This is a genomic window from Escherichia sp. KCJ4928 (genome assembly GCF_004352695.1).
Lineage (GTDB): Bacteria > Pseudomonadota > Gammaproteobacteria > Enterobacterales > Enterobacteriaceae > ECMA0423.
On record NZ_SJWV01000010.1, the window covers coordinates 1 to 48919 of the forward strand.

The 48919-nt window shown below is 53.7% G+C and carries 49 protein-coding genes and 1 CRISPR repeat array; of the genes, 19 read left to right on the forward strand and 30 right to left on the reverse strand.

Translation table 11 applies throughout. From position 1 onward, the window contains the following. Positions 1-56 precede the first annotated feature (56 nt). Both norV and norW read left to right on the forward strand, forming a co-directional pair. Positions 57-1496 carry an anaerobic nitric oxide reductase flavorubredoxin gene (gene norV / locus E0D98_RS02915; RefSeq protein ID WP_047086821.1) on the forward strand — a complete coding sequence of 480 codons (1440 nt, stop codon included), beginning with the start codon at positions 57-59 and terminating at the stop codon, positions 1494-1496. Then, entirely contained in the window at positions 1493-2626 is a 1134-nt protein-coding gene (norW, locus tag E0D98_RS02920; RefSeq protein ID WP_000064759.1) for an NADH:flavorubredoxin reductase NorW, read from the forward strand. The genes norV and norW overlap by 4 nt, the downstream gene beginning before the upstream one ends. 225 nt (positions 2627-2851) lie before the next feature. Here norW and hypF read toward each other — a convergent pair whose 3' ends face one another. The 3 genes from hypF to ascG all read right to left on the reverse strand — a co-directional run bounded on the left by hypF (position 2852) and on the right by ascG (position 6943). Next, positions 2852-5104: a carbamoyltransferase HypF gene (hypF, locus tag E0D98_RS02925; RefSeq protein WP_001107685.1), complete on the reverse strand. Its 2253-nt coding sequence runs from the start codon at positions 5102-5104 to the stop codon at positions 2852-2854. A 152-nt stretch (positions 5105-5256) separates the two neighbouring features. Further along, the gene (hydN, locus tag E0D98_RS02930; RefSeq protein WP_001078777.1) at positions 5257-5784 is read right to left on the reverse strand and encodes an electron transport protein HydN; all 528 of its coding nucleotides are present in this window, start codon (positions 5782-5784) and stop codon (positions 5257-5259) included. A gap of 148 nt (positions 5785-5932) precedes the next feature. Continuing rightward, positions 5933-6943, reverse strand: coding sequence for a DNA-binding transcriptional regulator AscG (ascG, locus tag E0D98_RS02935; RefSeq protein ID WP_001392554.1), 1011 nt, complete (start codon positions 6941-6943; stop codon positions 5933-5935). A gap of 259 nt (positions 6944-7202) precedes the next feature. On the opposite strand from ascG, the gene ascF reads away from it, so the two are divergent. Together ascF and ascB are read left to right on the forward strand one after the other, a co-directional pair. Then, on the forward strand, positions 7203-8660 hold the full coding sequence (gene ascF, locus E0D98_RS02940; RefSeq protein WP_001107828.1) for a PTS cellobiose/arbutin/salicin transporter subunit IIBC: 1458 nt from the start codon (positions 7203-7205) through the stop codon (positions 8658-8660). Between the two features lie 8 nt (positions 8661-8668). After that, entirely contained in the window at positions 8669-10093 is a 1425-nt protein-coding gene (gene ascB, locus E0D98_RS02945; protein ID WP_000110363.1) for a 6-phospho-beta-glucosidase AscB, read from the forward strand. A gap of 158 nt (positions 10094-10251) precedes the next feature. On the opposite strand, the gene hycI is transcribed toward ascB, so the two are convergent. The 9 genes from hycI to hycA form a co-directional block, all read right to left on the reverse strand. After that, entirely contained in the window at positions 10252-10722 is a 471-nt protein-coding gene (hycI, locus tag E0D98_RS02950; RefSeq protein WP_000132961.1) for a hydrogenase maturation peptidase HycI, read from the reverse strand. Continuing rightward, positions 10715-11125 carry a formate hydrogenlyase assembly protein HycH gene (hycH, locus tag E0D98_RS02955; RefSeq protein ID WP_001291921.1) on the reverse strand — a complete coding sequence of 137 codons (411 nt, stop codon included), beginning with the start codon at positions 11123-11125 and terminating at the stop codon, positions 10715-10717. The genes hycI and hycH overlap by 8 nt, the downstream gene beginning before the upstream one ends. After that, the gene (hycG, locus tag E0D98_RS02960) at positions 11122-11889 is read right to left on the reverse strand and encodes a formate hydrogenlyase subunit HycG (protein WP_000067410.1); all 768 of its coding nucleotides are present in this window, start codon (positions 11887-11889) and stop codon (positions 11122-11124) included. Before hycG ends, hycH begins: the two co-directional genes overlap by 4 nt. Further along, complete coding sequence (hycF, locus tag E0D98_RS02965) at positions 11889-12431, reverse strand: formate hydrogenlyase subunit HycF (RefSeq protein WP_000493792.1); 543 nt, start codon at positions 12429-12431, stop codon at positions 11889-11891. The genes hycG and hycF overlap by 1 nt, the downstream gene beginning before the upstream one ends. A gap of 9 nt (positions 12432-12440) precedes the next feature. Next, positions 12441-14150, reverse strand: coding sequence for a formate hydrogenlyase subunit HycE (hycE, locus tag E0D98_RS02970; RefSeq protein ID WP_001288134.1), 1710 nt, complete (start codon positions 14148-14150; stop codon positions 12441-12443). A gap of 17 nt (positions 14151-14167) precedes the next feature. After that, entirely contained in the window at positions 14168-15091 is a 924-nt protein-coding gene (gene hycD, locus E0D98_RS02975; protein ID WP_000115224.1) for a formate hydrogenlyase subunit HycD, read from the reverse strand. Between the two features lie 2 nt (positions 15092-15093). Continuing rightward, entirely contained in the window at positions 15094-16920 is a 1827-nt protein-coding gene (hycC, locus tag E0D98_RS02980) for a formate hydrogenlyase subunit 3 (RefSeq protein WP_001274435.1), read from the reverse strand. Then, complete coding sequence (gene hycB, locus E0D98_RS02985; RefSeq protein WP_001079181.1) at positions 16917-17528, reverse strand: formate hydrogenlyase subunit HycB; 612 nt, start codon at positions 17526-17528, stop codon at positions 16917-16919. Before hycB ends, hycC begins: the two co-directional genes overlap by 4 nt. 124 nt (positions 17529-17652) lie before the next feature. Beyond that, positions 17653-18114: a formate hydrogenlyase regulator HycA gene (gene hycA, locus E0D98_RS02990; RefSeq protein ID WP_000158056.1), complete on the reverse strand. Its 462-nt coding sequence runs from the start codon at positions 18112-18114 to the stop codon at positions 17653-17655. A gap of 211 nt (positions 18115-18325) precedes the next feature. On the opposite strand from hycA, the gene hypA reads away from it, so the two are divergent. From hypA to flhA, 6 genes are all read left to right on the forward strand, one after another. Beyond that, positions 18326-18676: a hydrogenase maturation nickel metallochaperone HypA gene (hypA, locus tag E0D98_RS03000; protein WP_001299100.1), complete on the forward strand. Its 351-nt coding sequence runs from the start codon at positions 18326-18328 to the stop codon at positions 18674-18676. 3 nt (positions 18677-18679) lie between these two features. Beyond that, positions 18680-19552 carry a hydrogenase nickel incorporation protein HypB gene (gene hypB, locus E0D98_RS03005; RefSeq protein WP_000337665.1) on the forward strand — a complete coding sequence of 291 codons (873 nt, stop codon included), beginning with the start codon at positions 18680-18682 and terminating at the stop codon, positions 19550-19552. Next, positions 19543-19815 carry a hydrogenase 3 maturation protein HypC gene (gene hypC / locus E0D98_RS03010; RefSeq protein WP_000334881.1) on the forward strand — a complete coding sequence of 91 codons (273 nt, stop codon included), beginning with the start codon at positions 19543-19545 and terminating at the stop codon, positions 19813-19815. The genes hypB and hypC overlap by 10 nt, the downstream gene beginning before the upstream one ends. After that, complete coding sequence (hypD, locus tag E0D98_RS03015) at positions 19815-20936, forward strand: hydrogenase formation protein HypD (RefSeq protein ID WP_001212982.1); 1122 nt, start codon at positions 19815-19817, stop codon at positions 20934-20936. Before hypC ends, hypD begins: the two co-directional genes overlap by 1 nt. After that, on the forward strand, positions 20933-21943 hold the full coding sequence (gene hypE / locus E0D98_RS03020) for a hydrogenase maturation carbamoyl dehydratase HypE (protein WP_001059968.1): 1011 nt from the start codon (positions 20933-20935) through the stop codon (positions 21941-21943). Before hypD ends, hypE begins: the two co-directional genes overlap by 4 nt. A gap of 73 nt (positions 21944-22016) precedes the next feature. Next, positions 22017-24095 carry a formate hydrogenlyase transcriptional activator FlhA gene (flhA, locus tag E0D98_RS03025; RefSeq protein ID WP_001301446.1) on the forward strand — a complete coding sequence of 693 codons (2079 nt, stop codon included), beginning with the start codon at positions 22017-22019 and terminating at the stop codon, positions 24093-24095. Between the two features lie 36 nt (positions 24096-24131). Here flhA and E0D98_RS03030 read toward each other — a convergent pair whose 3' ends face one another. Together E0D98_RS03030 and E0D98_RS03035 are read right to left on the reverse strand one after the other, a co-directional pair. Further along, positions 24132-24485: a nitrous oxide-stimulated promoter family protein gene (locus E0D98_RS03030; protein WP_000015499.1), complete on the reverse strand. Its 354-nt coding sequence runs from the start codon at positions 24483-24485 to the stop codon at positions 24132-24134. 31 nt (positions 24486-24516) lie between these two features. Continuing rightward, on the reverse strand, positions 24517-24696 hold the full coding sequence (locus tag E0D98_RS03035; protein ID WP_000611928.1) for a hypothetical protein: 180 nt from the start codon (positions 24694-24696) through the stop codon (positions 24517-24519). Between the two features lie 75 nt (positions 24697-24771). Between E0D98_RS03035 and mutS the strand changes: the two genes are divergently transcribed. Next, positions 24772-27333, forward strand: coding sequence for a DNA mismatch repair protein MutS (mutS, locus tag E0D98_RS03040; RefSeq protein WP_001272924.1), 2562 nt, complete (start codon positions 24772-24774; stop codon positions 27331-27333). Between the two features lie 105 nt (positions 27334-27438). Then, complete coding sequence (gene pphB, locus E0D98_RS03045) at positions 27439-28095, forward strand: protein-serine/threonine phosphatase (protein WP_001141330.1); 657 nt, start codon at positions 27439-27441, stop codon at positions 28093-28095. 50 nt (positions 28096-28145) lie between these two features. On the opposite strand, the gene ygbI is transcribed toward pphB, so the two are convergent. Beyond that, positions 28146-28913 (reverse strand): DNA-binding transcriptional repressor YgbI, encoded by a 768-nt coding sequence (gene ygbI, locus E0D98_RS03050; protein ID WP_001297141.1) that lies wholly within the window; start codon positions 28911-28913, stop codon positions 28146-28148. 195 nt (positions 28914-29108) lie between these two features. On the opposite strand from ygbI, the gene ltnD reads away from it, so the two are divergent. From ltnD to E0D98_RS03075, 5 genes are all read left to right on the forward strand, one after another. Next, positions 29109-30017, forward strand: a complete 909-nt coding sequence (gene ltnD, locus E0D98_RS03055) for an L-threonate dehydrogenase (protein WP_000847985.1) — start codon at positions 29109-29111, stop codon at positions 30015-30017. Then, positions 30014-31276, forward strand: a complete 1263-nt coding sequence (gene otnK / locus E0D98_RS03060; protein WP_000590392.1) for a 3-oxo-tetronate kinase — start codon at positions 30014-30016, stop codon at positions 31274-31276. The genes ltnD and otnK overlap by 4 nt, the downstream gene beginning before the upstream one ends. Next, positions 31273-31911 (forward strand): aldolase, encoded by a 639-nt coding sequence (locus tag E0D98_RS03065; RefSeq protein ID WP_001278994.1) that lies wholly within the window; start codon positions 31273-31275, stop codon positions 31909-31911. The genes otnK and E0D98_RS03065 overlap by 4 nt, the downstream gene beginning before the upstream one ends. A 4-nt stretch (positions 31912-31915) precedes the next feature. Then, positions 31916-32692: an HPr family phosphocarrier protein gene (locus E0D98_RS03070; RefSeq protein WP_001136918.1), complete on the forward strand. Its 777-nt coding sequence runs from the start codon at positions 31916-31918 to the stop codon at positions 32690-32692. Positions 32693-32780: 88 nt separating this feature from the next. After that, the gene (locus tag E0D98_RS03075) at positions 32781-34145 is read left to right on the forward strand and encodes a GntP family transporter (RefSeq protein ID WP_131890490.1); all 1365 of its coding nucleotides are present in this window, start codon (positions 32781-32783) and stop codon (positions 34143-34145) included. Between the two features lie 38 nt (positions 34146-34183). Here E0D98_RS03075 and E0D98_RS03080 read toward each other — a convergent pair whose 3' ends face one another. Genes E0D98_RS03080 through E0D98_RS03090 form a run of 3 tightly spaced genes read right to left on the reverse strand, consistent with a single transcriptional unit; the run spans position 34184 to position 36451 of the window. Further along, positions 34184-34420: a non-oxidative hydroxyarylic acid decarboxylases subunit D gene (locus tag E0D98_RS03080; RefSeq protein WP_000562984.1), complete on the reverse strand. Its 237-nt coding sequence runs from the start codon at positions 34418-34420 to the stop codon at positions 34184-34186. Positions 34421-34430: 10 nt separating this feature from the next. Then, positions 34431-35858, reverse strand: coding sequence for a non-oxidative hydroxyarylic acid decarboxylases subunit C (locus tag E0D98_RS03085; RefSeq protein WP_000863195.1), 1428 nt, complete (start codon positions 35856-35858; stop codon positions 34431-34433). Beyond that, on the reverse strand, positions 35858-36451 hold the full coding sequence (locus E0D98_RS03090) for a non-oxidative hydroxyarylic acid decarboxylases subunit B (RefSeq protein ID WP_000767718.1): 594 nt from the start codon (positions 36449-36451) through the stop codon (positions 35858-35860). Before E0D98_RS03090 ends, E0D98_RS03085 begins: the two co-directional genes overlap by 1 nt. 146 nt (positions 36452-36597) lie before the next feature. Between E0D98_RS03090 and E0D98_RS03095 the strand changes: the two genes are divergently transcribed. Continuing rightward, positions 36598-37005, forward strand: coding sequence for a MarR family transcriptional regulator (locus E0D98_RS03095; protein ID WP_001208070.1), 408 nt, complete (start codon positions 36598-36600; stop codon positions 37003-37005). 120 nt (positions 37006-37125) lie between these two features. On the opposite strand, the gene rpoS is transcribed toward E0D98_RS03095, so the two are convergent. From rpoS to cysD, 12 genes are all read right to left on the reverse strand, one after another. Then, positions 37126-38118 carry an RNA polymerase sigma factor RpoS gene (rpoS, locus tag E0D98_RS03100; RefSeq protein WP_000081550.1) on the reverse strand — a complete coding sequence of 331 codons (993 nt, stop codon included), beginning with the start codon at positions 38116-38118 and terminating at the stop codon, positions 37126-37128. 62 nt (positions 38119-38180) lie between these two features. Further along, positions 38181-39275 carry a murein hydrolase activator NlpD gene (nlpD, locus tag E0D98_RS03105; protein WP_224692580.1) on the reverse strand — a complete coding sequence of 365 codons (1095 nt, stop codon included), beginning with the start codon at positions 39273-39275 and terminating at the stop codon, positions 38181-38183. Positions 39276-39459: 184 nt separating this feature from the next. Beyond that, positions 39460-40086, reverse strand: a complete 627-nt coding sequence (gene pcm / locus E0D98_RS03110) for a protein-L-isoaspartate O-methyltransferase (protein WP_000254708.1) — start codon at positions 40084-40086, stop codon at positions 39460-39462. Further along, positions 40080-40841: a 5'/3'-nucleotidase SurE gene (surE, locus tag E0D98_RS03115; RefSeq protein ID WP_001295182.1), complete on the reverse strand. Its 762-nt coding sequence runs from the start codon at positions 40839-40841 to the stop codon at positions 40080-40082. The genes pcm and surE overlap by 7 nt, the downstream gene beginning before the upstream one ends. Continuing rightward, a complete protein-coding gene (truD, locus tag E0D98_RS03120) occupies positions 40822-41871 on the reverse strand; it encodes a tRNA pseudouridine(13) synthase TruD (RefSeq protein ID WP_000568943.1) in 1050 nt (349 codons plus the stop codon). The genes surE and truD overlap by 20 nt, the downstream gene beginning before the upstream one ends. Beyond that, positions 41868-42347, reverse strand: a complete 480-nt coding sequence (ispF, locus tag E0D98_RS03125; protein ID WP_001219242.1) for a 2-C-methyl-D-erythritol 2,4-cyclodiphosphate synthase — start codon at positions 42345-42347, stop codon at positions 41868-41870. Before ispF ends, truD begins: the two co-directional genes overlap by 4 nt. Continuing rightward, complete coding sequence (gene ispD, locus E0D98_RS03130; protein WP_000246138.1) at positions 42347-43057, reverse strand: 2-C-methyl-D-erythritol 4-phosphate cytidylyltransferase; 711 nt, start codon at positions 43055-43057, stop codon at positions 42347-42349. Before ispD ends, ispF begins: the two co-directional genes overlap by 1 nt. A gap of 18 nt (positions 43058-43075) precedes the next feature. Continuing rightward, positions 43076-43387 (reverse strand): cell division protein FtsB, encoded by a 312-nt coding sequence (ftsB, locus tag E0D98_RS03135; protein WP_000517476.1) that lies wholly within the window; start codon positions 43385-43387, stop codon positions 43076-43078. Positions 43388-43580: 193 nt separating this feature from the next. Continuing rightward, positions 43581-43904: a DUF3561 family protein gene (locus E0D98_RS03140; protein WP_001246104.1), complete on the reverse strand. Its 324-nt coding sequence runs from the start codon at positions 43902-43904 to the stop codon at positions 43581-43583. Positions 43905-43953: 49 nt separating this feature from the next. Next, on the reverse strand, positions 43954-44559 hold the full coding sequence (gene cysC / locus E0D98_RS03145) for an adenylyl-sulfate kinase (protein WP_001173673.1): 606 nt from the start codon (positions 44557-44559) through the stop codon (positions 43954-43956). After that, positions 44559-45986 (reverse strand): sulfate adenylyltransferase subunit CysN, encoded by a 1428-nt coding sequence (gene cysN, locus E0D98_RS03150; protein WP_001090383.1) that lies wholly within the window; start codon positions 45984-45986, stop codon positions 44559-44561. The genes cysC and cysN overlap by 1 nt, the downstream gene beginning before the upstream one ends. A 1-nt stretch (position 45987) precedes the next feature. After that, positions 45988-46896: a sulfate adenylyltransferase subunit CysD gene (gene cysD, locus E0D98_RS03155; RefSeq protein WP_000372108.1), complete on the reverse strand. Its 909-nt coding sequence runs from the start codon at positions 46894-46896 to the stop codon at positions 45988-45990. A 251-nt stretch (positions 46897-47147) separates the two neighbouring features. Between cysD and iap the strand changes: the two genes are divergently transcribed. Continuing rightward, entirely contained in the window at positions 47148-48185 is a 1038-nt protein-coding gene (gene iap, locus E0D98_RS03160; RefSeq protein ID WP_131890493.1) for an alkaline phosphatase isozyme conversion aminopeptidase, read from the forward strand. A gap of 81 nt (positions 48186-48266) precedes the next feature. Then, a CRISPR array of direct repeats spans positions 48267-48906; the repeat unit is 29 nt; unit sequence CGGTTTATCCCCGCTGGCGCGGGGAACAC. The last annotated feature ends 13 nt before the right edge of the window (positions 48907-48919 follow it).

Below are 48919 nucleotides of genomic sequence, written 5' to 3' on the forward strand. Positions count from 1 at the left end.
CAATCTGCAATTAGCAAGACATCTTTTTAGAACACGCTGAATAAATTGAGGTTGCTATGTCTATTGTGGTGAAAAATAACATTCATTGGGTTGGTCAACGTGACTGGGAAGTGCGTGATTTTCACGGCACGGAATATAAAACGCTGCGCGGCAGCAGTTACAACAGCTACCTCATCCGCGAAGAAAAAAACGTGCTGATCGACACCGTCGACCATAAATTCAGCCGCGAATTTGTGCAGAACCTGCGTAATGAAATCGATCTGGCGGATATCGATTACATCGTGATTAACCATGCAGAAGAGGACCACGCTGGGGCGCTGACCGAACTGATGGCGCAAATTCCCGATACGCCGATCTACTGTACTGCCAACGCTATCGACTCGATAAATGGTCATCACCATCATCCGGAGTGGAATTTTAATGTGGTGAAAACTGGCGACACGCTGGATATCGGCAACGGCAAACAGCTCATTTTTGTCGAAACACCAATGCTGCACTGGCCGGACAGCATGATGACTTACCTGACAGGCGACGCGGTGCTGTTCAGTAACGATGCTTTCGGTCAGCACTACTGCGACGAGCATCTGTTCAACGATGAAGTGGATCAGACGGAGCTTTTCGAGCAGTGCCAGCGTTACTACGCCAATATCCTGACGCCGTTCAGCCGCCTGGTAACGCCGAAAATTACCGAGATCCTGGGCTTTAACTTACCAGTCGATATGATAGCGACCTCCCACGGCGTGGTCTGGCGCGATAACCCGACGCAAATTGTCGAGCTGTACCTGAAGTGGGCCGCTGATTATCAGGAAGACAGAATCACCATTTTCTACGACACCATGTCGAATAACACCCGCATGATGGCTGACGCTATCGCCCAGGGAATTGCGGAAACCGACCCACGCGTGGCGGTGAAAATTTTCAACGTCGCCCGAAGCGATAAAAACGAAATCCTGACCAATGTCTTCCGCTCAAAAGGCGTGCTGGTCGGCACTTCGACGATGAATAACGTGATGATGCCGAAAATCGCCGGGCTGGTGGAGGAGATGACTGGTTTACGCTTCCGTAACAAACGCGCCAGTGCTTTCGGCTCTCACGGCTGGAGCGGCGGTGCGGTGGATCGTCTTTCCACGCGCCTGCAGGATGCGGGTTTCGAAATGTCGCTTAGCCTGAAAGCCAAATGGCGACCAGACCAGGACGCTCTGGAGTTATGTCGTGAACACGGTCGCGAAATCGCCCGTCAGTGGGCGCTCGCGCCGCTGCCGCAGAGCACGGTGAATACGGTGGTTAAAGAAGAAACCTCTGCCACCACGACGGCTGACCTCGGCCCACGGATGCAGTGCAGCGTCTGCCAGTGGATTTACGATCCGGCAAAAGGCGAGCCAATGCAGGCCGTTGCGCCAGGAACGCCGTGGAGTGAAGTTCCGGATAACTTCCTCTGCCCGGAATGCTCCCTCGGCAAAGACGTCTTTGAAGAACTGGCATCGGAGGCAAAATGAGTAACGGCATTGTGATCATTGGTTCGGGCTTCGCCGCCCGCCAACTGGTGAAAAATATTCGCAAACAGGACGCCACTATTCCATTAACCCTGATTGCCGCCGACAGCATGGATGAGTACAACAAACCTGACCTCAGCCATGTTATCAGTCAGGGGCAACGTGCCGACGACCTTACCCGCCAGACGGCGGGTGAATTTGCCGAGCAGTTTAATCTGCGCCTGTTTCCGCACACCTGGGTGACGGATATCGATGCCGAAGCCCGTGTGGTGAAAAGCCAGAATAATCAGTGGCAATACGACAAGCTAGTGCTGGCAACCGGTGCCAGCGCCTTTGTCCCGCCAGTGCCTGGGCGTGAGTTAATGCTGACGTTAAATAGTCAGCAAGAGTATCGCGCCTGTGAAACGCAACTGCGGGATGCCCGACGCGTGTTGATTGTCGGTGGTGGCTTGATTGGTAGCGAACTGGCGATGGATTTTTGTCGTGCAGGCAAAGCGGTCACGCTAATCGACAACGCTGCCAGTATTCTGGCGTCATTAATGCCACCGGAAGTAAGCAGCCGCTTGCAGCATCGGTTGACGGAGATGGGCGTTCATCTGTTGTTGAAATCTCAGTTGCAGGGGCTGGAAAAAACAGATTCTGGCATTCTGGCAACGCTGGACCGCCAGCGCAGTATCGAAGTGGATGCGGTAATTGCCGCCACCGGACTGCGCCCGGAAACCGCCCTGGCACGACGCGCCGGGCTGACGATTAATCGCGGCGTTTGCGTCGATAGTTATCTGCAAACCAGTAATGCCGATATTTACGCGCTGGGCGATTGCGCGGAAATTAACGGTCAGGTATTGCCGTTCCTCCAGCCGATTCAACTTAGCGCGATGGTGCTGGCAAAAAATCTTCTCGGCAATAACACGCCACTGAAACTACCGGCGATGCTGGTGAAAATCAAAACGCCGGAATTACCGCTGCATCTGGCAGGCGAAACCCAGCGTCAGGATTTACGCTGGCAGATTAATACCGAACGCCAGGGAATGGTGGCGCGCGGCGTTGACGATGCTGACCAGCTTCGCGCCTTTGTGGTCAGTGAGGATCGGATGAAAGAGGCATTTGGATTGTTGAAAACGTTGCCGATGTAGGTGGGCTACTGTGCCTAAAATGTCGGATGCGACGCTGGCGCGTCTTATCCAACCTACGGGGAGCGCATGTGTTGGTCACATACTGCGTTCATGTCGCATCCACCTACTGTGCCCAAAATGTCGGATGCGACGCTGGCGCGTCTTATCCGACCTACGGGGACGCATGTGTAGGCCGGATAAGGCGTTTACGCCGCATCCGGCAATGGTGTCCAAATGCAACACGTTTTATCCGTTCTGGACTTCACCCGCTAACCAACGCGCCGCAGCAATAACCCCCTGCCCCAGAGACAAACCGCCATCACCCGCCGGTAAACTCTGTGGAAAGAGCAATGTGAAATCAGCGAGATAATGCGCCAGACGTGCACGCAGCAAACGGTTATGAATAACCCCGCCGCTAAATACCAGCGTAGTGATACCACGCATCGTGGCCTGCTCACGCATCAACGCGGCAAAACCCTGCGCCAGCGCATCATGAAACGCCCACGCGCGTTGATTAACCGGTGCCTGCCAGTTCAGCCACTGCTGCCAGAAAGTGGCGAGATCCAGTTGATTGTCCACCAGCGGCATTGTCACCGGATGCGTCACTCCGTGGCACGAAGCTGCGAGTGCCTCCAGAGCACAAGCCGCTTCACCTTCATAACTTAACGTGGCTGGCGCACAGCCCAGTGCCGCCGCCACGGCATCGAACAACCGCCCACACGATGACGCCAGCGGCGCGTTAATTCCACGCTCAATGGCCCGCGCCAGCACGCTCCAGTTTTGCTGTTGCACACTTGCTGTTTCAGAATAATTCTGCCACTCCGGCACAAAGCGCAGGCACTGCGCCAGCAGGTTTCGCCACGGCTGCGTCGCCGCCAAATCGCCACCCGGAAGCGCCACTGCAGGCAAGCCGCCCAGGTGCTCACATTCGCGATAGTTCACCCGCAGACACTCGCCGCCCCACAAAGCGCCGTTCTCCCCCATACCGATACCATCGAGCGTCAAAGCAATGACATCACCGCCATCCAGCGGCCACTGATGCTCTGCCAGACACGCCGCTGCGTGGGCATGATGATGCAGCACCGTTTGCGTCGGCATATTCATTTCGCTCGCCCACTGGCTGGAGACATAGCCCGGATGCACGTCATGCACAACGTATTGCGGAGTGAAATCGTAGATGTTTTGCATCAGGCGTAACGCTTCGCGCCACTGCATCTGGATGCCATCGTCACTTAAATCGCCCAGATGCTGACTCAACACCGCTTGTTCACCGCGCACCAGGCAGAAGGTGTTTTTCAGATCCGCGCCAAGACACAGCACAGGCGGAACATTTTTAAAGCCCGGAGGCAAAACCAGCGCATCCGGCACATACCCGCGTGAACGGCGCAGCATTTCGCCGCTTTCGCGCACCACCGAATCATCCATCCGCTGCACGATGTCGCGGTTATGTATCAAGAATCCGTCGGCAATGCCCTGCAAATCCGCCAGCGCCTGTTCGTTGCTGATAGCTGGTGGTTTACCGCTCAGGTTGCCGGAGGTCATCACCAGCGGGCATTGCAGTTCCTGTAACAGCAAATGCTGGAGCGGGTTCGCAGGCAACATTACCCCGACTTCGTTAAGGTCAGGGGCGATATCATCACAAAGCTCAGGAACGTATTTTTTATCCACCAGCACAATCGGCGCGGCGGGCGTGGTAAGCAACTGGCGCGCAGCGTCTGGTAAACCGTCAGCCACTGGCAACATGACCGCCAGCGGTTTCGCCGGGCGATGTTTGCGCGCCCGCAGTGTCGCCACCGCGTTACTGTTACGTGCATCGCAGGCAAGATGAAATCCGCCAATCCCTTTGATGGCGACAATGTTGCCCATTTTTAACTGTGCGATAGCCGCCTGTAATGCCGCCTCTTGTTCTGCATGTTCACCATGACTTACCCATTCAAGATGTGGGCCACACTCCGGGCAGGCCACCGGCTGGGCGTGGAAGCGACGATCGAGCGGGTCGCGGTACTCTTTGTCACAAGCCGGACACAACGGAAACGCCGCCATCACGGTAAACGGGCGGTCGTAAGGCATGGCGCGAATAATGGTGAAACGCGGGCCGCAGTGGGTACAGTTGATAAACGGATAACGATAACGCCGTTCGCCTGGGGTATTCATTTCGGCAAGACAGGCAGGGCAAGTAGCGGCATCGGGAACAATTTGCGTATTCATGGTGCCGCCTGTGCTCTGGCGTATAGTGAACTCGGTGGGCAGTTGTGACCAGATGTACGGCTCACGCTCGACGCTATCAATACGCGCCAGCGGCGGGCAGTGCTGATGCAATTGAACAAGAAACGTTTCCGGGTCTTCCAGCAGCCGGACTTCTACGCCATCGCCGTCATTACAGACATCGCCGTGAAGATTTAATTGCTGTGCCAGCTGCCAGACAAACGGACGAAAACCGACGCCCTGCACTTTGCCTCGAATACGCAGTTGGACACCGCAAGATGTGTTTTTTGCCATTGAGTTATTCCCGCCATCATGAATTGCGTAACCCGCCCTGCCGGACACGACTGCGTCGTATCCGGCAGTCTCAGGTCGGCGATACCGCCAGCTCCGTATTCTACGAATATTTCCGGGAATTCCTTTGATGCCAGAACAGTTCTATAAGATTTTTAGAACATCAGCGCCGTACGGCGACGTTTTTCTGCGCTCAGTTGTTCAAGTTTATTACGATCGACACAAATCAGCGCATGGGTCGGGCAAGCCGCCATACACGCCGGGCCGTCTTCGCGATGGTTGCACAGGTCGCATTTATTGGCTTCAGCTTTGTCAGCCCGTACATTCAGCCCCGCGCCGCTGTTGCGGATCACCGGACGTACCACCACTTCCATCGCGCCATACGGGCAAGCCACCACGCAGGTTTTGCAACCAATGCAACGTTCCTGCATCACATGAACAAACCCTTTATCACGGCTGATAGCACCATTCGGGCAGACGTTAGCGCACGGTGCATCTTCACACTGACGGCAGACTGTCGCCGTGGAAATGTTCACACCTTTAATGACATGGATTCGCGGTAAAAAGGTTTCCGGGGTCAGCGATGCACAGTCCTGATTTTCCTGATGAGAAACCACGCACGCCACTTCACAGGTACGGCAACCAATACATTTACTCGCGTCAGCAATGATGAAACGGTTCATCAAATTCTCCAGCAATGACAGTTAATGCGCCGATACATTCACAAATCATGCCAGTTTTTAATTTGCTGTTATTTAAGGAAATTAATTTCTGTAATGCAGGAAAAAAGATGTCATCGACACTAGTGACGATGACATGTGATGACAATGTTTATCGCGAAAGGGCAATGAGTGAGTCGCGGCGGATCAGTTTTCCGCTGAAGGTTTTCGGCGGTGAGAAATCCCCGCCATCGAGCATAAAAATCAGCCGTCCAATAATTTCCTGAATCATCTCAGTCACCGGAATTTTTACGCTGGAGAGCGCCGGAACGGTGTAGGGGGCAATAGCGATATCATCGAATCCGATAACTGACACCTGCTCTGGCACCGCTACGCCGCGCTCGTGTAACGCTTTCATCGCACCTATCGCCATATCGTCGTTACTGGCAACTAACGCGCTAAATTTAGCCCCACGTTCGAGCAACATTTCTACCCCTTCGGCCCCGCTGGCAGGCGTCCATTTACCGTTAGCGATAAGTTTTTCATTGAGCGCAATACCATGCTGCGCCAGCGCGTCTTTATACCCGGCAAGACGTTCAATGCTGGTGGGGGAATCCATCGAGCCGGTAAGGAAAGCAATCTCCTGATGCCCGGCGTTTATCAACTCTGCCACGGCGTTAAAACTGGTCTGTTTATGATCGCACCAGACGCTATGGCTGCTGTTTTTGCGCAGGCGGCGATTAAGCACCATTATCGGCTGACTGTGCGCGTCAATGATGTCATCGATCTCATCCACGCTTAAAAAACGCGGGTAAATCATGATCGCGTCGCAGCGCAGATCCAGCAGATACTGAATCGCCTGGCGCTCTTCTTCTGCGCTGTGTTTACCATCTGCCAATAGCAACTGCCGCCCTTTCTCTTCCGCCATTCGCGCGGCATGAAAGAGTAATTCACTAAAATAAATGCCGTGGTAAAGCGTGTTGGTCACTACCAGCCCCAGCGTCTGAGTACTCTTCGCCGACAGATTGCGCGCCAGCAAGTTTGGACGGTAACCGCTCTCTTCTACCGCCTGAAACACGCGATCTTTAGTCTCCTGGCTGACGTAGCCATTACCTGAAAGCACGCGGGAAACGGTCGCTTTTGAAACCCCGGCGCGCTTCGCCACTTCCAGCATCGTCGTCATCATTTTCATCCCTTTACACGCAATCAACGCAGTGTACTGCACCGTTTGCCGATTGTCCTTGCACAATCGGCGGGAAAAATATTCAGGTGACCGGTTTCACAAATATAAAAAATGAACAATTCACTCTCTTGCTTATTTAGTGACAACTATTCATGATTTTGTGAAACCGGTTTCTTAATTCCGTTTCAGCATCGGCATTTTTCCGTCACGTCGACTGATAACAACTACATCTACCCTACTGATAACAGGATAAAATCCGATGGCCAAAAATTATGCGGCGCTGGCACGCTCGGTGATAGCGGCACTGGGCGGCGTTGATAACATCTCGGCGGTCACGCACTGTATGACGCGGTTGCGCTTTGTTATCAAAGATGATGCACTTATCGACAGCCCGACGTTAAAAACCATCCCCGGCGTGCTCGGCGTGGTACGTAGTGACAACCAGTGTCAGGTGATTATCGGCAATACCGTTTCACAAGCCTTTCAGGAAGTCGTCAGCCTGCTGCCGGGAGATATGCAGCCCGCACAGCCCGTGGGTAAACCCAAACTCACGCTACGTCGCATTGGTGCGGGGATCCTCGATGCGCTGATCGGCACCATGTCACCGCTGATCCCGGCGATTATCGGCGGATCGATGGTCAAACTGCTGGCAATGATCCTCGAGATGAGCGGCGTGCTGACAAAAGGATCGCCGACCTTAACCATTCTGAATGTGATTGGTGACGGTGCTTTCTTCTTCCTGCCGCTGATGGTCGCGGCATCTGCCGCCATCAAATTTAAAACCAATATGTCGCTGGCGATTGCCATCGCGGGTGTGCTGGTACATCCGAGTTTTATTGAACTGATGGCGAAAGCGGCCCAGGGTGAACATGTCGAATTTGCCCTGATTCCGGTCACCGCGGTGAAATACACCTACACGGTGATCCCGGCGCTGGTGATGACCTGGTGCCTGTCATATATCGAACGCTGGGTGGACAGCATTACACCGGCGGTGACCAAAAACTTCCTCAAACCAATGCTGATTGTGTTGATTGCCGCACCGCTGGCAATCCTGCTGATTGGCCCGATTGGTATCTGGATCGGTAGCGCCATTTCGGCGCTGGTTTACACCATTCATGGTTATCTGGGCTGGCTTTCAGTCGCCATTATGGGCGCGCTGTGGCCTCTGCTGGTAATGACCGGGATGCACCGCGTCTTTACGCCAACCATCATTCAGACCATTGCCGAAACCGGCAAAGAAGGGATGGTCATGCCGTCAGAGATCGGCGCTAACCTGTCGCTGGGCGGTTCATCACTGGCAGTGGCGTGGAAAACGAAAAACCCGGAACTGCGTCAGACGGCGCTGGCTGCGGCGGCATCAGCCATTATGGCGGGGATTTCCGAACCGGCGTTATATGGCGTGGCGATCCGCCTGAAACGTCCGCTTATCGCCAGTCTTATCAGCGGTTTTATTTGCGGCGCGGTTGCCGGTATGGCGGGGCTTGCCAGCCACTCAATGGCAGCGCCGGGGCTATTTACCAGCGTGCAGTTCTTCGATCCGGCGAATCCAATGAGCATCGTCTGGGTGTTCGCGGTCATGGCGCTGGCGGTGGTGCTGTCGTTTATCCTCACACTGTTGCTCGGCTTTGAGGATATTCCTGTTGAGGAAGCGGCTGCCCAGGCGCGAAAGTATCAGAGCGTACAACCGACCGTCGCCAAAGAAGTAAGTCTTAATTGAGGATGAAAATGTCAGTATTTCCAGAAAGTTTTTTATGGGGCGGCGCGCTTGCCGCCAACCAGTCTGAAGGTGCGTTCCGTGAAGGTGACAAAGGTCTGACCACTGTCGATATGATCCCACACGGCGAGCATCGAATGGCGGTGAAACTGGGGCTGGAAAAACGTTTTCAGTTGCGAGATGACGAGTTTTATCCCAGCCATGAGGCGACGGATTTTTATCATCGTTATAAAGAAGATATCGCCCTGATGGCAGAGATGGGATTCAAGGTTTTCCGTACCTCAATTGCCTGGAGCCGTCTCTTTCCGCAGGGCGATGAAATCACGCCCAATCAGCAGGGCATTGCTTTTTATCGTTCTGTCTTTGAAGAGTGTAAAAAGTACGGTATCGAACCGCTGGTCACGTTGTGCCACTTCGATGTGCCGATGCATCTGGTCACCGAATATGGCTCCTGGCGTAACCGCAAGCTGGTGGAGTTTTTCAGCCGCTACGCCAGAACCTGCTTTGAAGCATTTGATGGTCTGGTGAAATACTGGCTAACCTTCAATGAAATCAACATTATGTTGCATAGCCCGTTCTCCGGCGCGGGTCTGGTGTTTGAAGAAGGTGAAAATCAGGATCAGGTGAAATATCAGGCCGCGCATCACCAGCTGGTTGCCAGTGCGCTAGCCACCAAAATCGCCCATGAGGTTAACCCGCAAAATCAGGTGGGCTGTATGCTGGCGGGCGGTAACTTCTACCCTTACAGTTGCAAGCCGGAAGATGTCTGGGCGGCGCTGGAGAAAGACCGGGAAAACCTGTTTTTTATCGATGTGCAGGCGCGGGGCACGTATCCGGCTTACTCTGCCCGCGTATTCCGCGAAAAAGGGGTAACCATCAACAAAGCACCGGGCGATGATGAAATCCTGAAAAACACCGTCGATTTTGTCTCTTTCAGCTATTACGCCTCGCGCTGCGCCTCGGCGGAGATGAACGCCAACAACAGCAGTGCGGCGAACGTGGTGAAATCGCTGCGTAATCCGTATCTACAGGTGAGCGACTGGGGCTGGGGAATTGATCCACTCGGTCTGCGTATCACCATGAATATGATGTACGATCGTTATCAGAAGCCGCTGTTTCTGGTGGAAAACGGCCTGGGCGCAAAAGATGAATTTGCTGCCAATGGCGAGATTAACGACGACTATCGCATCAGCTACTTACGCGAACATATCCGCGCAATGGGCGAAGCGATTGCAGACGGCATTCCGCTGATGGGCTACACCACATGGGGCTGTATTGATTTAGTTTCCGCCTCTACGGGTGAAATGAGCAAACGCTACGGCTTTGTCTTTGTTGACCGTGACGACGCAGGCAACGGTACGCTGACGCGCACGCGTAAGAAATCATTCTGGTGGTATAAAAAAGTGATTGCCAGTAATGGGGAAGATTTAGAGTAGGTAACAGTGCCGGATGCGGCGTGAACGCCTTATCCGGCCTACATGTCGCACGAACCATGAAGGCCCGATAAGCGCAGCGCATCGGGCAATTTAGCATTTGGCATCAGAGCTGGTTCACCCCATCAAGAACATCCCTGTCCTGATTCCTTAATGAAAAACTACTCTTCTTCCACCGCTAACTGCGCGAAGCCGCCATTTCCTTCCCAGCCTTCCAGTCGTTGATAAACGGTTTCTACCGCATCTTTAATCGGCTGGGTCATCGGGTAGTAAAAGCCGACGATATCCGGCTGAATGCCGAGGAAAATCACTTCGCCAATATCTTCTTTCAACTGGTCGATAAGGTAATTCAACGGCATGTTATGGGTAGTCATCATAAACATCTCGGCGATATCATCCGGGTCGATGATGCGGATCTCGCCGGGGTTTAGCCCCATATCCGTGGCGTCGACAATCAGCAGTCGTGTCGGGCGCAGTTCACGGATAGCGACGATGTCGTTTTCCGGTGCGCTACCGCCGTCAATCACCACCCAGTTACCTTTCGGCGCGGCGGCGCACTTTTCCGCCAGCAGCGGACCTGCGCCATCATCGCCCATCATGCTATTGCCAACACAGAGTAAAACGTCAGTCACGCAGTCTCCTCACCATCAAATAGATGGCGTTTTCCTGATGAATATCATGCAGCATACTTAACAGCATTGTACTCCATTCCTGCTGCTGCGAAGTTTGCGCTGCCCGGGCTTTATCGAATGCGTTGGCCAGCATCGGCACATGGTTAATGTCGATGACGATCTCACCATATTTCGGCACGCCTTCCATTTTGCGGCGGGCTTCACTGCCTGCCTCCAGAGTGGCAATCCATGCCAGATATTCATCCCACGGGCAGGTGAGCGCCGCTTCCAGGCAATCGATAACCCCAAGGTGGTGACCAATCGCTAGGCTGTAATAGACCACCTGCTGCGCCTCGGCGGGCGTGGCATCGTTCTCATCAATAAATTTACGGCTCAGTTGACTGAACACCACCTTTTCACTCATCGGATACGCGCCTCTTCTACAACATGATTCAGATGGCTGACAATCTCGTTCAGACGCGGATCGTTTTCCGCTTCCAGCCAGCGTGCAACCTGTTCTTCGCCCTGCCCTAACTGTGTCAGGAAGTCATCGGCAATCTGACGACCGTAACGATAACCTGCCAGGCGGCGTGCTTCGCGATCCACTTTCACACGCAGCGGCTGCACCATATCGCCATGCAGGATTTCCGCCGGTTGTTCATCCTGCTCACCCGGGCCACGGGCGTGAATTTTCTGCTCCAGCAGGCCGAGCGCCATTGCAAAGCCGTACAGCGTGGCGGCAGGCGTTGGCGGGCAACCAGGGATGTAGACATCTACCGGGACGATTTTATCCGTACCGCCCCACACGCAGTAGAGATCGTGGAAGATCCCGCCACTGTTACCGCAGGCACCGTAGGAGATACAGATTTTCGGGTCCGGCGCGGACTGCCACGCACGCAGCGCAGGGGATCGCATTGCACGGGTGACCGCGCCGGTAAACAGTAAAATATCCGCATGACGCGGTGAAGAAACGACTTTAATGCCGAAGCGTTCTGCATCAAACAGCGGCGAAAGCGTGGCGAAAATTTCGATTTCGCAGCCGTTGCAGCCGCCGCAGTCCACGCGGTAAACGTAGGCAGAACGTTTGATTTTTTTCAGTAACGACGCCTTCATGCTGGCGATGGATTCATCCACCGTCATCGGGACCGGAATGCCGTTGGCGTCACGGGGGCCTAATAAATTGCTCATCAGATGGCCTCTTTCATATGGCGAGTCAGTTCAATACGGTCGGACGGCACCAGGCATTTCTGGCGCTTACATTCCGGGCAAGTCTCAAAGCTTTCGCGGTGGTTTTCCGCGCGGCTGTCACCATTGTGCTTAAGCAGCGCAATGGCGTAGTCGATCTCTTTCTGGACGGCGAAAGGACGATTGCAGACGCGACAGCTGCACAGCACAAAACGGGACTGTTGCAGGAAATCTTCTTTCTTCCACACCGCCAGTTCGTACTCTTGCGACAGTTTGATCGCTGCCGTCGGGCAGACTTCTTCGCAGCGTCCACAGAAGATGCAGCGCCCGAGATTAAACTCCCACGCAAGCTCTCCTGTGGCGAGGTCAGTTTCAACCGTTAAGGCGTTTGACGGGCAGGCATTGACGCAGGCCGCGCAGCCGATGCACTGCTGCGGGTTCTGCTCTGGCTTACCACGGAAGTTTTTATCAACCGCAATCGGCTCCAGCGGATAAGACGAGGTCGCCGTGCCGGTTTTGATGACTTTTTTGATAAAGGTAAACATGGCGATTCCTTATTTCAGCGGCGAGTTTTTACGCTCAATGCTGTAACGCTCGAGTTCTTTGTACGGCACCACTTTGCTCTTCTTCTTACGCACATCGACCACGGTCATGCGGTCGGTACAGGAGTAGCAAGGGTCCAGGCTACCGATAATCAGCGGCGCATCGGAAACGGTATTGCCACGCAGCATGTAGCGCAGGGTCGGCCAGTTCGCGTAGGTCGCGGCACGGCAGCGCCAGCGGTACAGCTTCTGGTTGTCGCCGGTCATGCTCCAGTGGATATCGTCGCCGCGCGGCGCTTCGGCAAAGCCCAGCGCGAAACGGTGCGGAATGTAGGTAAAGCCTTCCACCATCAGCGGACCACCCGGCAGGTTATCCAGACCGTAGTCGATCATGTTCAGCGCGGTATAGACTTCGTTGATACGCACTTTCAGACGGGAAATAACGTCGCAGCCCTGCTCGCTGTGGACTTCCATTGGCAGCAGGCCATAACCAACAAACGGGTGATCGGCGCGGGTATCGCGAGCGTGTCCGCTGGCGCGGACCATCGGGCCAACGTTACTGAAATCGCGGGCGATTTCCGGGTCCAGACGACCAATGCCGACAGTGCGCTGTTCCATGTTCGGCGTACTCAGCAGCACATCCACCAGCTCCTGCACTTCACGACGCATTTGTTGCGCCAGCTGGCGGGTCTGGATCATGTCATCTTTCAGCAGATCGCGACGAATCCCGCCGATCAGGTTCAGGCCGTAGGTTTTACGCGCACCGGTAAGGATCTCTGCCATTTTCATGGAGGTTTCACGCACGCGGAAGAACTGCATAAAGCCGGAGTCGAAGCCAGTAAAGTGACAGGCCAGGCCGAGGTTGAGCAGATGCGAGTGCAGGCGTTCCACCTCCAGCAGAATGGCGCGGATCATCTGCGCACGTTCTGGCACCTGAATACCCATCGCGTTTTCCACCGACGTGGTGTAGGCGGTGCTGTGAGCAAAGCCGCAGATGCCGCACACACGGTCAGAGAGGAAGGTCACTTCGTTGTACCCCATACGGGTTTCCGCCAGTTTTTCCATGCCGCGATGGACGTAGAACAGGCGGTAGTCGGCGTCGATAATATTTTCGCCATCGACGAACAGACGGAAGTGACCCGGTTCGTCGGAAGTGACGTGCAACGGACCAATCGGCACGACGTTGTTTTTCTTGTCACCCAGTTCATTGATGAACTCGTAGGTTTCAGCATCGGTGGTCGGCGCCGGACGCTGACGATAATCCATGCTGTCTTTACGCAGCGGATAAAGTTCATCCGGCCAGTCATCCGGCAGCACCAGACGACGTTCATCCGGCAGACCAACCGGAATCAAACCGTACATATCGCGCACTTCGCGCTCGCCCCACACAGCCGCCGGAACGCGCGGCGTCACGGACGGATACTCCGGTTTGTTGGCGTCAACTTCGACGCGAACCGTTACCCAACACTTAGTGCCCTTCTCCATCGACAGCACGTAATAAACGGCGTAATGACCATTCAGTTTGCGTTCGTCGTTACCAAACAGCACCGACAGCCAGCCACCCTGTTTGTAGTAAAGAAACTCCACCACTTCCGGCAGGTAGTTCACCTTTACGGTGACAGTCAGCTGATCTTTGGTCTGCCAGGCGTGGTCCAGCACGACGCCCGGAAATGCCTCATTCAGCGCGGCGAGATAATGTTGACCTAATTTTTCTTCAGACATGCTCAAACTCTCTTTAATCACGCCGCCAGCAAGGAGACGAACGCTAAAAATGCAAAGCCAAACCCAGCCCAGGTAATGCGCGGAGTAATATCAAGACGCAGACGGGCCATGCTGTTTTCGAACAGCGCGATAACCAGGACGCCGACCACCAGTTTGACGATGGCAATCACCAGCGCCAGCAGCAGTCCACCAGCGGTGAAGGTTTCCATTTGTCCCCACGGAATAAACACCCCGACGAACATCTGCAACACCACCAGCTGTTTCAGGCTGATACCCCATTTCATGACGCCAAAGCCGCTACCGCTGTATTCGGAGAGCGGACCTTCCTGCAACTCCTGCTCGGCTTCCGCCAGGTCGAACGGCAGTTTGCCCATTTCGATAAAAGTGGCGAACGCACAGGCACAAAGCGCCAGCACCAGCGGGATGCTCTGGCTCAGCGGCCAGTGATAAACGGTGTCGGTGATGTTGCTGATGTTGGTGGAACCGGCAACCTGTGCGGCAACCCACAGACCAAGCAGCAGCATCGGTTCGACCAGCACGCCAAGCATCGCTTCACGGCTCGCGCCGATAGCAGTAAACGGGCTACCGGTATCCAGACCGGAAATGGCAAAGAAGAAACGCGCGATGGCAAAGAGATACAGTAAGGTGATCAAATCGCCCAGTTGCGGCAGCGGAGAACCGACGGTCACCACCGGCAGCGCAGTAGCGATAGTCAGCATGACGCCCACCATCACATACGGCGTCAGGCGGAACACCCAGCCGGAGGCATCCGGGCCAACGCTCTGGCGGCCCAGCAGTTTGATAATGTCACGATACTCCTGCAACACACCCGGCCCACGACGGTTATGTAAGCGGGCTCGCGCCACGCGGGTAATACCGGAGAGCAGCGGCGCAACGGCAAATAGCACCAGCGCCTGAATTAACGGATATAAAACACTCATTCTCAGGCTCCTCGTGAAACAATAATCACCACCAGCACCGCCAGTTCAACCAGCGCCATCCGGCGGAACAGCAACGCACTCCCCTCGCACTGCCAGCCCGGCACCAGAGACACCGGATTCAGCCATTTGCGTAGTTTCAGCACCGGCGCAAACGCCTGTTTCACCGGCATGGCAAAACCGTGAGCGGTAATCACCATTGATTTTTCGTGGTCGTAGCCGCACACCCAGGCCGAGCCGCGGGAACGCGACGGCAAACGATCGCCTTTGCAAATCGCCATAATGATGAATGGCAGCAGCGGGCAGGCAATCAGCAGCAATGTGATCATGGGTTGAGAAACGGTGGTGTTAGCAGGCTCCAGAGGCAGAGGTACAGCAGCAGAGAGCATCGGCAGCAGCCACGGCGCAGCAACACCGCCAATTACGCAGCAAATCGCCAGTGCCACTACGCTTACGCTCATCAGGAGCGGCGCACAGGTGGCGTTTTCGGCTTCTTTGGTACGCGGCGCGCCGAGGAACGTGACGCCATAGACTTTCGCCATACACATCACCGCCAGCGCACCGGTAATTGCCAGACCCACAGCGAGCAGCGGCCCCAGCAGACGGGCAACAAACGCGCCACTATTGCTCAGTTTGAAGAAGGATTGATAGATAACCCATTCCCCGGCAAACCCGTTCAGCGGCGGCAGCGCAGCCATTGCCATTAACCCGACTAACATGGCGATGGAGATAACCGGCATTTTCTTGCCAATACCACCGAGTTTCTCGATATCGCGATGACCGGTACGGAACCAGACGCTCCCCGCCCCGAGGAACAGTACGCTTTTGAACAGGCTATGGTTAAGCAGATGGTACAGACCACCGACCAGGCCAAGAGCAATCAGCGCCGGTTGTTCGAGCGCGATACCCGTTACGCCAGCGCCCAGCCCCAGCAGGATAATGCCGATATTTTCCAGGGTGTGGTAAGCCAGCAGGCGCTGGATGTTGTGTTCCATCAACGCATACAGACCACCGACGAACGCGGTGATCATGCCGAGCACCAGCAGCGCGATCCCCCACCACAGCGGCGCGTTACCACCCAGCAGCGACAGGGTTAAAATGCCCAGCAGGCCAATTTTCATGACTACCGTAGAAAACAACGCGGCAGCTGGCGCAGAGGCGTTAGCATGTGCCTGCGGCACCCAGCCGTGCAGCGGAATAATCCCGGCCAGCAGGCCAAAGCCAATCACACCGAGCAGCCAGATATCGGAACCGAGCGGCAGCTGTTGCATACGCATATCCAGCAGGCGCAGATCCAGCGTGCCATAACGCTGCCACAGCAGCCAGCAAGCAATCGCCAGCAGCAGAGTGCCAAGACGCCCCAGCGCAAACCACAGTTTGCCCTCTTTGCTGTTGCTGGTAAGGAACACCGCACACAAGGCCATGACTTCAGCCATTACCACGAACATGCCGAGGTTGCTGGCGATGACGGCGCAGACGGCGGCAGCCATCAACATATTGATCTGCAAGCCGTTGCACTTCACCTGCGCGTGGCGATGCCAGTCAATGTTGTAGAGGCTGACAAACAGACCGCACAGACCGAGCGTAATCAGCCAAATCGCGTTAAGCGGAGAGATTTGCACATCGTAGCTTACCAGCGACAGCGCACCGCTCACGCCAACCGCGCCAGTCAGTACAGTGAAGCCCGCGGCTGCCGTATACAGACTACCAACCGCGCCGCCAATTCCGGCTATCCAGCCACTTAGCGTCTTTTGAAAAGAAAAGAGAAATGCCAGAACAGCGGCGGCGACAAACCATGCCACGCCGCTATTGATCAGGGAAATTGCGCTCATTTAGCCTCTCCACTTTGAGCCTGCTGAAACAAGGTGAGATCGCCAAAGTCCGTGTTAAAGGTCAGCTCACGCTTACGTTTGCTGACGCGGGCGATATCGGTGTTATCCACCAGATGCAGGGCTTTAGTCGGGCACATCCGCACGCAGGCCGGACCTTGTTCATCAAAACTGCAAAGGTCACATTTGACGGCGATCGCGCGAATACCCGGCACCCAGTCAAGCAGCGTACTGATACGCGCCGGAGCAGGCGGTGCCGGTGGCGCTTTCGGGGTATTGGCATTTGCAGGAATATCCAGCGGACGGCTGCCGGAAAATTCAATTGCGCCAAACGGGCAGGCGATGCCGCACAGCTTGCAGCTTACGCACAGGCTTTCATTCAACTGCACGGCCCCATCAACGCGGGTGATGGCGTTAACCGGGCAGACCACCGCGCAGGGTGCATCTTCACAGTGGTGACAGAGCTGCGGCGCAGATTCTTTTTCATTTAGCATCACTCTCAGGCGCGGCATTGATTGCAGGCCGTGCTGGCGATGCGTCTCTGAACAGGCGGCCTCACAAGTGTGGCAGCCGATACAGAGCGTGGAGTCAGCAATTACAAAACGATTCACCAGGCATTCCTCAGGTGATTGTCATTTTTGACGAAAACATGCCGATGAAATGTCATTTTCGACACTCATCGACACGCCCATCCCCAAACAGGCGTAACGCCTGCAAAACGGGCAAAGCCTCAGCTCATGCTGCCGGGCTTTGTCCCTTTACCAGTTGGCTTAAATTCACCGGCACATTGTTTTCAATGGCGGTGTATAAGCTGTCGTAAACGCCAGCGATTTTTTCGAGATAGTGTTCCAGAACCTGTTCGCGATCGCGGATGTTGACCTTGCCATCAATCATGCCGTCAATGCTCAGTTGCGCCTGCGCAATCCGCTGTTTGTCTTCGCCATCTTTTGTTTCGACGTAATACTCGATGGTGTGGCTGTTAAAGCCATCCGCCAGGGTGACGTAAATACGAAAATGTTCAAAAAGGACGAAACAGAGTTCTTTGTCCGGCGCGCAGCTCATGGCGTGATGCAGGCGCGCTTTCGATAACGTGATCCCCTGAACCAGCGAATTGCAGTAGATGTGCCACTGGTCCTGTAGGCGACGATGCCGCTGTGCGATGTAATCGGCTTTCTCGCTTATTTCCCAAATAGTCATTGTCAGGTTACCCGTTTAACAGAGATGCCAGCTTTAAGCATTTTTTGTGCCAACTTTTAATTTATTGTTATTAAAGAGATTTTTAAGCTAAAGATGAATTTCGTCGCCGTGTCGACGTGTCATTTCGACATCATCGACATTATTCACCGCAGGGATAATCAACACTGGCACAATTATTGCTTGTAGCTGGCAATAGTTAATGGGAGGCGATATGCACGAAATAACCCTCTGCCAACGGGCACTGGAATTGATCGAACAGCAGGCCGCAAAACACGGCGCAAAACGCGTAACTGGGGTCTGGCTCAAAATTGGCGCATTTTCTTGTGTCGAAACCAGCTCTCTTGCCTTTTGTTTTGATCTGGTTTGCCGCGGCAGCGTGGCGGAAGGTTGTAAACTGCACCTCGAAGAACAAGAGGCCGAATGCTGGTGTGAAACATGCCAACAGTATGTGACGCTACTGACCCAGCGCGTCCGCCGCTGTCCACAGTGTCATGGTGACATGCTACAGATTGTGGCAGACGACGGTTTACAGATTCGGCGGATAGAAATAGACCAGGAGTGAGCGATGTGTACAACATGCGGTTGCGGTGAAGGCAACCTGTATATCGAGGGTGATGAACATAACCCTCATTCCGCGTTTCGTAGCGCGCCATTTGCCCCGGCGGCACGCCCGAAGATGAAAATCACCGGCATTAAAGCGCCTGAATTTACCCCCAGCCAGACTGAAGAAGGCGACCTGCATTACGGTCATGGCGAAGCGGGCACTCACGCACCGGGCATGAGCCAGCGTCGGATGCTGGAAGTCGAAATTGACGTGCTGGACAAAAACAACCGTCTGGCTGAACGCAACCGCGCGCGCTTTGCTGCCCGCAAGCAACTGGTGCTCAACCTGGTTTCCAGCCCTGGTTCCGGTAAAACCACCCTGCTGACGGAAACCTTAATGCGCCTGAAAGACAGCGTTCCGTGCGCGGTTATTGAAGGTGACCAGCAAACCGTGAACGATGCCGCACGCATTCGCGCTACCGGCACACCAGCGATTCAGGTGAACACCGGTAAAGGCTGCCATCTTGACGCACAGATGATTGCCGACGCCGCACCGCGTCTGCCACTGGACGATAACGGTATTCTGTTTATCGAAAACGTTGGCAACCTCGTATGCCCGGCCAGCTTCGATCTCGGTGAAAAACACAAAGTGGCGGTGCTTTCCGTTACCGAAGGTGAAGACAAACCGCTGAAATATCCGCATATGTTTGCCGCCGCCTCGCTGATGCTGCTCAACAAAGTTGACCTGTTGCCGTATCTCAACTTTGACGTTGAAAAGTGCATCGCCTGCGCCCGCGAAGTCAATCCAGAAATTGAAATCATCCTTATTTCCGCCACCAGCGGCGAAGGGATGGACCAGTGGCTGAACTGGCTGGAGACACAGCGATGTGCATAGGCGTTCCCGGCCAGATCCGCACCATTGACGGCAACCAGGCGAAAGTCGACGTCTGCGGCATTCAGCGCGATGTCGATTTAACGTTAGTCGGCAGCTGCGATGAAAACGGTCAGCCGCGCGTGGGCCAGTGGGTACTGGTACACGTTGGCTTTGCCATGAGCGTAATTAATGAAGCCGAAGCACGCGACACTCTCGACGCCTTACAAAACATGTTTGACGTTGAGCCGGATGTCGGCGCGCTGTTGTATGGCGAGGAAAAATAATGCGTTTTGTTGATGAATATCGCGCGCCGGAACAGGTGATGCAGTTAATTGAGCATCTGCGCGAACGTGCTTCACATCTCTCTTACACCGCCGAACGCCCTCTGCGGATTATGGAAGTGTGTGGCGGTCATACCCACGCTATCTTTAAATTCGGCCTCGACCAGTTACTGCCGGAAAACGTTGAGTTTATCCACGGTCCGGGGTGCCCGGTGTGCGTACTGCCGATGGGTAGAATCGACACCTGCGTGGAGATTGCCAGCCATCCGGAAGTCATCTTCTGTACCTTTGGCGACGCCATGCGCGTACCAGGGAAACAGGGTTCGCTGTTGCAGGCAAAAGCACGCGGTGCCGATGTGCGCATCGTTTACTCGCCGATGGATGCGTTGAAACTGGCGCAGGAGAATCCAACCCGCAAAGTGGTGTTCTTCGGCTTAGGTTTTGAAACCACCATGCCGACCACCGCCATCACTCTGCAACAGGCGAAAGCGCGTGATGTGCAGAATTTTTACTTCTTCTGCCAGCATATTACGCTTATCCCGACGCTTCGCAGTTTGCTGGAACAGCCGGATAACGGTATCGACGCGTTCCTCGCGCCGGGCCACGTTAGTATGGTTATCGGCACTGATGCCTATAATTTTATCGCCAGCGATTTTCATCGTCCGCTGGTGGTGGCTGGTTTCGAACCGCTTGATCTACTGCAAGGCGTGGTCATGCTGGTGGAGCAGAAAATAGCGGCCCACAGCAAGGTAGAGAATCAGTATCGTCGGGTGGTACCGGATGCCGGTAACCTGCTGGCGCAACAGGCGATTGCCGATGTGTTCTGTGTCAACGGCGACAGCGAATGGCGCGGCTTAGGCGTGATTGAATCTTCTGGTGTACACCTGACGCCAGATTATCAACGATTCGATGCCGAAGCGCATTTCCGCCCGGCACCGCAGCAGGTCTGCGATGACCCGCGCGCACGTTGTGGTGAAGTATTAACGGGCAAATGTAAGCCGCATCAATGCCCGCTGTTTGGTAACACCTGTAATCCTCAAACCGCATTTGGTGCACTGATGGTCTCCTCCGAAGGAGCGTGCGCCGCGTGGTATCAGTATCGTCAGCAGGAGAGTGAAGCGTGAATAATATCCAACTCGCCCACGGCAGCGGCGGCCAGGCGATGCAGCAATTAATCAACAGCCTGTTTATGGAAGCCTTTGCCAACCCGTGGCTGGCAGAACAGGAAGATCAGGCACGTCTTGAGCTGGCGCAGCTGGTAGCGGAAGGCGACCGTCTGGCGTTCTCCACCGACAGTTACGTCATTGACCCGCTGTTCTTTCCTGGCGGTAATATCGGCAAGCTGGCGATTTGCGGCACAGCCAATGACGTTGCGGTCAGTGGCGCTATTCCGCGCTATCTCTCCTGTGGCTTTATCCTCGAAGAAGGATTGCCGATGGAGACACTGAAAGCCGTAGTGACCAGCATGGCAGAAACCGCGCGCGCGGCAGGCATTGCCATCGTCACTGGCGATACTAAAGTGGTGCAGCGCGGCGCGGCAGATAAACTGTTTATCAACACCGCTGGCATGGGCGCAATTCCGGCGAATATTCACTGGGGCGCACAGACGCTAACCGCAGGCGATGTATTACTGGTTAGCGGCACGCTCGGGGACCACGGGGCGACTATCCTTAACCTGCGTGAGCAGCTGGGGCTGGATGGCGAACTGGTCAGCGACTGCGCGGTACTGACGCCGCTTATTCAGACGCTGCGTGACATTCCCGGCGTGAAAGCGCTGCGTGATGCCACCCGTGGTGGTGTGAACGCGGTAGTTCATGAGTTCGCGGCAGCCTGCGGTTGTGGTATTGAAATTTCAGAAGCGGCACTGCCGGTTAAACCTGCTGTGCGCGGCGTTTGTGAACTACTGGGACTGGACGCCCTTAACTTTGCCAACGAAGGCAAACTGGTGATCGCCGTTGAACGCAACGCGGCAGAGCAAGTGCTGGCAGCGTTACATTCCCATCCACTGGGGAAAGACGCGGCGCTGATTGGTGAAGTGGTGGAACGTAAAGGTGTTCGTCTTGCCGGTCTGTATGGCGTGAAACGAACCCTCGATTTACCACACGCCGAACCGCTTCCGCGTATATGCTAATAAAATTCTAAATCTCCTATAGTTAGTCAATGACCTTTTGCACCGCTTTGCGGTGCTTTCCTGGAAGAACAAAATGTCATATACACCGATGAGTGATCTCGGACAGCAAGGGTTGTTCGACATCACTCGGACACTATTGCAGCAGCCCGATCTGGCCTCGCTGTGTGAGGCTCTTTCGCAACTGGTAAAGCGTTCTGCGCTCGCCGACAACGCGGCTATTGTGTTGTGGCAAGCGCAGACTCAACGTGCGTCTTATTACGCGTCGCGTGAAAAAGACACCCCCATTAAATATGAAGACGAAACTGTTCTGGCACACGGTCCGGTACGCAGCATTTTGTCGCGCCCTGATACGCTGCATTGCAGTTACGAAGAATTTTGTGAAACCTGGCCGCAGCTGGCCGCAGGTGGGCTATACCCAAAATTTGGTCACTATTGCCTGATGCCACTGGCGGCGGAAGGGCATATTTTTGGTGGCTGTGAATTTATTCGTTATGACGATCGCCCCTGGAGCGAAAAAGAGTTCAATCGTCTGCAAACATTTACGCAGATCGTTTCTGTCGTCACCGAACAAATCCAGAGCCGCGTCGTTAACAATGTCGACTATGAGTTGTTATGCCGGGAACGCGATAACTTCCGCATCCTGGTCGCCATCACCAACGCGGTGCTTTCCCGCCTGGATATGGACGAACTGGTCAGCGAAGTCGCCAAAGAAATCCATTACTATTTCGACATTGACGATATCAGTATCGTCTTACGCAGCCACCGTAAAAACAAACTCAACATCTACTCCACTCACTATCTTGATAAACAACATCCCGCCCACGAACAGAGCGAAGTCGATGAAGCCGGAACCCTCACCGAACGCGTGTTCAAAAGTAAAGAGATGCTGCTGATCAATCTCCACGAGCGGGACGATTTAGCCCCCTATGAACGCATGTTGTTCGACACCTGGGGCAACCAGATTCAAACCTTGTGCCTGTTACCGCTGATGTCTGGCGACACCATGCTGGGCGTGCTGAAACTGGCGCAATGCGAAGAGAAAGTGTTTACCACTACCAATCTGAATTTGCTGCGCCAGATTGCCGAACGTGTGGCAATCGCTGTCGATAACGCCCTCGCCTATCAGGAAATCCATCGTCTGAAAGAACGGCTGGTTGATGAAAACCTCGCCCTGACCGAGCAGCTCAACAATGTTGATAGTGAATTTGGCGAGATTATTGGCCGCAGCGAAGCCATGTACAGCGTGCTTAAACAAGTTGAAATGGTGGCGCAAAGTGACAGTACCGTGCTGATCCTCGGTGAAACTGGCACGGGTAAAGAGCTGATTGCCCGCGCGATCCATAATCTCAGTGGGCGTAATAATCGCCGCATGGTCAAAATGAACTGCGCGGCGATGCCTGCCGGATTGCTGGAAAGCGATCTGTTTGGTCATGAGCGTGGGGCTTTTACCGGTGCCAGCGCCCAGCGCATTGGTCGTTTTGAACTGGCGGATAAAAGCTCTCTGTTCCTCGACGAAGTGGGCGATATGCCACTGGAGTTACAGCCGAAGTTGCTGCGTGTATTGCAGGAACAGGAGTTTGAACGTCTCGGCAGCAACAAAATCATTCAGACGGACGTACGTTTAATTGCCGCGACTAACCGCGATCTGAAAAAAATGGTCGCCGACCGTGAGTTCCGTAGCGATCTCTATTACCGCCTGAACGTATTCCCGATTCACCTGCCGCCACTACGCGAGCGTCCGGAAGATATTCCGCTGCTGGCGAAAGCCTTTACCTTCAAAATTGCCCGTCGTCTGGGGCGCAATATCGACAGCATTCCTGCCGAGACGCTGCGCACCTTGAGCAACATGGAGTGGCCGGGTAACGTACGCGAACTGGAAAACGTCATTGAGCGCGCAGTATTGCTAACACGCGGCAACGTGCTGCAGCTGTCATTGCCAGATATTGCTTTACCGGAGCCTGAAACGCCGCCTGCCGCAACGGTTGTCGCCCAGGAGGGCGAAGATGAATATCAGTTGATTGTGCGCGTGCTGAAAGAAACCAACGGCGTGGTTGCCGGGCCTAAAGGCGCTGCGCAACGTCTGGGGCTGAAACGCACGACCCTGCTGTCACGGATGAAGCGGCTTGGAATTGATAAATCGGCATTGATTTAACTGCAAATTGCCGGACAGATCTGCCTGTCCGGCATACTATTCACGAGTTTTTTTCGGACGATATTTTTCCGGCAGTTCTGGCACCGGACGCTTGTCATCGATGAGATGACGCACGGTTAAGATCGGATGACGCCACAGCATTCGCGGCCCGGCCCAACGCATAATCTGTTTCATCTCTTCACGCTTTGCTGGCTGGTAACAGTGCACCGGACACTGCTTACAGGCTGGTTTCTCTTCGCCGAACACACATTTATCCAGCCGCTTTTGCGCGTAAACAAACAACGCCTCGTAATGCTCCGGCTCCGCTGACGCCTGCGGGCATTTCGCTTGATAAAGATCGATCATTTTTTTAATCGTCAGTTTTTCACGAGAGATACGCTTGCCGGACATGCTGCCTCCACCTCATTAAGATGTATTTATATTACATCTTAATCTTAAAGGGCACTATGACTCTAAAGAAGAAAGGTTCGCCAACCGACGCAATTTTGCGTACTTGCTTCATAAGCATCACGCAAAAGCTGCAAAACAGCATCTTTCCCGGAACCAGCATCAAGAACTCACCGTTCGCTTCTTCCCCTGAAATGATTAACTCCGGTATCATGTGCGCCTTATGTGATTACAACGAAAATAAAAACCATCACACCCCATTTAATATCAGGGAACCGGACATAACCCCATGAGTGCAATAGAAAATTTCGACGCCCATACGCCCATGATGCAGCAGTATCTCAGGCTGAAAGCCCAGCATCCCGAGATCCTGCTGTTTTACCGGATGGGTGATTTTTATGAACTGTTTTATGACGACGCAAAACGCGCGTCGCAACTGCTGGATATTTCACTGACCAAACGCGGTGCTTCGGCGGGAGAGCCGATCCCGATGGCGGGGATTCCCTACCATGCGGTGGAAAACTATCTCGCCAAACTGGTGAATCAGGGAGAGTCCGTTGCCATCTGCGAACAAATTGGCGATCCGGCGACCAGCAAAGGTCCGGTTGAGCGCAAAGTTGTGCGTATCGTTACGCCAGGCACCATCAGCGATGAAGCCCTGTTACAGGAGCGTCAGGACAACCTGCTGGCGGCTATCTGGCAGGACAGCAAAGGTTTCGGCTACGCGACGCTGGATATCAGCTCCGGGCGTTTTCGCCTGAGCGAACCGGCCGACCGCGAAACGATGGCGGCAGAGCTGCAACGCACTAATCCGGCGGAACTGCTGTATGCAGAAGATTTCGCCGAGATGTCGCTGATTGAAGGCCGTCGCGGCCTGCGCCGTCGCCCGCTGTGGGAGTTTGAAATCGACACCGCGCGCCAGCAGTTGAATCTGCAATTTGGCACTCGCGATCTGGTCGGTTTTGGCGTCGAGAACGCGCCGCGCGGACTTTGTGCTGCCGGTTGTCTGTTGCAGTATGCGAAAGATACCCAACGTACGACTCTGCCGCATATTCGTTCCATCACCATGGAACGTGAGCAGGACAGCATCATTATGGATGCCGCGACGCGTCGTAATCTGGAAATCACCCAGAACCTGGCGGGTGGTGCGGAAAATACGCTGGCTTCTGTGCTCGACTGCACCGTCACGCCGATGGGCAGCCGTATGCTGAAACGCTGGCTGCATATGCCAGTGCGCGATACCCGCGTGTTGCTTGAGCGCCAGCAAACTATCGGCGCATTGCAGGATTTCACCGCCGAGTTGCAGCCGGTACTGCGTCAGGTCGGCGACCTGGAACGTATTCTGGCACGTCTGGCTTTACGAACTGCTCGCCCACGCGATCTGGCCCGTATGCGCCACGCTTTCCAGCAACTGCCGGAGCTGCGTGCACAGTTAGAAACTGTCGATAGTGCACCGGTACAGGCGCTACGTGAGAAGATGGGCGAGTTTGCCGAGCTGCGCGATCTGCTGGAGCGAGCAATCATCGACACACCGCCAGTGCTGGTACGCGACGGTGGTGTTATCGCATCGGGCTATAACGAAGAGCTGGATGAGTGGCGCGCGCTGGCTGACGGCGCGACCGATTATCTGGAGCGTCTGGAAGTCCGCGAGCGTGAACGTACCGGCCTGGACACGCTAAAAGTTGGCTTTAATGCGGTGCACGGCTACTACATTCAAATCAGCCGTGGGCAAAGCCATCTGGCACCCATCAACTACATGCGTCGCCAGACGCTGAAAAACGCCGAGCGCTACATCATTCCAGAGCTAAAAGAGTACGAAGATAAAGTTCTCACCTCAAAAGGCAAAGCACTGGCTCTGGAAAAACAGCTTTATGAAGAACTGTTCGACCTGCTGTTGCCGCATCTGGAAGCGTTGCAACAGAGCGCGAGCGCGCTGGCGGAACTCGACGTGCTGGTGAACCTGGCGGAACGGGCCTATACCCTGAACTACACCTGCCCGACCTTTATTGATAAACCGGGCATTCGCATTACCGAAGGCCGCCATCCGGTGGTTGAACAGGTGCTGAATGAGCCGTTTATCGCCAACCCGCTGAATCTGTCGCCGCAGCGTCGCATGTTGATCATCACCGGTCCGAACATGGGCGGTAAAAGTACCTATATGCGCCAGACCGCGTTGATTGCGCTAATGGCCTATATCGGCAGCTACGTACCGGCGCAAAAAGTCGAGATTGGCCCGATTGACCGTATCTTTACCCGCGTAGGCGCGGCAGATGACCTGGCTTCCGGGCGTTCGACCTTTATGGTGGAGATGACCGAAACCGCCAATATTTTACATAATGCCACCGAATATAGTCTGGTATTGATGGATGAGATCGGGCGTGGAACGTCCACTTACGATGGTCTGTCGCTGGCGTGGGCGTGCGCGGAAAATCTGGCGAATAAGATTAAGGCATTGACGCTGTTTGCCACCCACTATTTCGAGCTGACACAGTTACCGGAGAAAATGGAAGGCGTCGCCAACGTGCATCTCGATGCACTGGAGCACGGCGACACCATTGCCTTTATGCACAGCGTGCAGGATGGCGCGGCGAGCAAAAGCTACGGCCTGGCGGTTGCAGCTCTGGCCGGCGTGCCAAAAGAGGTTATTAAGCGCGCACGGCAAAAGCTGCGTGAGCTGGAAAGCATTTCGCCGAACGCCGCCGCTACGCAAGTGGATGGTACGCAAATGTCTTTGCTGTCCGTACCAGAAGAAACTTCGCCTGCGGTCGAGGCACTGGAAAACCTGGACCCGGATTCACTGACTCCGCGTCAGGCGCTGGAGTGGATTTATCGCTTGAAGAGTCTGGTGTAATAAAAATTCCCGATAGTCTTTTGCTATCGGGAATATTAACGACAACTGACGAATCAAATAAAAATACCCTGTATAATAGGAAAGCTTATTTTACAGGGTAAAACCATGCCATCTACACGCTATCAAAAAATCAATGCCCATCACTATCGCCATATATGGGTCGTTGGTGATATTCATGGTGAATATCAGTTATTACAATCCCGCTTACATCAACTCTCTTTTTTCCCCGAAACCGACTTACTTATTTCTGTCGGCGATAATATTGATCGTGGGCCGGAGAGTCTTGACGTCCTGCGCCTGCTAAACCAGCCCTGGTTTATCTCCGTTAAAGGCAACCACGAAGCAATGGCGCTGGATGCGTTCGCGACCGGCGATGGCAATATGTGGCTTGCCAGCGGTGGTGACTGGTTTTTCGATTTAAATGATTCAGAGCAAAAAGAAGCTACAGATCTGTTGCTGAAATTCCATCACCTTCCACATATTATTGAAATCACTAACGACAACATAAAATATGTCATCGCACATGCAGATTATCCGGGGAGTGAATATCTCTTTGGTAAAGAAATAGCGGAGAGCGAATTACTCTGGCCTGTTGATCGTGTGCAGAAATCGCTTAATGGCGAGTTACAACAAATAAACGGCGCTGATTATTTTATATTTGGACATATGATGTTTGATAACATTCAGACGTTCGCTAACCAGATTTATATTGATACCGGATCGCCGAAAAGTGGGCGGCTGTCATTTTATAAAATAAGGTAGTCTCATGCTTCTTCTGTGAAGCATGAGTAACCAGATGTTATTGCAGGCCATTATTCATTTTTCGCTACCAGCAAAGAGAGATCCTGCTTCGCCAGCGCGCGACTGGCACTCTCCGGCAAACCGTCGTCTGTAATAATCTGATCAAACTCGCTTAATGGTAACGCCAGCCATGTCGCCACCTGACCATATTTCGTCGCATCACAGACCAAAACTCGCTGGCGGCTGGCACTGGCAATCGCCCGTTTCACCGTGACTTTATCTTCCGCTGGCGTAGAAATCCCCCGCACACTCCATGACGATGCAGAAATAAAAGCCTGATCAATCATCAGGCTGCGCAGCATGGTCGCAGCGGCTTCCCCGACACAGGAACGGTTTTCCCGACACACTGCACCGCCAGTGTGAATAATTGTGCAATTACTGTTGTCGAGCAAGTAGTTCGCAATAACGAAATCGTTTGTGACCACAGTCAGTGACTCCATGTGAATCAGATGCTGTGCTATCGCTAACGTGGTCGTTCCCGCATCCAGATAGATACAACTTCCCGGCTGAACAAGACTTGCCGCCAGCTTGCCAATAGCCGCTTTTTGCGTCATTGCCAGCGCAGTTTTTACCTGATGAGAAGGTTCATGCGCCACGCGTCCCGGAGACTGGACGCCTCCGGACACCAGCACAACGGCTCCCTGCTGCTCCAGTTTTTGTAAATCCCGACGAATGGTCATATGTGACACATTCATTCTGTCCGTTAGTTCAGCAATACTGACAATGCCTTTTTCAGCTACCATCTCAAGGATGATTTGGCGACGCTCTACGGGTATCAACTTTTGCTCCTTCCTTTGTCCTGCTGACATTCTACGCTATTTGCCTGCGAAACGTGCGCGGCGCAACTAACGCTTAGTTCACATAAAATAACACACAATGTTAATTTATGTGAATCAGCTCACCATATCGTTATCTTCCAGCGCTTATATTCACAATATCAAACAAAATATCACTTAAATTAACAAGGAGAGCAGATGAAAACGGGATCTGAGTTTCATGTCGGTATCGTTGGCTTAGGGTCAATGGGAATGGGAGCAGCACTGTCATGTGTCCGCGCAGGTCTTTCTACCTGGGGCGCAGACCTGAACAGCAATGCCTGCGCTACGTTGAAAGAGGCAGGTGCTTGCGGGGTTTCTGATAACGCCGCGACGTTTGCCGAAAAACTGGACGCTCTGCTGGTGCTGGTGGTCAATGCGGCCCAGGTTAAACAGGTGCTGTTTGGTGAAACAGGCGTTGCACAACATCTGAAACCCGGTACGGCAGTAATGGTTTCTTCCACTATCGCTAGTGCTGATGCGCAAGAAATTGCTACCGCTCTGGCTGGATTCGATCTGGAAATGCTGGATGCGCCAGTTTCTGGTGGTGCAGTAAAAGCCGCTAACGGTGAAATGACTGTCATGGCCTCCGGTAGCGATATTGCCTTTGAACGACTGGCACCCGTGCTGGAAGCCGTTGCCGGAAAAGTTTATCGCATAGGTGCAGAACCGGGACTAGGTTCGACCGTAAAAATTATTCACCAGTTGTTAGCGGGCGTACATATTGCTGCCGGAGCCGAAGCGATGGCACTTGCAGCCCGTGCGGGGATCCCGCTGGATGTGATGTATGACGTCGTGACCAATGCCGCCGGAAATTCCTGGATGTTCGAAAACCGGATGCGTCATGTGGTGGATGGCGATTACACCCCGCATTCAGCCGTCGATATTTTTGTTAAGGATCTTGGTCTGGTTGCCGATACAGCCAAAGCCCTGCACTTCCCGCTGCCATTGGCCTCAACAGCATTGAATATGTTCACCAGCGCCAGTAACGCAGGTTACGGGAAAGAAGACGATAGCGCAGTTATCAAGATTTTCTCTGGCATCACTCTACCGGGAGCGAAATCATGATCAAGATTGGCGTTATCGCCGATGATTTTACCGGCGCGACGGATATCGCCAGTTTTCTGGTGGAAAACGGTCTACCAACGGTACAAATTAACGGTGTTCCAACAGGTAAAATGCCGGAAGCAATCGACGCACTGGTGATCAGCCTGAAAACGCGCTCCTGTCCGGTGGTTGAAGCCACACAGCAATCGCTGGCGGCTCTGAGCTGGTTGCAACAGCAAGGTTGCAAACAGATCTATTTCAAATACTGCTCTACTTTCGACAGTACGGCGAAAGGTAATATCGGCCCGGTTACCGATGCATTAATGGATGCTCTCGACACGCCGTTTACGGTCTTCTCTCCGGCCCTGCCGGTCAACGGACGTACGGTTTATCAGGGGTATTTGTTCGTAATGAATCAACTGCTGGCCGAATCCGGGATGCGCCATCACCCGGTAAATCCCATGACCGACAGCTATCTTCCCCGTCTGGTTGAAGCGCAATCCACAGGGCGCTGCGGCGTCGTTTCGGCACATGTTTTCGAACAAGGTGTGGATGCCGTTCGTCAAGAGCTGGCTCGCTTACAGCAAGAGGGCTACCGCTACGCGGTGCTTGATGCGCTGACCGAACACCATCTGGAAATTCAGGGAGAAGCCTTGCGCGATGCCCCACTGGTAACGGGCGGTTCTGGTCTGGCGATTGGCCTGGCCCGGCAGTGGGCGCAAGAAAACGGTAACCAGGCTCGCGAAGCAGGGCATCCGCTCGCTGGGCGCGGCGTAGTGCTCTCCGGTTCATGCTCTCAAATGACCAACCGCCAGGTGGCACATTACCGTCAAATTGCACCAGCCCGTGAAGTTGATGTGGCACGCTGCCTCTCAACCGAAACTCTGGCCGCTTATGCACACGAACTGGCAGAGTGGGTTCTGGGCCAGGAAAGTGTACTTGCTCCACTGGTTTTTGCCACCGCCAGCACTGACGCATTGGCAGCAATTCAACAGCAATACGGTGCACAAAAAGCCAGTCAGGCAGTAGAAACTCTATTTTCTCAACTAGCGGCGCGGTTAGCAGCGGAAGGCGTGACACGCTTTATTGTCGCAGGCGGTGAGACCTCCGGCGTAGTCACACAGAGCCTGGGCATAAAAGGGTTTCATATTGGCCCAACCATTTCCCCCGGCGTGCCGTGGGTAAACGCACTGGATAAGCCTGTCTCACTCGCCCTTAAATCTGGCAACTTCGGTGATGAAGCCTTTTTTTCACGAGCCCAAAGAGAGTTTTTATCATGAGCGATTTCGCAAAAGTAGAGCAGTCTTTGCGAGAGGAGATGACGCGGATTGCCAGTTCATTCTTTCAGCGCGGCTATGCAACCGGTTCGGCTGGCAATCTGTCGCTGCTTTTACCTGACGGGAATTTACTGGCGACACCGACAGGTTCATGCCTGGGCAATCTCGATCCGCAGCGGCTTTCCAAAGTCGCCGCGGATGGCGAATGGTTAAGTGGTGACAAACCCTCGAAAGAGGTGCTCTTTCATCTGGCGCTGTATCGCAACAATCCGCGCTGTAAAGCGGTGGTGCATTTGCACAGCACATGGTCGACGGCGCTTTCCTGCCTGCAAGGGCTGGACAGCAGCAACGTTATTCGTCCGTTCACACCATACGTGGTGATGCGGATGGGAAATGTCCCGCTGGTGCCTTATTACCGACCGGGCGATAAACGCATCGCACAGGATCTGGCGGAACTGGCAGCAGACAATCAGGCTTTTTTACTGGCAAATCATGGCCCAGTGGTTTGCGGTGAAAGCCTGCAAGAAGCCGCCAACAATATGGAAGAGCTGGAGGAAACGGCAAAGCTGATTTTTATTCTCGGTGACCGCCCGATCCGTTATCTGACCGCAGGTGAAATTGCGGAATTAAGGAGTTAATGCAATGCCTCGTTTTGCAGCTAATTTATCCATGATGTTCACCGAAGTGCCTTTTATTGAACGCTTCGCCGCAGCGCGAAAAGCCGGGTTCGATGCTGTGGAATTTCTGTTTCCCTATGACTACTCCACCCTGCAAATCCAAAAGCAACTGGAGCAAAACCATCTGACACTGGCGCTGTTCAATACCGCTCCCGGAGATATTAATGCGGGGGAATGGGGATTATCCGCCCTTCCCGGACGTGAGCACGAAGCACACGCAGACATCGACCTGGCACTGGAATATGCATTGGCGCTCAATTGTGAACAAGTCCATGTGATGGCAGGCGTCGTGCCCGCTGGCGAAGACGCTGAACGGTACCGGGCAGTATTTATCGATAATCTCCGCTACGCTGCCGACCGCTTTGCGCTACACGGCAAGCGAATATTAGTTGAAGCACTCAGCCCCGACGTTAAGCCTCATTATCTCTTCTCCAGCCAGTATCAGGCACTGGCTATTGTTGAAGAGGTTGCGCGAGATAACGTGTTTATTCAACTAGATACTTTTCATGCGCAAAAAGTAGATGGCAACCTGACGCATTTAATCCGCGACTACGCTGGGAAATATGCGCACGTACAAATTGCCGGACTACCTGATCGACATGAACCGGACGATGGAGAAATCAACTATCCGTGGCTGTTCCGCCTGTTCGATGAGGTGGGATATCAGGGCTGGATCGGTTGTGAATATAAACCTCGTGGCCTCACCGAAGAAGGGCTTGGCTGGTTTGACGCCTGGCGCTAATTCGTTAAATCCCTAATTACAACGTACCCATACATCCCCCCATCTACGGATGGGGTAGGTTAACTATAACTTTCAGACAGGGTTTCCCATGTCCACAATTACATTGTTATGCATTGCGTTAGCTGGCGTAATCATGCTGTTGCTGCTGGTCATCAAGGCAAAGGTACAACCATTCGTTGCTCTGCTCCTCGTCAGCCTGTTAGTCGCACTTGCGGCGGGTATACCGGCGGGCGAAGTGGGTAAAGTGATGATCGCCGGGATGGGCGGTGTGCTTGGTTCCGTCACTATTATTATTGGTCTGGGCGCTATGCTGGGGCGTATGATCGAACACTCTGGTGGTGCAGAGTCACTGGCTAATTATTTCAGTCGCAAGTTAGGTGACAAACGAACTATCGCTGCGCTGACTCTGGCAGCGTTCTTCCTCGGTATTCCCGTCTTCTTTGATGTCGGCTTTATTATTCTTGCGCCAATCATTTACGGTTTTGCCAAGGTTGCCAAAATATCGCCACTCAAATTTGGCCTGCCTGTCGCTGGGATCATGCTAACTGTACATGTGGCGGTACCGCCGCATCCAGGCCCTGTCGCCGCAGCGGAGTTACTCCACGCAGACATCGGCTGGCTAACCATCATCGGTATTGCGATTTCTATTCCCGTAGGGATTGTTGGCTACTTTGCAGCGAAAATAATCAATAAGCACCAATATGCGATGTCGGTGGAAGTACTGGAACAGATGCAACTGGCTCCGGCCAGTGAGGAAGGCGCGACAAAATTAAGCGATAAAATAAATCCACCGGGCGTCGCGCTGGTCACCTCGCTAATTGTTATTCCTATCGCGATTATCATGGCGGGTACGGTTTCCGCAACACTGATGCCGCCTTCGCATCCCCTGCTTGGTACGCTACAGCTGATCGGCTCACCAATGGTAGCTCTAATGATTGCGCTGGTGCTGGCATTCTGGTTATTGGCTTTACGTCGCGGCTGGAGCTTACAACACACCAGTGACATTATGGGCTCAGCCCTTCCCACTGCGGCGGTAGTGATTTTGGTTACTGGTGCTGGAGGGGTATTTGGCAAAGTGCTGGTGGAATCGGGCGTCGGCAAAGCCCTTGCCAACATGCTACAAATGATTGACCTGCCTCTGTTACCAGCCGCATTTATTATTTCACTGGCGCTGCGTGCATCGCAGGGGTCAGCAACCGTAGCAATCCTGACAACCGGCGGGTTACTCTCAGAAGCGGTGATGGGATTGAATCCGATTCAGTGCGTATTGGTGACGCTGGCAGCCTGCTTTGGTGGGCTTGGCGCGTCACATATTAATGACTCAGGGTTCTGGATTGTGACCAAATATCTGGGGTTGTCGGTAGCAGACGGTCTGAAAACCTGGACAGTGTTAACGACCATTCTCGGTTTTACCGGATTCTTAATTACCTGGTGCGTATGGGCGGTAATTTGACCTTAATAAAAAGGTCCGATGGGCATCGGACCTTTTATTTAACGCTTACCTTCCACCAGCAGCGGCGGGATGCTCGGCACCATTGGCGCGTCATCAATATCTTTCTGCGTCATGCGGAACGCTTCGGGATAATGTTCGCGGCTGGTACGGCGCAGCGGTTCGGTATCGCGCCAGGTATAAAGGCAATGCTGGCACTGATATACCGTCCAGACATCTTTCACCGGCGATTTCGCCATCACTTCAATCTGTTCATCGGCACAACGTGGACAAATCATCTTCTTCTCCTTATTTACGTGCAGCCAGCATAGCGGTCAGTTTTTCAGCCCAGGCTTTGGTTTCCGGTAAATCCACCACCGGTTGGCTGTAGTGACCACGGTTGTCCGGGGCGACAGGCGTAGTGGCGTCGATAATCAGCTTGTCGGTGATCCCCGCAGGGCTTGAGCCTGGATCGAGTTCCAGCACGGACATATTCGGCAACTGCACCAAATCCCCTGCCGGGTTCACTTTCGAGGAGAGCGCCCACATCACCTGCGGCAGGTTGAACGGGTCAACGTCTTCATCGACCATAATCACCATCTTCACGTAGCCCAGACCATGCGGCGTGGTCATTGCGCGCAGGCCCACCGCGCGGGCAAAGCCGCCGTAGCGTTTTTTGGTGGAGATAATCGCCAGCAGGCCATGGGTGTACATGGCGTTTACCGCCTGCACTTCAGGGAACTCGGCTTTCAGCTGCTGATACAGCGGCACGCAGGTGGCTGGCCCCATCAGGTAGTCGATTTCGGTCCACGGCATACCGAGGTACAGCGATTCGAAAATCGGCCTGGTGCGGTAAGAGACTTTATCGATGCGCACCACGGTCATGTTACGCCCGCCGGAGTAGTGCCCGGTAAACTCACCGAACGGCCCTTCGATTTCGCGTTTACGGCTTTCGATGACCCCTTCGAGGATCACTTCTGAACCCCACGGCACATCAAAACCGGTCAACGGGGCGGTGGCGATCGGGTACGGGCTTTCACGCAGCGCGCCTGCCATTTCGTACTCGGACTGATCATATTTCAGCGGCGTGGCCCCCATCAGCGTGATGATCGGATCGTTACCGAGCGTGATCGCAATCGGCAGATCTTCACCGCGCTCTTCTGCTTTATGCAGATGCAGGGCGATATCGTGCATCGGCACCGGTTGCAGGCCGAGCTTACGCTTGCCCTTCACTTCCATGCGGTAGATGCCGACGTTCTGCTTGCCGAAGTTATCCGGGTCGAGCGGATCGCGGGAAACCACGCACGCTTTGTCGAGATAGAAACCGCCATCGCCATCGTTTAAACGAAACAGCGGCAGGATATCGAACAGGTTGATCTCGTCGCCATCAACGGTGTTCTGCGCCCAGGCTGGATTGGCGCGGCGCTCCGGGGCAATCGGGAAGTTATCCCAGCGGCGAATAAACTCATCAATCTGCTTTTTAACCGGGGCATTTGGCGGCAGGCCGAGGGAAATCGCGTGGTTCTGCCAGGAACCGATGGTGTTCATCGCCACGCGGGCATCGGTAAAGCCGCGAATATTATCAAACCACAGCGCGGGCGCGCCGTCGCCGATACGCCCGGTGGCGTTAGCTGCTGCTGCCAGATCCGGCTCGGCGTTCACTTCTTCGCTGATTTTCAGTAACTGGCCGTGGTCATCAAGCGCCTGTAAAAAGCTGCGTAAATCATCAAATGCCATTATTCATTCTCCTGAGAAAAATTCCGGGCCTGCGGCAATCCTTGCCAGCGCCTGGCGTGGGGATGTTCGAGGCCAAATTGATCCAGCACGCGGGCTACCACATGGTGGACAATGTCATCTACCGTTTCGGGATGGTTATAAAAGGCAGGCATCGGCGGCACCATCGCCACGCCCATGCGTGAAAGTGCGAGCATATTTTCGAGATGGATGGTGCTAAGCGGCATTTCACGCGGCACCAGCACCAGTTTGCGGCCTTCTTTGAGCACGACGTCCGCCGCGCGCCCTACCAGGCCATCGGCGTAACCAGCGCGGATACCGGCGAGCGTTTTCATACTGCACGGAATAACGATCATGCCGTCGGTACGAAAAGAACCGGATGAGATGATCGCCGCCTGATCCGCCGGGTTATGGCTGAAGTCTGCGAGGGCAGCAACATCGCGAGCGCTGTAAGGCGTTTCCAGTTCAATGGTGGTTTTCGCCCACTTCGACATCACCAGATGAGTCTCGACATTCGGCATCTCCCGCAGCGCTTGCAGTAATGCCACACCAAGAGGCGCACCGGTAGCCCCTGTCATCCCGACGATCAGTTTCATTGCTTATCCTCTTAATTGTTCGTATACGAACGTTATTATTAACATACTCCTTCATTTCCACAGCGGCAAGGATTGAAAAGTAACAACATCTTCTTCGTCACTAAAAAACCGCTATGATAGCGACAGAGAATTAGCCCGGAGTTTACATGGCGTTACGAAATAAAGCGTTCCATCAGTTACGACAGCTTTTTCAGCAGCACACGGCTCGCTGGCAGCACGAGTTACCTGACCTGACCAAACCACAGTACGCGGTGATGCGCGCCATTGCTGATAAACCTGGTATCGAACAGGTGGCACTGATAGAAGCAGCTGTCAGCACCAAAGCAACGTTAGCAGAAATGTTGGCAAGAATGGAAAATCGTGGCTTAGTCAGACGTGAACATGACCCCGCTGATAAGCGGCGACGCTTTGTCTGGTTGACTGCCGAAGGCGAAAAGATACTTGCTGCGGCGATACCCATTGGTGACAGCGTGGATGAGGAATTTTTGGGGCGTTTGAGTGGAGAAGAGCAGGAGCTGTTTATGCAGCTGGTGCGCAAGATGATGAACGCATAGGGGGCAAATTTCCGGATGCGACGCTATCGCGTCTTATCCAGACTACAAATACACCGACTCACCAACCGAAAGAAAAAAGGCCAGCCTCGCTTGAGACTGGCCTTTCTGACAGATGCTTACTTACTCGCGGAACAGCGCTTCGATATTCAGCCCCTGCGTTTGCAGGATTTCGCGCAAACGGCGCAGGCCTTCAACCTGAATCTGGCGAACACGTTCACGGGTGAGGCCAATTTCACGACCTACATCTTCCAGTGTTGCCGCTTCGTACCCCAGCAAACCGAATCGACGTGCCAGCACTTCACGCTGTTTGGCGTTCAGCTCGAACAGCCATTTGACGATGCTCTGCTTCATATCGTCATCTTGCGTGGTATCTTCCGGACCGTTCTCTTTTTCATCGGCCAGGATGTCCAGCAACGCTTTTTCGGAATCACCACCCAGCGGGGTGTCTACCGAGGTAATGCGCTCGTTAAGACGAAGCATACGGCTGACGTCATCAACTGGCTTATCCAGTTGCTCTGCGATCTCTTCCGCACTTGGTTCATGGTCCAGCTTATGGGACAACTCACGTGCGGTTCGCAGGTAAACGTTCAGCTCCTTTACGATGTGAATCGGCAAACGAATAGTACGGGTTTGGTTCATAATCGCCCGTTCAATCGTCTGGCGAATCCACCAGGTTGCGTATGTTGAGAAGCGGAAACCACGTTCCGGGTCAAACTTCTCTACCGCGCGGATCAGCCCCAGGTTGCCCTCTTCGATAAGGTCCAGCAACGCCAGACCACGATTGCCATAACGGCGGGCAATTTTTACCACCAGACGCAAGTTACTCTCGATCATCCGGCGGCGAGAGGCGACATCTCCACGCAGTGCGCGACGCGCAAAATAAACTTCTTCTTCGGCCGTTAACAGTGGTGAATAACCAATCTCACCAAGGTAAAGCTGAGTCGCGTCCAACACACGCTGTGTGGCTCCCTGCGATAACAGTTCCTCTTCGGCCAAATCGTTATCACTGGGTTCCTCTTCTACTAAGGCCTTTTCGTCAAAAACCTCAACTCCGTTCTCATCAAATTCCGCATCTTCATTTAAATCATGAACTTTCAGCGTATTCTGACTCATAAGGTGGCTCCTACCCGTGATCCCTTGACGGAACATTCAAGCAAAAGCCTGGTTCCGCCGATTTATCGCTGCGGCAAATAACGCAGCGGGTTTACGGATTTCCCCTTGTAACGAATTTCAAAATGCAAGCGTGTTGAACTGGTTCCGGTGCTACCCATGGTTGCTATTTTTTGCCCCGCCTTCACTTCTTGTTGTTCCCGGACCAGCATTGTGTCGTTATGGGCGTAGGCACTCAGGTAATCATCATTATGTTTGATGATAATCAGATTACCGTAGCCGCGCAGCGCGTTACCGGCATAAACAACGCGGCCATCTGCGGTCGCGATAATTGCCTGTCCTTTGCTGCCTGCGATATCAATCCCCTTGTTGCCCCCCTCAGAAGCGCCAAAGGTTTCGATCACTTTGCCCTCAGTCGGCCAGCGCCAGGTGGAGATAGGCGTACTGGTTGATGTACTGCTGACAGTTGGCTCGGTTGTGCTTGCTGTTGGTACCGTTACAGGCGCTGTGACCGTGGTCGCAGCTGGCTTGTTGTTCGGCAACATTTTGTTAGCACTCTGTTCACCCGAAGATTCAGAATACGTAATTGTCGGTTGCGACGCAACAGCAACGGTGGAATTTTGTGCAGGCTTGATCACAACTCCTTGCTCTGCTGCGTCGGCCTGGGTAATGGCATTTCCGCCAGTGATTGGCGTACCGGAAGCATTACCCACCTGCAAGGTCTGACCAACGTTCAGCGCGTATGGTGCCTGAATATTGTTGCGCTGAGCAAGGTCACGGAAATCGTTGCCAGTAATCCAGGCGATATAGAAAAGTGTGTCGCCTTTTTTCACGGTATAGGTACTGCCGCTATAACTGCCTTTCGGAATGTTCCCATACTGACGGTTATAGACGATGCGTCCGTTTTCCATCTGTACCGGCTGCTGAGCTACTGGCTGCACTGGCTGGATTTGCGGTTGTTGAGTAGCCTGAATTTGTGGCTGCTGTACCGGCTGAATTTGCGGTTGCTGGGCTGTAGACGTCGTCCCCATTTTCGGCGGCGGCGTAATCAACATACCAGAATTGGTATTTGCAGGCGCATTGCCATTAACGGAGCTGACCGGTGCCGGTGGATTTGAAGTGTCAGAACAGCCTGCCAGCCATAGCGAAACCAGTGACAAAGCCGCAATGCGGCGAACGGTGAATTTTGGGCTTCCCGCGCTCATTTATCCCCCAGGAAAAATTGGTTAATAACCAGTGACATAATTACCGTGCAAGGCACCCTACTGAACACTGGAAAAGATGTTCACGATACGCTGACCTGCGGCAAAATAACCAGGAAAAATCCAGGTATTTCCTCACGTTTTAAGCCAGCTCACCCTTCACTAAAGGGACAAAGCGCACGGCCTCCACGGTATCGATAATAAATTCGCCTCCCCGACGACGCACCCGTTTCAAATACTGGTGCTCCTCCCCTACGGGTAAGACGAGAATCCCGCCTTCGTCCAGCTGCGTCATTAGCGCAGTTGGAATTTCCGGCGGTGCCGCCGTAACAATGATAGCGTCAAACGGCGCGCGTGCCTGCCAACCTTGCCATCCATCGCCATGACGGGTTGAAACATTATGTAAATCAAGATTTTTCAGGCGGCGACGCGCCTGCCACTGCAAACCTTTAATCCGTTCGACCGAGCAAACATGCTGGACAAGATGCGCCAGGATTGCCGTTTGATATCCCGAACCAGTGCCAATTTCCAGCACCCGCGACTGCGGCGTCAGCTCGAGTAATTCGGTCATTCGCGCCACCATATACGGCTGCGAAATTGTCTGCCCCTGACCTATCGGCAAGGCGATATTGTCCCAGGCTTTTTGTTCAAACGCTTCATCAACGAATTTTTCACGCGGCACGGCGGCAAGTGCATTCAGCACCTGCTCATCCTGAATACCTTGCGCACGTAATTGATCCAGAAGTGCTTGTACGCGTCTGCTTACCATTGCGTGCCAACTCCCACGCTGTTTAACCAGTCTGAAACCACATCTTGCGCGCTATGCGCAGTTAAATCCACATGCAGCGGCGTGATGGAGACATAGCCCTCATCTACCGCAGCAAAATCGGTCCCCGGACCGGCATCACATTTACCGCCCGGCGGGCCAATCCAGTACAGCGTATTGCCGCGCGGATCTTGCTGCGGGATCACCTGATCTGCCGGATGTCGTGTACCGCAGCGCGTCACGCGAATACCTTTGATTTGATCCAAGGGTAAATCCGGAACGTTAATATTAAGAATACGCCCGGTGCGCAGCGGCTCTTTACACAGTGCGCGCAAAATTGAACAGGTTACCGCCGCGGCAGTGTCGTAATGTTTATGCCCGTCAAGCGAGACGGCAAGCGCCGGAAAACCTAAATGACGGCCTTCCATCGCGGCGGCTACCGTACCGGAATAAATAACATCATCCCCCAGATTCGGCCCGGCGTTAATTCCGGACACAACAATGTCCGGGCGCGGACGCATCAGAGCATTCACGCCAAGATAGACGCAATCGGTCGGGGTTCCCATTTGCACAGCAATATCACCATTTTCAAAGGTAAACGTGCGCAGGGAGGATTCCAGTGTCAGAGAATTTGAAGCGCCGCTGCGGTTACGATCGGGGGCGACCACCTGAACGTCAGCAAACTCACGCAAGGCTTTCGCCAGCGTTTGTATACCGGGTGCATGTACCCCGTCATCATTACTCAGCAATATGCGCATAATCACCTGTTGTGTTGATAAGTTCCCTGACAACGCTGGTTGCAAAACTACCCGCCGGAAGCCAGAAACGGATCTCTACGGTGACGTCATCCCACCAATTCCAGCTTAATTGTTGCGGATACAGCAGCATCGCTCTGCGCGCGGCTTCAACTTTTTCGCGCACCAGTAAAGCTTGTAATTCAGTTTCTGCGGCGACAGCTGCTTGTTCGAATGCCAGCGCTTCACGCTGAGTTCCCCATTCGCCACTGCCCGGCAATGCGGCGGTTATCATCAGCTCTTTATCGTTGACGCGACGCTGTAATTCCGCCAGTTCTTCGGTGGTTGCGACAAACCAGCTACCACGTCCGGCTAATTGTAGCGCATCGCCGTCAACAACTTGATTAACGTCTGCTTTTTTGAGGCGCTCAGCAACAATCTGATTAAACAACGCACTGCGGGCTGCCGACAACCAAAAACTCCGTTTATTGCGATCGCGCACCGGAGTATTGGTTTGCGCCCAGCGCTGCGCCCCCTGCAAGTTGCTACCGCCAATCCCAAAACGTTGGGCACCGAAGTAGTTCGGTACACCTTTTACGCAAATATCGATCAGACGTTGTTCAACGTCATCGCGATTGCTCACTTCGCGCAGAACCAGGGTAAAGGCGTTACCTTTCAGCGCGCCTAAACGCAGCTTGCGCTTGTGCCGCGCATACTCCAGCACCTGGCAGCCTTCCAGTTGAAAGGCGCTCAGATCGGGCATTTCCTTGCCTGGCACGCGAGCGCATAACCACTGTTCCGTAACAGCATGTTTGTCTTTTTGCCCAGCGAAGCTGACTTCACGGGCATGAATTTTCAGGAATTTCGCCAGTGCATCCGCCACAAAACGGGTATTGCAGCCGTTTTTGAGGATTCTAACCAGAATATGCTCACCTTCACCATCAGGCTCAAAGCCCAAATCTTCCACCACCACAAAGTCTTCCGGATTGGCTTTCAGCAGCCCGGTGCCTTGCGGTTTACCGTGGAGGTAAGTGAGATTATCAAACTCAATCATTTTGTTGCCTTAATGAGTAGCGCCACCGCTTCACAGGCAATCCCTTCCCCACGTCCGGTAAATCCAAGTTTTTCCGTAGTAGTGGCTTTCACGTTAACATCATCCATATGGCAGCCGAGATCTTCGGCAATAAACACGCGCATTTGTGGAATGTGCGGCAACATCTTCGGTGCCTGAGCGATGATAGTGACATCGACGTTGCCCAGGGTATAACCCTTCGCCTGAATACGACGCCAGGCTTCGCGTAGCAGCTCGCGGCTGTCGGCACCTTTAAATGCCGGATCGGTATCCGGGAACAGCTTGCCGATATCCCCCAGCGCCGCCGCGCCAAGCAATGCATCGGTCAACGCATGGAGCGCCACGTCGCCATCAGAATGCGCCAGCAATCCTTTTTCGTAAGGAATGCGTACGCCACCAATGATAATTGGGCCTTCACCGCCAAAGGCATGTACGTCAAAACCGTGTCCAATTCGCATTATGTATTCTCCTGATGGATGGTTCGGGTGAGGTAAAACTCGGCCAGTGCCAAATCTTCCGGGCGCGTGACTTTAATGTTATCCGCACGGCCTTCGACCAACTGAGGATGGAATCCGCAATATTCCAGCGCCGAGGCTTCGTCGGTAATAGTCGCGCCTTCATTTAGAGCGCGCGTCAGACAGTCATGTAACAGCTCACGAGGGAAAAATTGCGGCGTCAGCGCGTGCCATAAGCCGTTGCGATCAACGGTATGAGCAATGGCATTTTTGCCCGGTTCGGCACGTTTCATCGTATCGCGCACTGGTGCGGCTAGGATCCCTCCCGTGCGGCTGGTTTCGCTCAACGCCAACAATCGCGCGAGGTCATCCTGATGCAGACAAGGACGAGCGGCGTCATGCACCAATACCCACTGCGCGTCGCCAGCGGCTTTCAAACCTGCCAGCACGGAATCGGCACGCTCATCACCGCCATCTACAACGGTGATTTGCGGATGATTCGCCAGAGGAAGTTGTGCAAAACGGCTATCGCCAGGACTTATGGCAATGACGACACGTTTCACCCGGGGATGCGCCAGCAGCGCATGCACCGAGTGTTCAAGAATGGTTTGATTACCGATTGAGAGATATTGCTTAGGACATTCCGTTTGCATTCGACGGCCAAATCCGGCCGCCGGAACCACGGCGCAAACATCCAAATGAGTGGTTGCCATGTTAATTCCCGGGCTGATTTATCGATTGTTTTGCCCCGCAGACTGTGCGCGCTTCGACGCGTCAGGCACCAGACGATAAAAAGTTTCGCCCGGCCTGGTCATGCTGAGTTCATTACGCGCACGCTCTTCGAGCGCCTCCTGGCCGCCATTGAGATCGTCAATTTCGGCAAAAAGTTGATCGTTTCGCGCTTTAAGTTTCGCGTTTGTAGCTTGCTGTGCCGCCACATCATCATTGACGCGGGTATAGTCATGTATACCGTTCTTACCGAACCACAGCGAATACTGTAGCCAGACCAGAATAGCCAGCAACAGCAGCGTTAGTTTACCCATCCTGCCCCCTGAAAAACGGCATCATCATCCCATGCATCCGAAGACGACTCTACATCCTCTGTTGGGGATACCGCGACAACGCGGGCAAATGTACCACATTTGTCCATTGTTACGTATACCCAGGGCGTGCAGAACATAATCTCATTATTAGTTACGGTTTGAATTATGAACAGAGGAGACGGGAAAGTACAAATTAGCCCAGTAGCCACATAAACAGTGCGCCAAACATAATGCCTACTGTCACCAGGGTGAAAACAATACTGTAGCGTAGCTTTCCGTCCATCAATGAATGCAGCGCAATCCCCACCACTACCGCGACGGGCATCAGCGCCAGAAAGAAAGGCCAGGTGTAGATAAAGAAGAACAGCGTGTTAGAGCCATAAATCAACATCGGCATCGCCAGCGCAAATAACCAGGAGATAAAACCGACCACGGCACCAGGCAGTGACCATGTGGTTTCTTCATCCTCAGTAAGGCTGTCGTTATTTGTTAGTGTAATGTTATGGCTATTACGCATATTTGATCCTGTTACTTTGACGAACCGGGCATGGAAACCCGGTGGTGTCTCAGGATCTGATAATATCGTTCTGTCTCAACAGATCTAATAATTGCTGTACCAAATTTGTTACTAATTGTTCACCATTGAGATGAATTTCTGCCGATTCAGGCGCTTCGTAAACGGAATCTATTCCCGTAAAGTTGCGCAGTTCACCGGCACGCGCTTTCTTATATAAGCCTTTTGGATCGCGGGCTTCGCAAATCGCCAGCGGCGTATCGACAAACACTTCGATAAAGCGCCCTTCTCCTACGCGTTCGCGAACCATCTGGCGTTCGGCGCGGTGTGGCGAGATAAATGCGGTCAGCACTACCAGTCCGGCTTCAACCATCAAATTCGCCACTTCACCGACGCGACGGATATTCTCTTTACGATCGGCATCGCTAAAACCGAGATCGCTGCATAATCCGTGGCGAACATTATCGCCATCCAGCAGATACGTACTGACGCCGAGTTTATGTAACGCCTCCTCCAGCGCCCCGGCGACCGTTGATTTACCGGACCCGGAGAGGCCGGTAAACCACAGCACTACACCACGATGACCGTGGTGTAGCTCGCGTTGTTGCACAGTGACCGGATGGCTATGCCAGACGACGTTTTCGTCATGCAGCGCCATTATTTATCCCCCAGCAAATCGCGCGCGCCCCAGTGCGGAAAGTGGCGACGAACCAGAGCATTCAATTCCAGTTCGAATGCACTGAATTCAGATGGCGCAGCAGTTGCCTGGCTAACTGGCTCGTGCACCATACCGGCACCCACGGTCACATTGCTCAGGCGATCGATAAAAATCAGCCCACCCGTCACCGGATTTTGTTGATAACGATCTAACACCAGCGGCTCGTCAAAAGTGAGATCCACGAGGCCGATCCCATTCAGTGGCAGGTTTTCAACTTCACGCTGGGTAAGGTTATTAATATCAACCTGATAGCGAATGCCATCAACACGCGCGCGCGTCTTCTTACCGGCAATTTTGATGTCGTAACTCTGCCCTGGAGAAAGCGGCTGTTCCGCCATCCATACCACATCCACCGACGCGCTCTGCACCGCCGGTAACGCTTCGTCTGCCGCCAGCAGCAGATCGCCACGGCTGATGTCGATCTCATCCGTCAGCACCAGGGTGATCGCTTCTCCGGCAAAGGCTTCTTCGCGATCACCATCAAAAGTCACGATCCGCGCGACGTTTGATTCCACACCAGAAGGCAGCACTTTTACACGTTGCCCGACTTCCACGCGACCGGATGCCAGCGTTCCGGCGTAACCACGAAAATCGAGATTCGGGCGATTAACGTACTGCACCGGGAAGCGCATTGGCTGAGCATCCACCACTCGCTGGATCTCCACGGTTTCCAGCACTTCGAGCAGTGTCGGACCGCTGTACCACGGCATACTTTCACTTTGCGAAGCCACGTTGTCGCCTTCCAGCGCAGAGAGCGGCACAAAGCGAATATCCAGATTGCCAGGTAACTGTTCGGCGAAAGTCAGGTAGTCTTTACGAATGCGGGTGAATGTCTCTTCACTGTAATCCACCAGATCCATTTTGTTGATCGCTACGACCAGATGTTTGATCCCCAGCAGCGTGGAGATAAAACTGTGACGACGGGTTTGATCGAGCACGCCTTTACGGGCATCGATCAGTAAGATCGCCAGCTCACACGTTGAGGCGCCGGTCGCCATATTGCGGGTATACTGCTCGTGCCCGGGGGTGTCGGCGATAATAAATTTACGCTTCTCGGTAGAGAAATAGCGGTAGGCCACATCAATAGTGATGCCCTGTTCGCGCTCAGCTTGCAGGCCGTCCACCAGCAGAGCCAGATCCAGTTTTTCGCCCTGGGTGCCGTGACGCTTACTGTCGTTATGCAGCGATGAGAGCTGATCTTCGTAGATTTGGCGGGTATCGTGCAGCAGGCGACCAATCAGGGTACTTTTGCCGTCATCGACGCTACCACAGGTCAGAAAACGCAGCAGGCTTTTATGTTGTTGCGCAATCATCCAGGCTTCGACGCCGCCTTCATTGGCGATTTGTTGTGCAAGTGCGGTGTTCATCTTAAAAATACCCCTGACGTTTTTTCAGCTCCATAGACCCCGCCTGGTCGCGGTCAATCACGCGGCCCTGACGTTCACTGGTGGTGGAAACCAGCATCTCTTCGATGATCTCCGGCAGTGTTTGTGCATTTGACTCCACCGCACCGGTCAGCGGCCAGCAGCCCAGCGTACGGAAACGCACCATCCGTTTTTTAATCACTTCGCCCGGTTGCAGGTCGATACGGTTGTCATCAATCATCATCAACATACCGTCGCGTTCCAGAACCGGACGTTCCGCAGCGAGATACAGCGGCACAATGTCGATATTTTCCAGCCAGATGTATTGCCAGATATCCTGCTCGGTCCAGTTAGAGAGCGGGAAAACGCGGATGCTTTCGCCTTTGTTAATCTGCCCGTTATAGTTGTGCCACAGCTCCGGGCGCTGATTTTTCGGGTCCCAGCGATGGAAGCGATCACGGAAAGAGTAGATACGCTCTTTAGCACGGGATTTCTCTTCGTCGCGGCGCGCACCACCGAAGGCGGCATCAAAACCGTATTTATTCAGCGCCTGCTTCAGGCCTTCAGTTTTCATAATATCGGTATGTTTCGCGCTGCCGTGCACGAATGGATTAATCCCCATCGCCACGCCTTCCGGGTTTTTATGCACCAGCAGTTCGCAGCCGTAGGCTTTAGCAGTACGATCGCGGAACTCATACATCTCGCGGAATTTCCAGCCGGTATCGACATGCAGCAACGGGAAAGGCAGCGTACCTGGATAAAACGCCTTGCGCGCCAGATGCAGCATGACGCTGGAATCTTTACCGATAGAGTAGAGCATCACCGGATTTGAGAATTCTGCCGCCACCTCGCGAATAATGTGGATGCTTTCCGCCTCCAGTTGCCGCAGGTGAGTAAGTCGTATTTGATCCATAACCGTTCCTTTGCAATACCGCTATTTTCTTGCCATCAGATGTTTCGACTATAGGGAGCGTAAGAGAACGAATGAAATTACCAATTAGAATGAGTAGTTCCTTAACGGAATAACGATTTGGCAAAGCTAATATCAAAAAGTGCTTAAGGCACCGGATTTCGGGCGTTTAGGAAGATTTGAAATTGTTTTAGCGCAGCGGCAGTTTCATACTATGGCGGTAAAAAAATTTGCATGGTATTTAAGGACTCACTATGTTTTCCGCATTGCGCCACCGTACCGCTGCCCTGGCGCTCGGCGTATGCTTTATTCTCCCCGTACACGCCTCGTCACCTAAACCTAGCGATTTTGCTAATACTCAGGCACGACATATTGCTACTTTCTTTCCGGGACGCATGACCGGAACTCCTGCAGAAATGTTATCTGCCGATTATATTCGCCAACAGTTTCAGCAAATGGGTTATCGCAGTGATATTCGGACATTTAATAGTCGGTATATTTATACCGCCCGCGATAATCGCAAGAGCTGGCATAACGTGACGGGAAGTACGGTGATTGCCGCTCATGAAGGCAAAGCGCCGCAGCAGATCATCATTATGGCGCATCTGGATACTTACGCCCCGCTGAGCGATGCTGACGCCGATGCCAATCTCGGCGGGCTTACGTTACAAGGAATGGATGATAACGCCGCAGGTTTAGGTGTCATGCTGGAATTGGCAGAACGCCTGAAAAATACGCCTACCGAGTATGGTATTCGATTTGTGGCGACCAGCGGCGAAGAGGAAGGGAAATTAGGCGCAGAGAATTTACTCAAGCGGATGAGTGACACCGAAAAGAAAAATACGCTGCTGGTGATTAATCTCGATAACTTAATTGTTGGCGATAAATTGTATTTCAACAGCGGTGTAAAAACCCCTGAAGCAGTAAGGAAATTAACGCGCGACAGGGCGCTGGCAATTGCGCGTAGTCATGGAATTGCCGCAACGACCAATCCGGGTTTGAATAAAAATTATCCGAAAGGCACTGGGTGTTGTAATGACGCAGAAATATTCGACAAAGCGGGCATTGCTGTACTTTCGGTGGAAGCGACTAACTGGAATCTTGGGAATAAGGATGGTTATCAGCAACGCGCAAAAACACCTGCCTTCCCGGCGGGAAATAGCTGGCATGACGTAAGACTGGATAATCAACAACATATTGATAAGGCACTTCCTGGAAGAATAGAACGTCGCTGCCGTGATGTTATGCGGATAATGCTACCGCTGGTGAAGGAGCTGGCGAAGGCGTCTTGATGGGTTTGAAAATGGGAGCTGGGAGTTCTACCGCAGGGGCGGGGAATTCTAAGTGATATCCATCATCGCATCCAGTGCGCCCGGTTTATCCCCGCTGACGCGGGGAACACAAAACCAAACTTCTCCATAAATTCCATAGCCGCGGTTTATCCCCGCTGGCGCGGGGAACACTCTTCGCGGGTAATCAATGATGATTCAGTTTCCGGTTTATCCCCGCTGGCGCGGGGAACACGAACGCAATATCACGGCGTTCTGCGGCCTCGGCGGTTTATCCCCGCTGGCGCGGGGAACACGCATCCATGCCGACGCCTTTACGTGTGCGGGGCGGTTTATCCCCGCTGGCGCGGGGAACACGCGCGAATTTGTGCGCATGGGGCGCATTTTTGGCGGTTTATCCCCGCTGGCGCGGGGAACACACGGTCCATGGCACACAGGATCCAGACGTTAACGGTTTATCCCCGCTGGCGCGGGGAACACACGATGGCGATGCGTGAGAAAGGGGGTCGATACGGTTTATCCCCGCTGGCGCGGGGAACACAGTTCGCTGAGTAGCCTTTTTTCTGTGCCTAACGGTTTATCCCCGCTGGCGCGGGGAACACGTAACGTCTGCCTTTTCCTCGTCCGCCTTAATCGGTTTATCCCCGCTGGCGCGGGGAACACCCTGTCATTCTGGCGGTAAAATCGATCTGCCACGGTTTATCCCCGCTGGCGCGGGGAACACACTAAGCATACAT

Excerpts from the sequence above, each read along its gene's own strand:
- E0D98_RS03095 (WP_001208070.1), top strand. The coding sequence starts at position 36,598 with ATGGCGTTACGAAATAAAGCGTTCCATCAGTTACGACAGCTTTTTCAG.
- hypD (WP_001212982.1), top strand. The coding sequence starts at position 19,815 with ATGCGTTTTGTTGATGAATATCGCGCGCCGGAACAGGTGATGCAGTTA.
- hycC (WP_001274435.1), bottom strand. The coding sequence starts at position 16,920 with ATGAGCGCAATTTCCCTGATCAATAGCGGCGTGGCATGGTTTGTCGCC.
- E0D98_RS03030 (WP_000015499.1), bottom strand. The coding sequence starts at position 24,485 with ATGTCCGGCAAGCGTATCTCTCGTGAAAAACTGACGATTAAAAAAATG.
- flhA (WP_001301446.1), top strand. The coding sequence starts at position 22,017 with ATGTCATATACACCGATGAGTGATCTCGGACAGCAAGGGTTGTTCGAC.
- hycF (WP_000493792.1), bottom strand. The coding sequence starts at position 12,431 with ATGTTTACCTTTATCAAAAAAGTCATCAAAACCGGCACGGCGACCTCG.
- ftsB (WP_000517476.1), bottom strand. The coding sequence starts at position 43,387 with ATGGGTAAACTAACGCTGCTGTTGCTGGCTATTCTGGTCTGGCTACAG.
- iap (WP_131890493.1), top strand. The coding sequence starts at position 47,148 with ATGTTTTCCGCATTGCGCCACCGTACCGCTGCCCTGGCGCTCGGCGTA.
- hypC (WP_000334881.1), top strand. The coding sequence starts at position 19,543 with ATGTGCATAGGCGTTCCCGGCCAGATCCGCACCATTGACGGCAACCAG.
- ascG (WP_001392554.1), bottom strand. The coding sequence starts at position 6,943 with ATGACGACGATGCTGGAAGTGGCGAAGCGCGCCGGGGTTTCAAAAGCG.
- E0D98_RS03065 (WP_001278994.1), top strand. The coding sequence starts at position 31,273 with ATGAGCGATTTCGCAAAAGTAGAGCAGTCTTTGCGAGAGGAGATGACG.
- pcm (WP_000254708.1), bottom strand. The coding sequence starts at position 40,086 with ATGGTAAGCAGACGCGTACAAGCACTTCTGGATCAATTACGTGCGCAA.
- E0D98_RS03140 (WP_001246104.1), bottom strand. The coding sequence starts at position 43,904 with ATGCGTAATAGCCATAACATTACACTAACAAATAACGACAGCCTTACT.
- mutS (WP_001272924.1), top strand. The coding sequence starts at position 24,772 with ATGAGTGCAATAGAAAATTTCGACGCCCATACGCCCATGATGCAGCAG.
- hycG (WP_000067410.1), bottom strand. The coding sequence starts at position 11,889 with ATGAGCAATTTATTAGGCCCCCGTGACGCCAACGGCATTCCGGTCCCG.
- hycE (WP_001288134.1), bottom strand. The coding sequence starts at position 14,150 with ATGTCTGAAGAAAAATTAGGTCAACATTATCTCGCCGCGCTGAATGAG.
- hycA (WP_000158056.1), bottom strand. The coding sequence starts at position 18,114 with ATGACTATTTGGGAAATAAGCGAGAAAGCCGATTACATCGCACAGCGG.
- norV (WP_047086821.1), top strand. The coding sequence starts at position 57 with ATGTCTATTGTGGTGAAAAATAACATTCATTGGGTTGGTCAACGTGAC.
- ltnD (WP_000847985.1), top strand. The coding sequence starts at position 29,109 with ATGAAAACGGGATCTGAGTTTCATGTCGGTATCGTTGGCTTAGGGTCA.
- cysC (WP_001173673.1), bottom strand. The coding sequence starts at position 44,559 with ATGGCGCTGCATGACGAAAACGTCGTCTGGCATAGCCATCCGGTCACT.
- cysN (WP_001090383.1), bottom strand. The coding sequence starts at position 45,986 with ATGAACACCGCACTTGCACAACAAATCGCCAATGAAGGCGGCGTCGAA.
- hycD (WP_000115224.1), bottom strand. The coding sequence starts at position 15,091 with ATGAGTGTTTTATATCCGTTAATTCAGGCGCTGGTGCTATTTGCCGTT.
- E0D98_RS03075 (WP_131890490.1), top strand. The coding sequence starts at position 32,781 with ATGTCCACAATTACATTGTTATGCATTGCGTTAGCTGGCGTAATCATG.
- pphB (WP_001141330.1), top strand. The coding sequence starts at position 27,439 with ATGCCATCTACACGCTATCAAAAAATCAATGCCCATCACTATCGCCAT.
- surE (WP_001295182.1), bottom strand. The coding sequence starts at position 40,841 with ATGCGCATATTGCTGAGTAATGATGACGGGGTACATGCACCCGGTATA.
- ascF (WP_001107828.1), top strand. The coding sequence starts at position 7,203 with ATGGCCAAAAATTATGCGGCGCTGGCACGCTCGGTGATAGCGGCACTG.
- ascB (WP_000110363.1), top strand. The coding sequence starts at position 8,669 with ATGTCAGTATTTCCAGAAAGTTTTTTATGGGGCGGCGCGCTTGCCGCC.
- E0D98_RS03035 (WP_000611928.1), bottom strand. The coding sequence starts at position 24,696 with ATGATACCGGAGTTAATCATTTCAGGGGAAGAAGCGAACGGTGAGTTC.
- E0D98_RS03085 (WP_000863195.1), bottom strand. The coding sequence starts at position 35,858 with ATGGCATTTGATGATTTACGCAGCTTTTTACAGGCGCTTGATGACCAC.
- hypF (WP_001107685.1), bottom strand. The coding sequence starts at position 5,104 with ATGGCAAAAAACACATCTTGCGGTGTCCAACTGCGTATTCGAGGCAAA.
- cysD (WP_000372108.1), bottom strand. The coding sequence starts at position 46,896 with ATGGATCAAATACGACTTACTCACCTGCGGCAACTGGAGGCGGAAAGC.
- otnK (WP_000590392.1), top strand. The coding sequence starts at position 30,014 with ATGATCAAGATTGGCGTTATCGCCGATGATTTTACCGGCGCGACGGAT.
- hypA (WP_001299100.1), top strand. The coding sequence starts at position 18,326 with ATGCACGAAATAACCCTCTGCCAACGGGCACTGGAATTGATCGAACAG.
- E0D98_RS03090 (WP_000767718.1), bottom strand. The coding sequence starts at position 36,451 with ATGAAACTGATCGTCGGGATGACAGGGGCTACCGGTGCGCCTCTTGGT.
- ispF (WP_001219242.1), bottom strand. The coding sequence starts at position 42,347 with ATGCGAATTGGACACGGTTTTGACGTACATGCCTTTGGCGGTGAAGGC.
- E0D98_RS03070 (WP_001136918.1), top strand. The coding sequence starts at position 31,916 with ATGCCTCGTTTTGCAGCTAATTTATCCATGATGTTCACCGAAGTGCCT.
- rpoS (WP_000081550.1), bottom strand. The coding sequence starts at position 38,118 with ATGAGTCAGAATACGCTGAAAGTTCATGATTTAAATGAAGATGCGGAA.
- E0D98_RS03080 (WP_000562984.1), bottom strand. The coding sequence starts at position 34,420 with ATGATTTGTCCACGTTGTGCCGATGAACAGATTGAAGTGATGGCGAAA.
- ispD (WP_000246138.1), bottom strand. The coding sequence starts at position 43,057 with ATGGCAACCACTCATTTGGATGTTTGCGCCGTGGTTCCGGCGGCCGGA.
- hypB (WP_000337665.1), top strand. The coding sequence starts at position 18,680 with ATGTGTACAACATGCGGTTGCGGTGAAGGCAACCTGTATATCGAGGGT.
- norW (WP_000064759.1), top strand. The coding sequence starts at position 1,493 with ATGAGTAACGGCATTGTGATCATTGGTTCGGGCTTCGCCGCCCGCCAA.
- hycH (WP_001291921.1), bottom strand. The coding sequence starts at position 11,125 with ATGAGTGAAAAGGTGGTGTTCAGTCAACTGAGCCGTAAATTTATTGAT.
- hydN (WP_001078777.1), bottom strand. The coding sequence starts at position 5,784 with ATGAACCGTTTCATCATTGCTGACGCGAGTAAATGTATTGGTTGCCGT.
- truD (WP_000568943.1), bottom strand. The coding sequence starts at position 41,871 with ATGATTGAGTTTGATAATCTCACTTACCTCCACGGTAAACCGCAAGGC.